42 protein-coding genes are annotated in these 47,706 nt (G+C 71.9%); 15 read left to right on the top strand and 27 right to left on the bottom strand.

The window, feature by feature from the left end; all coding sequences use genetic code 11:
- The coding region (gene typA / locus MKL01_RS15785) for a translational GTPase TypA (RefSeq protein ID WP_243906157.1) at positions 1-1,542 on the bottom strand (1,542 nt) is incomplete at its 3' end.
- 410 nt (positions 1,543-1,952) lie between these two features.
- Between typA and MKL01_RS15780 the strand changes: the two genes are divergently transcribed.
- Both MKL01_RS15780 and MKL01_RS15775 read left to right on the top strand, forming a co-directional pair.
- Positions 1,953-4,604, top strand: a complete 2,652-nt coding sequence (locus MKL01_RS15780) for an ABC transporter transmembrane domain-containing protein (protein ID WP_243906156.1) — start codon at positions 1,953-1,955, stop codon at positions 4,602-4,604.
- Between the two features lie 59 nt (positions 4,605-4,663).
- A complete protein-coding gene (locus MKL01_RS15775; protein WP_243906155.1) occupies positions 4,664-6,109 on the top strand; it encodes a cytochrome P450 in 1,446 nt (481 codons plus the stop codon).
- Here the strand turns inward: MKL01_RS15775 and MKL01_RS15770 are convergent.
- From MKL01_RS15770 to minC (MKL01_RS15750), 5 genes are all read right to left on the bottom strand, one after another.
- Positions 6,066-6,974, bottom strand: a complete 909-nt coding sequence (locus MKL01_RS15770; RefSeq protein ID WP_243906154.1) for an alpha/beta fold hydrolase — start codon at positions 6,972-6,974, stop codon at positions 6,066-6,068. The genes MKL01_RS15775 and MKL01_RS15770 overlap by 44 nt on opposite strands.
- 346 nt (positions 6,975-7,320) lie before the next feature.
- Positions 7,321-7,659 (bottom strand): cell division topological specificity factor MinE, encoded by a 339-nt coding sequence (gene minE, locus MKL01_RS15765; RefSeq protein WP_243906153.1) that lies wholly within the window; start codon positions 7,657-7,659, stop codon positions 7,321-7,323.
- Positions 7,656-8,471, bottom strand: a complete 816-nt coding sequence (gene minD, locus MKL01_RS15760) for a septum site-determining protein MinD (RefSeq protein ID WP_243906152.1) — start codon at positions 8,469-8,471, stop codon at positions 7,656-7,658. The genes minE and minD overlap by 4 nt, the downstream gene beginning before the upstream one ends.
- Positions 8,472-8,499: 28 nt before the next feature.
- Complete coding sequence (gene minC, locus MKL01_RS15755; protein WP_243906151.1) at positions 8,500-9,228, bottom strand: septum site-determining protein MinC; 729 nt, start codon at positions 9,226-9,228, stop codon at positions 8,500-8,502.
- Between the two features lie 439 nt (positions 9,229-9,667).
- Positions 9,668-10,405 (bottom strand): septum site-determining protein MinC, encoded by a 738-nt coding sequence (gene minC, locus MKL01_RS15750; RefSeq protein ID WP_243906150.1) that lies wholly within the window; start codon positions 10,403-10,405, stop codon positions 9,668-9,670.
- Between the two features lie 125 nt (positions 10,406-10,530).
- Between minC (MKL01_RS15750) and addA the strand changes: the two genes are divergently transcribed.
- Together addA and trxA are read left to right on the top strand one after the other, a co-directional pair.
- Entirely contained in the window at positions 10,531-14,022 is a 3,492-nt protein-coding gene (gene addA, locus MKL01_RS15745; RefSeq protein ID WP_243906149.1) for a double-strand break repair helicase AddA, read from the top strand.
- A gap of 193 nt (positions 14,023-14,215) precedes the next feature.
- Entirely contained in the window at positions 14,216-14,539 is a 324-nt protein-coding gene (gene trxA, locus MKL01_RS15740) for a thioredoxin (protein ID WP_010682902.1), read from the top strand.
- A 113-nt stretch (positions 14,540-14,652) separates the two neighbouring features.
- On the opposite strand, the gene MKL01_RS15735 is transcribed toward trxA, so the two are convergent.
- The 4 genes from MKL01_RS15735 to trpA all read right to left on the bottom strand — a co-directional run bounded on the left by MKL01_RS15735 (position 14,653) and on the right by trpA (position 18,925).
- On the bottom strand, positions 14,653-15,546 hold the full coding sequence (locus MKL01_RS15735; RefSeq protein WP_243906148.1) for an outer membrane protein: 894 nt from the start codon (positions 15,544-15,546) through the stop codon (positions 14,653-14,655).
- A gap of 234 nt (positions 15,547-15,780) precedes the next feature.
- Positions 15,781-17,106: a bifunctional folylpolyglutamate synthase/dihydrofolate synthase gene (locus MKL01_RS15730; RefSeq protein WP_243906147.1), complete on the bottom strand. Its 1,326-nt coding sequence runs from the start codon at positions 17,104-17,106 to the stop codon at positions 15,781-15,783.
- Between the two features lie 10 nt (positions 17,107-17,116).
- Entirely contained in the window at positions 17,117-18,013 is an 897-nt protein-coding gene (gene accD, locus MKL01_RS15725; RefSeq protein ID WP_243906146.1) for an acetyl-CoA carboxylase, carboxyltransferase subunit beta, read from the bottom strand.
- Positions 18,014-18,085: 72 nt separating this feature from the next.
- Positions 18,086-18,925, bottom strand: coding sequence for a tryptophan synthase subunit alpha (gene trpA / locus MKL01_RS15720; RefSeq protein WP_243906145.1), 840 nt, complete (start codon positions 18,923-18,925; stop codon positions 18,086-18,088).
- Positions 18,926-19,108: 183 nt separating this feature from the next.
- On the opposite strand from trpA, the gene MKL01_RS15715 reads away from it, so the two are divergent.
- Together MKL01_RS15715 and MKL01_RS15710 are read left to right on the top strand one after the other, a co-directional pair.
- The gene (locus MKL01_RS15715; RefSeq protein ID WP_243906144.1) at positions 19,109-19,774 is read left to right on the top strand and encodes an HAD-IA family hydrolase; all 666 of its coding nucleotides are present in this window, start codon (positions 19,109-19,111) and stop codon (positions 19,772-19,774) included.
- A 77-nt stretch (positions 19,775-19,851) separates the two neighbouring features.
- Positions 19,852-22,518 carry an MGH1-like glycoside hydrolase domain-containing protein gene (locus MKL01_RS15710; protein WP_243906143.1) on the top strand — a complete coding sequence of 889 codons (2,667 nt, stop codon included), beginning with the start codon at positions 19,852-19,854 and terminating at the stop codon, positions 22,516-22,518.
- Positions 22,519-22,534: 16 nt separating this feature from the next.
- On the opposite strand, the gene MKL01_RS15705 is transcribed toward MKL01_RS15710, so the two are convergent.
- The 8 genes from MKL01_RS15705 to MKL01_RS15670 form a co-directional block, all read right to left on the bottom strand.
- On the bottom strand, positions 22,535-22,942 hold the full coding sequence (locus MKL01_RS15705) for a MucR family transcriptional regulator (protein ID WP_243906142.1): 408 nt from the start codon (positions 22,940-22,942) through the stop codon (positions 22,535-22,537).
- A gap of 347 nt (positions 22,943-23,289) precedes the next feature.
- Positions 23,290-24,006 (bottom strand): LrgB family protein, encoded by a 717-nt coding sequence (locus tag MKL01_RS15700; RefSeq protein WP_243906141.1) that lies wholly within the window; start codon positions 24,004-24,006, stop codon positions 23,290-23,292.
- A gap of 3 nt (positions 24,007-24,009) precedes the next feature.
- Positions 24,010-24,414 (bottom strand): CidA/LrgA family protein, encoded by a 405-nt coding sequence (locus MKL01_RS15695; RefSeq protein WP_243906140.1) that lies wholly within the window; start codon positions 24,412-24,414, stop codon positions 24,010-24,012.
- Between the two features lie 15 nt (positions 24,415-24,429).
- Positions 24,430-24,888, bottom strand: coding sequence for a TerB family tellurite resistance protein (locus tag MKL01_RS15690; RefSeq protein ID WP_243906139.1), 459 nt, complete (start codon positions 24,886-24,888; stop codon positions 24,430-24,432).
- Positions 24,889-25,000: 112 nt separating this feature from the next.
- Complete coding sequence (locus tag MKL01_RS15685) at positions 25,001-25,783, bottom strand: DJ-1/PfpI family protein (RefSeq protein ID WP_243906138.1); 783 nt, start codon at positions 25,781-25,783, stop codon at positions 25,001-25,003.
- Positions 25,780-26,463: a TenA family protein gene (locus MKL01_RS15680; protein ID WP_243906137.1), complete on the bottom strand. Its 684-nt coding sequence runs from the start codon at positions 26,461-26,463 to the stop codon at positions 25,780-25,782. The genes MKL01_RS15685 and MKL01_RS15680 overlap by 4 nt, the downstream gene beginning before the upstream one ends.
- A 48-nt stretch (positions 26,464-26,511) precedes the next feature.
- The gene (locus tag MKL01_RS15675; RefSeq protein WP_243906136.1) at positions 26,512-27,186 is read right to left on the bottom strand and encodes a response regulator; all 675 of its coding nucleotides are present in this window, start codon (positions 27,184-27,186) and stop codon (positions 26,512-26,514) included.
- Entirely contained in the window at positions 27,183-28,649 is a 1,467-nt protein-coding gene (locus MKL01_RS15670) for an ATP-binding protein (protein WP_243906135.1), read from the bottom strand. The genes MKL01_RS15675 and MKL01_RS15670 overlap by 4 nt, the downstream gene beginning before the upstream one ends.
- Positions 28,650-28,905: 256 nt before the next feature.
- Here MKL01_RS15670 and MKL01_RS15665 point away from each other — a divergent pair, with 256 nt between their 5' ends.
- Complete coding sequence (locus MKL01_RS15665; RefSeq protein WP_243906134.1) at positions 28,906-29,724, top strand: hypothetical protein; 819 nt, start codon at positions 28,906-28,908, stop codon at positions 29,722-29,724.
- A 142-nt stretch (positions 29,725-29,866) separates the two neighbouring features.
- Here the strand turns inward: MKL01_RS15665 and MKL01_RS15660 are convergent, their stop codons facing one another.
- Complete coding sequence (locus MKL01_RS15660) at positions 29,867-31,621, bottom strand: DEAD/DEAH box helicase (RefSeq protein WP_243906133.1); 1,755 nt, start codon at positions 31,619-31,621, stop codon at positions 29,867-29,869.
- A gap of 318 nt (positions 31,622-31,939) precedes the next feature.
- On the opposite strand from MKL01_RS15660, the gene MKL01_RS15655 reads away from it, so the two are divergent.
- Positions 31,940-33,037, top strand: coding sequence for a calcium:proton antiporter (locus tag MKL01_RS15655; protein WP_243906132.1), 1,098 nt, complete (start codon positions 31,940-31,942; stop codon positions 33,035-33,037).
- Between the two features lie 9 nt (positions 33,038-33,046).
- On the opposite strand, the gene MKL01_RS15650 is transcribed toward MKL01_RS15655, so the two are convergent.
- Both MKL01_RS15650 and MKL01_RS15645 read right to left on the bottom strand, forming a co-directional pair.
- Entirely contained in the window at positions 33,047-33,784 is a 738-nt protein-coding gene (locus MKL01_RS15650) for an FAD-binding oxidoreductase (RefSeq protein ID WP_243906131.1), read from the bottom strand.
- Complete coding sequence (locus tag MKL01_RS15645; protein ID WP_243906130.1) at positions 33,759-34,364, bottom strand: sulfite oxidase-like oxidoreductase; 606 nt, start codon at positions 34,362-34,364, stop codon at positions 33,759-33,761. Before MKL01_RS15645 ends, MKL01_RS15650 begins: the two co-directional genes overlap by 26 nt.
- A 157-nt stretch (positions 34,365-34,521) precedes the next feature.
- Between MKL01_RS15645 and MKL01_RS15640 the strand changes: the two genes are divergently transcribed.
- Positions 34,522-34,824, top strand: a complete 303-nt coding sequence (locus MKL01_RS15640) for a hypothetical protein (RefSeq protein WP_243906129.1) — start codon at positions 34,522-34,524, stop codon at positions 34,822-34,824.
- Here the strand turns inward: MKL01_RS15640 and MKL01_RS15635 are convergent.
- From MKL01_RS15635 to MKL01_RS15625, 3 genes are all read right to left on the bottom strand, one after another.
- A complete protein-coding gene (locus MKL01_RS15635; protein WP_243906128.1) occupies positions 34,794-35,762 on the bottom strand; it encodes a DMT family transporter in 969 nt (322 codons plus the stop codon). The two genes, MKL01_RS15640 and MKL01_RS15635, sit on opposite strands and share 31 nt — an antisense overlap.
- Complete coding sequence (gene infA / locus MKL01_RS15630; protein ID WP_243906127.1) at positions 35,759-36,034, bottom strand: translation initiation factor IF-1; 276 nt, start codon at positions 36,032-36,034, stop codon at positions 35,759-35,761. The genes MKL01_RS15635 and infA overlap by 4 nt, the downstream gene beginning before the upstream one ends.
- 212 nt (positions 36,035-36,246) lie before the next feature.
- Positions 36,247-37,386, bottom strand: coding sequence for a branched-chain amino acid ABC transporter substrate-binding protein (locus tag MKL01_RS15625; protein WP_243906126.1), 1,140 nt, complete (start codon positions 37,384-37,386; stop codon positions 36,247-36,249).
- A 216-nt stretch (positions 37,387-37,602) separates the two neighbouring features.
- Between MKL01_RS15625 and MKL01_RS15620 the strand changes: the two genes are divergently transcribed.
- The gene (locus tag MKL01_RS15620; protein ID WP_243906125.1) at positions 37,603-38,808 is read left to right on the top strand and encodes an amino acid aminotransferase; all 1,206 of its coding nucleotides are present in this window, start codon (positions 37,603-37,605) and stop codon (positions 38,806-38,808) included.
- A gap of 5 nt (positions 38,809-38,813) precedes the next feature.
- Positions 38,814-39,845: a hydroxyacid dehydrogenase gene (locus tag MKL01_RS15615; protein WP_243906124.1), complete on the top strand. Its 1,032-nt coding sequence runs from the start codon at positions 38,814-38,816 to the stop codon at positions 39,843-39,845.
- A 268-nt stretch (positions 39,846-40,113) separates the two neighbouring features.
- On the opposite strand, the gene MKL01_RS15610 is transcribed toward MKL01_RS15615, so the two are convergent.
- From MKL01_RS15610 to MKL01_RS15600, 3 genes are all read right to left on the bottom strand, one after another.
- Entirely contained in the window at positions 40,114-40,908 is a 795-nt protein-coding gene (locus MKL01_RS15610) for a hydroxypyruvate isomerase family protein (protein ID WP_243906123.1), read from the bottom strand.
- A 3-nt stretch (positions 40,909-40,911) separates the two neighbouring features.
- Positions 40,912-41,583 carry an aspartate/glutamate racemase family protein gene (locus MKL01_RS15605; protein ID WP_243906122.1) on the bottom strand — a complete coding sequence of 224 codons (672 nt, stop codon included), beginning with the start codon at positions 41,581-41,583 and terminating at the stop codon, positions 40,912-40,914.
- Positions 41,584-41,687: 104 nt separating this feature from the next.
- Complete coding sequence (locus MKL01_RS15600) at positions 41,688-42,752, bottom strand: LacI family DNA-binding transcriptional regulator (protein ID WP_243906121.1); 1,065 nt, start codon at positions 42,750-42,752, stop codon at positions 41,688-41,690.
- A gap of 154 nt (positions 42,753-42,906) precedes the next feature.
- Here MKL01_RS15600 and MKL01_RS15595 point away from each other — a divergent pair, with 154 nt between their 5' ends.
- The 4 genes from MKL01_RS15595 (at position 42,907) to MKL01_RS15580 (ending at position 47,579) form a co-directional block, all read left to right on the top strand.
- Positions 42,907-44,214: an alpha-hydroxy acid oxidase gene (locus MKL01_RS15595; RefSeq protein ID WP_243906120.1), complete on the top strand. Its 1,308-nt coding sequence runs from the start codon at positions 42,907-42,909 to the stop codon at positions 44,212-44,214.
- 13 nt (positions 44,215-44,227) lie between these two features.
- On the top strand, positions 44,228-45,286 hold the full coding sequence (locus MKL01_RS15590; protein ID WP_243906119.1) for a lactonase family protein: 1,059 nt from the start codon (positions 44,228-44,230) through the stop codon (positions 45,284-45,286).
- Between the two features lie 146 nt (positions 45,287-45,432).
- Positions 45,433-46,728 carry an MFS transporter gene (locus MKL01_RS15585; protein ID WP_243906118.1) on the top strand — a complete coding sequence of 432 codons (1,296 nt, stop codon included), beginning with the start codon at positions 45,433-45,435 and terminating at the stop codon, positions 46,726-46,728.
- A 17-nt stretch (positions 46,729-46,745) separates the two neighbouring features.
- A complete protein-coding gene (locus tag MKL01_RS15580) occupies positions 46,746-47,579 on the top strand; it encodes an NAD-dependent epimerase/dehydratase family protein (protein WP_243906117.1) in 834 nt (277 codons plus the stop codon).
- Positions 47,580-47,706: the final 127 nt, after the last annotated feature.

Below are 47,706 nucleotides of genomic sequence, written 5' to 3'. Positions count from 1 at the left end.
GCCGGGCTCGATCATCATCGGGCCGCGATCCTCGAGGTTCCACATGGCGTAGGCCACCGCCTCGCCCTTGTCGTTCGAGATCAGCACGCCGTTGCGGCGGCCGGCGATCTCGCCCTTGAAGGGCTCGTAGGCCTTGAACAGGCGGTTCATGATCGCGGTGCCGCGGGTGTCGGTGAGCAGCTCGCCCTGGTAGCCGATCAGGCCGCGGGTCGGGGCGTGGAACACGAGGCGCAGGCGGTCGCCGCCCGAGGGCCGCATCTCCAGCATCTCGGCCTTGCGCTCGGACATCTTCTGGACGACGACGCCCGAGTGCTCCTCGTCGACGTCGATCACCACCTCCTCGATCGGCTCGAGCAGGTTCCCCTCCTCGTCCTTCTCGAAGACGACGCGCGGCCGGGAGACCGCGATCTCGAAGCCCTCGCGGCGCATGGTCTCGATCAGGATCGCGAGCTGCAGCTCGCCCCGGCCGGACACGTAGAACGAGTCCTTGTCGGCCGCCTCCTCGATCTTGAGCGTGACGTTACCCTCGCCCTCCTTGAACAGGCGGTCGCGGATCATCCGGCTCGTGACCTTGTCGCCCTCGGTGCCGGCGAGCGGCGAATCGTTGACGATGAACGACATGGTCACGGTGGGCGGATCGATCGGCTGGGCCTGGATCGGGGTGTCCACCTGCGGGTCGCAGAACGTGTCGGCCACCGTGCCCTTCATCAGGCCGGCGATCGAGACGATGTCGCCCGCCTCGCCGATGTCGATCGGCGCCCGCTCCAGGCCGCGGAAGGCGAGGATCTTCGAGACGCGCCCGGTCTCCACGACCTTGCCGTCGCGCGACAGGACCTTGATCTGCTGGTTCGGCTTCACGGTGCCGGAGGCGATGCGCCCGGTGATGATCCGGCCCAGGAACGGGTTGGCCTCCAGCAGGGTGCCGAGCATCCGAAACGGACCCTCCTCCACCCGGGCCGGGGGCACGTGCTTGAGCACGAGTTCGAACAGCGGCTCCAGCCCCACGGACGGGTCGGCGTCCGGGCTGTCGGCCATCCAGCCGTTGCGGCCCGACCCGTACAGGATCGGGAAGTCGAGCTGGTCGTCGGTGGCATCGAGCGCGGCGAACAGGTCGAACACCTCGTTCACGACCTCGGTGATGCGGGCATCCGGCCGGTCGACCTTGTTGATCGCTACGATCGGACGCAGGCCGATCTTGAGCGCCTTGCCGACCACGAACTTGGTTTGCGGCATCGGCCCCTCGGCGGCATCGACCAGCACGATCACGCCGTCGACCATCGACAGGATGCGCTCGACCTCGCCGCCGAAATCGGCGTGGCCGGGGGTGTCGACGATGTTGATGCGCGTGTCCTTCCAGACCACCGAAGTGGCCTTGGCCAGGATCGTGATGCCACGCTCCTTCTCGAGGTCGTTCGAATCCATCGCCCGCTCCTCGACCCGCTGGTTCTCACGGAAGGTGCCGGATTGCGCCAGCAGCTTGTCGACGAGCGTCGTCTTGCCGTGGTCGACGTGGGCGATGATGGCGATGTTGCGCAGATTCATGGCGGCCCGAAACGGGTTGTGCCGGCTCCCTGGCGGCCGCGCGGCGCGGCCGTCCGCGCCGGTTCAGGTACGGAGTCGTGGTGGTTGCGTCGCAATATAAGGACGCGCGTCCGCCCGCAAGGCCACTGCACGCATGACGGATGCCTCGCGTCCGGATTGAAGTCTCACCGCGAGACCCTTCGGACGGTACTATACGGATCGGCGTCGTGCGCCCGCCGAGTGGCAAAGCGCACCCTAGCGGCAAAGCGCACGCTATATGATGGTGTGATGAAACCGCGGCCGCCTTCGGGAGGTTCTCGCGGCGACGGATGCAACGGACCTGTGCCCGGATCCGGTCTTGATCGTATGTTCGCGCGCGTACGCACCGATTCGGCATCATTCCCGCCAGGGCGCGCTTTCACCGGGAGGACATGATGCGCGCGCTTGAGCCGCGGCTCTTCCCGTATATCTGGCGCTACTCGAAGGGCGAGCAGCTCAAGATCTGCGCCGTCGTCCTGGCGTCGCTGCCCTTCTACTTCGCCTCGCTCGACCTGCCCAAGCGCATCGTCAACGACGCGATCACCGGCAAGGCCTTCACCCACGGCGAGGCGACGACGCCGTTCCTCGAACTCACCGTGCAATGGCCGACAATCCTCGGCGGCGGGACCAGCCGCCTGTTCGAGGGCTTCCAGCTGGACCGGCTCGAGCTGCTGTTCGGCCTCTCGACGCTGTTCCTGTCGCTCGTCCTGATCAACGGCGCCTTCAAGTTCTGGATCAACCTGCAGAAGGGCATCCTCGGCGAGCGCATGCTGCGCCGGCTGCGCTTCCAGCTGTTCTCCCTCATGCTGCGCTTCACGCCGGAGGCGCAGCGGGAGGTGAAGTCGTCCGAGACGGCGACGATCATCCGCGACGAAGTGGAGCCGATCGGCTCCTTCATCGGCGACGCGATCGTGGTGCCGGTGTTCCTGGGCACCCAGGCCGCCACCGCCCTGGCGTTCATCATGATGCAGAACCTGTGGCTCGGCCTGGCCGCCGGCGGCATGGTGGGCGTCCAGATGACCGTGATCCCCCGGCTTCGGCGCGAGATCATCCGCCTCAGCCGGCGCCGCCAGATCGCCTCGCGCAACCTCGCCGGCCGCGTCGCCGAGGTGCTCGACGGGTTGCCGGCGGTCCTGCTCAACGACACGGGCCGCTGGGAGCGGGCCGAGATCGGCGACCGGCTCTACAGCCTCTACGACCTGCGCCTGCGCATCTACCGGCGCAAGTTCGCGGTCAAATACCTCAACAACCTGCTCGCCCAGGTCACGCCGTTCCTGTTCTACGCGATCGGCGGCTACTTCGCCCTCAAGGGCGAGCTCGATATCGGCCAGCTCGTGGCCGTGCTCGCGGCCTACCGGGACCTGCCCCCGCCGCTGAAGGAGCTGATCGACTGGGATCAGCAGCGCCTCGACGTCGAGGTGAAGTACGAGACCGTGGCGGCGCATTTCGGCCCGCAGCGCCTGCGGCCGGCGGAGCCCGAGACGGACGCACCGCCGCCGCTCCTCGGCTCGCCGCTCCGGATCGAAGGCTTGACACTCCGCGATCCGCAGGGCGGCCCGCCGGTGGAGATCGGCGATGCCGAGGTGCCTCTACCGAACCGGATCGCCCTGGTGCCGTCCGGCACGGTGGCGCAGGAATTCGCCCGCGTCCTCGCGGGGCTGCAGACGGCATTGAGTGGCGTGATCCGGATCGGAGACCACGACCTCTCCACGCTGCCGCGCCCGGTCCATGCGCGCCGGATCGCCTACGCGGGCGTGGAGCCGGTCCTGTTCCCCGGGACGGTGCGCGACAACATCCTCTACGGGCTGAAGGTGCGCCCGTTGCGACAGGGCTGCCTCGACCTGAGCAAGATGCAGATCAACGAGGCGGTGAAGACCGGCAACCCGTGCGACAGCATCGACGATCCCTGGATCGACTATCAGCGGCTCGGCGTCCGGGATGCGGAGGAACTCGACGAGCGGCTCCTGGACCTGTTGATCCAGCTCGGTCTCGGCGACGACCTGTATCGGTTCGGCCTCAGCGCGCTCAGCTCGGTGGGTCACGACACGCCGGTGGGCCAGCGCATGATCGCCGCCCGGGAGTACCTGCGCGCGCATTTCGCCGAGAAGGGTCTCGCCGACCTGGTCATCCCGTTCTCCCGCGGCCGCTACAACGAGCAGGCGACCGTGGCGGAGAATCTGCTGTTCGGGGTGCCGCGCGACCCCTCTCTGACCGATCCGCAGCGTCTGGCCGGCACGGCCCTGTTCCGCGAGGCGCTCGAGAAGGTGCAGCTCCTGGAAGAGCTCGACCGCATGGGCGTGGCCATCGCCAGCAATCTCAAGGACATCTTCGCCGACGTGCCGCCCGGCCACCCGCTGTTCCGGCGTTTCTCCCTGATCACCCCGGACGCGCTGCCGGACTACCTGCAACGGCTCGCCCGCCTGCCCGCCGAGGGGCGCCTGAGCGAGGCGGACAGCGTGGCCTTCCTCGCCCTCGCGCTGGCCTACGTCGAGCCGCGGATGCGCTTCGGCCTGCTCAACCCGGGTCTCGCCGCGCGCATCGTCGGCGCGCGGGCCGTCGTGCAGGGGTTCATGCACGGCAAGGATGGATGCGACGTCGAGCCCTACGATCCCAACCGGATCAACCCGCGCAGCACAGTGCTCGACAACCTGCTGTTCGGGCGCATCGACACCGCGCGGATGCACGGCGAGGCGTTGATCCAGCGCGAGGCGCGCGCGGTGTTCCGCCAGTTCGACCTGGAACGGCCGATCCAGCGGCGCGGCCTGGAGAAGGAGGTCGGCAACCGCGGGCAGCTGCTGGCCGAGCGCGTCCGCGTGCGGATCGGCCTCGCCCGCGCCATCATGCGGGATCCCGAGATCCTGATCATCGACCGGGTGGACGAACACCTGGACCGCGGGGTCGACACGCTGCTCGACGTCGCGGACGCCACCCTGCCCCGGGCCAGCCTGGTAGCGAGCCTGTCGGCCGAGGCCGACCCGATGCGCTTCCCCGTGCGCCTTCCGGTCCAGAGCACCAACGCACGCCTGCGCACCGCGGCGGAGTGACATCGGGGGGACACCGGCCGGCGGTTTACAGGCATCCGTCTCCGGCCCAGGATGGTCCCATGCCCACCCTATCGGACGCGATCGAGATCCCGGCCCGGACGACCGGGAGCCTCGCCGGCCTGCCCCGCGTGGTGCCGCCGCACCGGGCGGCGCCGGAGCGCGAGCTGCCGATCCCGGCCTATCTGCGCTCGATCCGGGACAACAGCCTGGAGGGCTTCTCCCGCCGCGCCTTCGAGGAGCCGGTGACCCGCCGGGGCCTGCTCGGACGGTCGAGCTTCGTCCTGAACGACCCGGAGGCGATCCGGCGGGTTCTGGTGGAGAACCAGGCGAACTATGCCCGCACCACCGGGACCACGCGCATCCTGCGCCCGATCCTCGGCGACGGGCTGCTGATCAGCGAGGGTTCCGCGTGGCGTCACCAGCGCCGGACCCTGGCGCCGGCCTTCACCCCGCGGGCGATCGACGGGCTGGTGCCGCACATCGCCGCCGCCGTGGCGGAGGGCTTGGACCAGATCGCCGCCGAGGCCGCGGACGGGCCGGTCGACCTGTTCACGTCCTTCTACCGGCTGGCGCTGGAGATCGCCGGGCGCGCGATGTTCTCGGTGGGCATGGACGTGTACGGGACGGAGCTGCGCGGCTTCGTCGCCGAGTATGCCGAGCGGATGGGCCGGCCGCACCTGCTCGACATCGTGACGCCGCCGGGCTGGCCGGTGCCGCTCGACTGGTCGCGGGCGCGCTTCCGGCGCCGCTGGATCCCGTTCCTCGACCGGATCATCGCGGCCCGCGGGGATGCGGAGCGCGACATCGCCCGCTCGGGCGACCTGCTCGACCTACTGAAGGCCGCCCGCAATCCCGACACGGGCGCCCCATTCACGCCGGACGAGCTGCGCGACCAGGTCGCCACCCTGATCCTCGCCGGCCACGAGACCACGGCCGGCACCCTGTTCTGGGCCGCCTACCTCCTGGCGCTCGCCCCCGAGCTGCAGGAGCGCGTCGCCGCCGAGGCGCGGGGGGCGGACCTGACGGATCCGACCGGCTGCCAGAGCGACGGGCGCCTCCCCCTCACCCGCGCGGTGATCGACGAAACCCTGCGGCTGTACCCCGCGGCCTTCGTGGTCGTCCGCCGGGCCCTCGGTCCGGACAATGTCGCCGGCTACGCGGTGCGCAAGAACGACATCGTGATGGTCAGCCCCTGGGTGCTCCATCGGCACCGGCGCCTGTGGTCGGATCCCGAGGCCTTCGATCCCGGCCGGTTCCTGCCGGACGCGCCGCCTCCGCCCCGCTTCGCCTACATGCCCTTCGGGGCCGGCCCGCGGGTCTGCATCGGCGCGCAGTTCGCCCTGAGCGAGGCGGTGCTGTCGCTGGCCCGGCTGCTGGCGCGGTTCCGGCTGGTCCTGGACGGGCGCGAGCCGGTCCTGCCGCAGGCGGTGGTCACGACCCAGCCGGACCGGCACCCCCGGTTCAGGCTGATCCCGCGGGATCCGGTCGGCCCCCGATCCCGGTGATCGTCGCCGAGATCGCCCGCGGGTCGCGCATCGGCCAGCGGCCGCTCCCCACCTGCGCCAGGAAGTCGTCGAGGAGACGGTTGTAGGCCTCCGGCTCCTCGACCGAGAGGGCGTGGCCGGTATTGGGCAGGATCGCGAGGGCGGCCGAAGGGATCGTCCGCTTCATCATCAGGCTCAGGGCGAGGCAGGGCCAATCCTCGTCGCCGGCAACGATCAGCGTCGGCACGGTGAGCCGGCCCAGCGCGTCCGTCAGATCGTAGAGCGAGGGACGCTCCTTCTGCACGCCGGCCTGCGTGTTGGCCGAGCCGAGCGCCGAATGCTCCGCCAGCATCCGCCTGAACTCGGCATGACCGCGCGGGTCCTTGGTCTCGAACTGGACCCGGGTCGGCCCGACCGCGTAGCGCTCGGCGAAGGCGGCCATGCCGTCGCGGCGCAGAATCTCCGCGGTGGCGTCGGCCTCGGCACGGAACAGGGCCTGCCGTTCGGGCTCGGCGCCGTAGCCGCAGCCGCCGAGGCACAGCGACAGGGCGCGGCCGGAATGGCGCAGGCCGAAATGCAGGGTCGCGAACGCACCCATCGAGATGCCGGCGACATGGGCCTTCGGCGCCCCGATATGGTCGAGGATCGCCAGGATGTCGTCGGCCGCACGCGCCTGCGTGTAGGCCGACACCGCCTCCGGAACGTCGGAGGGCGGGTAGCCCTGGGCGTTGAACGCGATGGCGTGGTAGCGGCGCCCGAAGTGGCGCAACTGCGCCTCGTAGCTGCGGTGGTCGCCGGCAAATTCGTGCACGAAGATCAGCGGCGTTCCGCGCCCGCTCTCCTCGTAATGGAGGCGGACCCCGTCATCCGTCACGGCGCTCGGCATGGCGATCCCTTCACCTCTCCGATGCTGCCGGTGATCCCGGACGGCATCGGCCCCATCTCAGCCCACCGGCATCGCCGGGGCCGCTCGGCGGAGCCCGGGATCCGGAACCTTATCGCGCGCCCCGGACCGGCCCGGTCGGCGGCTCCGGCTCGCCTGCGGCGCGCCGGAGCGGCGGTGCGGCTCACCCGTGCCGACGTCAAGGAAGGGCCGGGCGTCGCGCGGCATCGGTCCCACGCAGGTCCGGAACGCCGCATTGCGCCGAGGGGCCGGCCACACGACGAAGCCGCGCCCGGCTGCCCGGACGCGGCTCGCGATGTGCAGGAGGGTCGCGCGGTCCCGGCCCGGCTCAAGCGGCCTTCTTGGAGGCCGCCTTCGCGCCGCCCTTGTTGGCGGCGACCTCGGCGAGCTTCGCCGCCAGCCTGGCGTCGAGCTTGCCCGCGGCGCCGAGCGGGAGCTCGATGTCGAGGCCGAGCGTCGAGACGCCCTCGCCGCGCTCCAGGGTGACCTTCACCTTGTCGGCTTCCACCGAGACGTGGTTGGCGATCACCGCCAGGATCTCGTCGCGCAGCTGCATCACGAGGTCCGGGCGGCCGGACTCGGCCCGCTCGTGGGCCAGGATCAGCTGCAGACGATCGCGCGCGACCGTGCCGGAATTGCGCTTCTGGAAGATGCCCAGGATGCTCATGCCGCCCTCCGCATGAACAGCTTGTCGAGGAAGGACTTGCGCTCGACCGGCAGGCTCATCGGCACCGCCTCGCCCTTCAGCCGGCGCGCCGCGTCGGCATAGGCCCGCGCCGGGGCGCAGAGCGGGTTGTTGAGGGTGACCGGGCAGCCGAGGTTCGAGGCGCGCAGCACCTCCTGGCTCTCGGGGATGATCGCCAGCAGCGGGATCGACAGGATGTCGAGCACGTCCTCGGTCTTGAGCATGTCGCCGCGGTCGGCCCGCATCGGGTCGTAGCGGGTGAGGATCAGGTGCTTCTCCATCTCCTCGCCCTTCTCCGCCTTGGCGGTCTTGGAATCGAGCAGGCCGATGATCCGGTCGGAGTCGCGCACCGAGGAGACCTCGGGGTTGGTCACCACCACCGCCACGTCGGCGTGGTGCATGGCGAGCTGGGCGCCGCGCTCGATGCCGGCGGGGGAGTCGCAGATGACCCAGTCGAACTTCTCGCGCAGCTCCTCCATGACCCGGGCGACGCCCGCATCGGTGAGCGCGTCCTTGTCGCGGGTCTGCGAGGCCGGCAGCAGGTGCAGGGTGTCGACCCGCTTGTCCTTGATCAGCGCCTGCGGCAGCTTGGCGTCGCCGTTGACCACGTTGATCAGGTCGTAGACGACCCGGCGCTCGGCACCCATGATGAGGTCGAGGTTGCGCAGGCCGACGTCGAAATCGACGACGCACACGCTCTGGCCGCCCTGGGCCAGGGCCGCTCCGAGGGCCGCGGTCGTCGTCGTCTTGCCGACGCCGCCCTTGCCCGATGTGACGACGAGAACCTTTGCCACGCGTCGATCTCCCTTGATCCAGAGCTTGCTAATCCAAGCTTGCCATTCGGATGTTGCCGCCATCGAGCCAGACCTGGGCGGCCTTGCCGCGCAGGGCCGTGCCCATGTCCTCCGCCGTCCGCACGAGGCGGTCGATCCCCAGCAACTCGGGCTCGAACTTGCGGCAGTAGATTCGTGCGCGCGGGTTGCGCGCCGCCCCGGCGATCGCGCGACCGCGCAGGGCGCCGTAGACGTGGATCGAGCCGCCCGCCAGGATCTCGGCCCCCGACGAGACGGAGCCCATCACGGTCACGTCGCCGGTCGGGTTGATGATGCTCTGGCCGGACCGGACCGAGCCCTCGACGGTGATCGAGGTGACCACCTGCGGCTCCGGCTCGGCCGGGACGCTGGGGATCTCGACCCGCTCGGACGGGTGCCCGTTGACGAGGAGCGGCGGAAGGCCGTCCCCGACCACATCGGCGCCCTCGATACCGAGAACCGCGATGCCGCGGGCCTTGAGCTCGCGCATCAGGGTTTCGAGGGCGTCCGGCTCGGGCTTGAGCTGGGCGCAGTCGAGGATGACGGCCCGGCCCTTCAGCAGGGCGGGCGAGCGCTTCAGCGCCGCGTCGAGCCCCGCGAGCCACTCCGGGAGCGGCGGCTCGGGGGAGAGGGCCAGGGCCTTGAAGGCCCGCCCGCGCAGGCTGAGCGGCCGGGGCGGGGACGGAGCCGCCGCGGGGGCGGTGTCCGGATCGATCGGCTCGGGGAGGGTCTCGCTCATGTCCGCCCGTTAAGAGTCCTTACCGGACCATTGACGGCGGGTATGGTTACCGAAGGGTTAAGTTTCTGATCCAGTCGGCAAATTCTGCCGGGATCCTGGTATCGGGGCGGCCCAGGACGGAAGGCGACTGTCGATCACCGGCCCGATCGCCGCCGCGTGGGGCCGGTCCGGCCTCGCGGCAAGCCCCTGACAAAGCTCGCTTGTCCGGATCCGTGTCCCGACCGGCGAAGGATGAGCGCCCCGTCGGAAACCGTTCCTCAGCTGCTGCCGCACGGCCACGAAAGTCACACCGTCGCCGCGACCATGGAGCGACCGGTCCCGGTATTCGCTAGGTAGATCCTCGGTATTCGACCGAACCCGGGATGAGGGCCGCGGCTCTGTACGCCCGATTGACGGCCGCAGCGGCGGCGCCGCTCGCCCGTCGCGGCGAGGCCGGCGTTCACCCCCGCTCGAACAGGCCCAGCTTGATCGCGTCCTCCAGCAGCCGCACCTCCACGGCCTGCCCGCGGAAGGCCGGATCGAGGTCGTCGGCCGCGCGGTAGAGGCCGTCGATCGCCACCAGCTCCGGCTCGAATCTGCGGCACCAGATCCGCGCCGCCGGATTGCCCGCGGCCCCGGCGATGGCCCGCCCGCGGAGCGCGCCGTAGACGTGGATCGAGCCGCCCGCGATCACCTCGGCGCCCGACGCCACGGCGCCCAGCACCGTCACGTCGCCTTCGAGATGGAGCACCGTCTGGCCCGACCGCACCGGCGCGTCGAGGATCAGCGACCGCACCGGATCCTTGGGTTGCGGCTCGGCGGCGGCGGCCTCGCCGGGCGTGGCGACCTCGCCGGCCGGGCGCCCCCCCGACAGGGCCGGCGGCAGACCGGCTCCCAGGATGGCCGGGGGCGCACCCTCCATGCCGAGGATCGCGATGTTGCGGGCGGCGAGGTCCGCGAGCAGCCCGTCGAGATCCTCCCGGGTCAGGCGCAGGCCCCCGAGGTCGAGGATCACCGGCCGGCCGGCGAAGAAGTTGGGCGCGCGCCGGTTCAGCGCATCAAGATCGCCGAGCCACTCAGCCACGGGCGGGACCGGCGCCAGGACGGTGGCCATGAAGGAGCGGCCGCGGAAGCGGATCGGCGGGCGCGCCGGCTCGGATGTCGGCTGGGTCACGGGCGTATTCGTCGTCGCGGACATGTCGTCCGCATCCATGCGGCCACGCCGCGCCGGGGGCAATCCCGCAACGCCCGGTGTGACGCCTTGCCGGCTCCGCAGGCCGGATTCTGTTGTAGAGAGACGGGCCAGCCGAGCCGGACAGCACGTTGACCAGCGCCAGCACCCAAGCTCCCCGCCCCTTCGTCGTCGACGACCTGACCCGGGCCAACCAGCGCCGCGCGGCCGATCCCCGGGCCTCGGTCTGGGTCTCGGCCAACGCCGGCGCGGGCAAGACCAAGGTGCTCACCGACCGCGTGGTGCGCCTGCTGCTCGACGGCGCACCGCCCGGACGGATCCTCTGCCTGACGTTCACCAAGGCGGCGGCCGCCAACATGGCGATCCGGGTCTTCCGCCTGCTCGGGCGCTGGGTGACGCTGGACGACGCCGGCCTCGCCGCCGAACTCGCCGAACTCACGGGCGAGCACGCGGATCCGGAGCGCCTGCGGATGGCGCGGCGGCTCTTCGCCCGGGCGGTGGAGACGCCGGGCGGCCTCAAGATCGAGACGCTGCACGCCCTGTGCGAGCGGCTGCTGCACATGTTCCCGTTCGAGGCGAACGTGCCGGCCCGCTTCGTGGTGCTCGACGAGGCCAAGGCCCGGGAAATCTTCGACATCGAGATGGCCAACGTCCTGGCCGACGCGGTGTCGAACGGCGACACGCCGCTGAGTGCCGCGCTCGCCCGGGTCGCCCCGGAGGCGACGGGCGACACGCTCCGCGCCGCGATCCGCGCGGCGATGCGGGCCCGGAACCTCATCGGTGACAGGGCCGGCCTGGAGGGCGCCTTCGGCCGGCTCCACGCGGCGCTGGGCCTCGCCGCCGAGGAGACCGCCGAGCGGCTGGAAGCGGCGATCCTGGAAGGGGGGCCGGGCCTCGAACCGGCCGATCGGCCGGCTCTGGTCGAGGCGCTCCGAACCGGCAAGGCCAACGACGAGAAGCTCGCCGACGCGCTCGCGGAGGCGGAAGCCGAGCGGGCGCGCTCGGAGGCGGAGCCCGATCGGGCCGAGGCGGTGGCGCTCTACCGCGCGGTGTTCTTCACCCAGAAGGACGAGCCCAAGGCCGACGGCAGCCTCGGGACCAAGAGCGTGCCGGCCACCGCCAAGGCCGCGCTGATCGCCGAGCGCGACCGGCTCGCGCCGCTGTTCGACCGCCTGCGGGCCGCCCGGGCCCATGCGCGGACGCAGGCGCTGTTCCAGCTCGCGGCCGAGATCCATCGCCGGGTCGAGGCGCAGAAGGCGCGCCTCGGCGCCCTCGATTTCGACGACCTGATCCACAAGGCCCTGGACCTCCTCGGCCGGGTCGGTGCCGGCTGGGTCCTGTACAAGCTCGACCGGGGCATCGATCACGTGCTGGTCGACGAGGCGCAGGACACCAACCCGGAGCAATGGGCGATCCTGCGGGCGATCACGCAGGAATTCGCCGCCGGCGAGGGCGCGCGGACCGGCGGCCGCACGCGCTTCGCGGTGGGCGACCCGAAGCAGTCGATCTACGGCTTCCAGGGCGCGGAGCCGCGGGAATTCGCCCTGACGCGGGCCTCCTGGATCGCGGAATCCCGCGCCGCCGGGCTGACCTTCGAGGACGTGCCGCTCACCCTGTCGTTCCGCTCGACCGGCCAGGTGCTGCGGGCCGTCGACGCCGTGTTCGCCCTCGACGCGCACAACGATGGCCTGTCCTTCGAGGACACCGTGCGTCGAACCGTCCACGAGAGCGCGCGACCGGGCGCTCCGGGCGCCGTCGAGCTGTGGCCGATCGCCGAGCCCGAGCCCGCGGCCGAGCCCGATGCCTGGACGGCGCCGGTGGACGCGCCGGAGACCAGCGCCCCCGCGATCGTGACCGCCCGGCGGGTCGCGCAGGCGGTGCGGGACTGGACCACCAGCGGCGATACCGCCGGACGGGTCTGGCGCCCCGGCGACGTGCTGATCCTGGTCCGCAAGCGCGGGCCCGCCTTCGAGGAAGTCATCCGCGCGCTCAAGAATCTGGGCGTGCCCGTGGCCGGGCAGGACCGGCTGGAGGTCTCGGCCCATATCGCGGTGGCCGACCTCGTGGCGGCCGGGCGGGCCGGGCTCCTGCCGGCCGACGACCTCACCCTGGCGACGGCGCTGAAGTCGCCCCTGGTCGGCCTCACGGATGACGACCTGGTGCGGATCGCCGCCCGACGCGGCATCGCCGAGACGCTCGAGGACGCGCTCCACCGCCATGCCGCCACGGGCGATGCGGCGGCGGGCCGCGGGCTGGCCGCGCTGACCGAGTGGATCGCCCTGGCGGGTCGTCACGGGCCGTTCGGGTTCTACGCCCGCCTCCTCGGGCCGCAGGGAGGGCGCGCGAAGCTGGTCGCCCGGCTCGGCGGCGAGGCGGGCGACGCCATCGACGTCTTCCTCGCCGCCGCGGCTCAGGCGGAAACCGGGGAGGATGCCCCCTCCCTCGGCGGCTTCCTGGCGCGCTACCTCGGTGCCGAGGCCGGGCACACGGTCAAGCGCGACCTCGAATCGGGGCGCGACGAGGTCCGGGTCATGACCGTGCACGGGGCGAAGGGCCTCGAAGCGCCGGTGGTGGTGATCCTCGACGGTTGCGAGCCCCTCGGCCGCAACGACCCGCCGCTGCTGCCGCTGGCAGCCGACGGGGCCGCGGTGCCGCCGGTCTGGTCCAGCGGCAAGACCCAGGATTGCGCGGCCATCGACGCGGCCCGCGCGGCCCTGCTCGCCCGGTCGCGGCAGGAGCACAACCGCCTCCTGTACGTGGCCATGACCCGGGCGGCGGACCGGTTGATCGTCGCGCCCTTCCGGGGCCACGAGCGCGAGACCGAGGCCGCGTGGTGCCGGATGGTGCGGATGGGCCTGGAGGCCACCCTCGGCGCCGGGCGGGCGGTCGAGCTGTCCTACGGTCCAGCCACCGTCTGGCAGGACGGCGCGGAGGCGGTCCGCACGCCCGAGATTCGGCCGCCCGCGGAGGCGCCCGCGCCGGAGCCGGACTGGCTGCGGGCACCGGCGCCCCCGGAGCCGGCGCTTCAGACCCTCAGCCCGTCCGACGCGCTCCGGGCGGCGGACGGGGCGCGGGTGCCGCCGCCGCGCCTGGCCGATGCCCAGGCCCGGCGGCGCGGCATCCTGATCCACGCGCTCCTCCAGCACCTGCCCCGGGTCGAGCCGGCGCGCCGGGAGGCGGCCGGGCTCGCCTTCGTGCGGGCGCGGGCGCCGGGGCTGCCCCGACCGGCGTTCTACGGCCTCGTGCGGTCGGTGCTGCGGATCATCGACGATCCGGACCTCGCGCCCCTGTTCGCGCCCGACGCCCGGGCCGAGGTGAGCCTGTCGGGAGAGGTGCGGATCGGCGGTGCGCGGCGCCCCGTCCAGGGTCGCGTCGACCGCTTGTCGGTGACGGCGGACACCGTGCGGATCGCCGATTTCAAGACCGGCCGCCCGCCGGAGGACGATGCCCCGCTTCCACCCGCCGAAGCCGGCCAGATCGCCGTCTACGCCCGGCTGCTCGGCCAGATCTATCCGGGCCGGACCATCCGGCCGATGCTGATCTGGACCTCGGGCCCGGTGATCCGGGTGCTCGGCGCGGACGACATCGCGGCCGCGCTCGAACGCGCCGGGATCGCGGCCTGAGACGTCCGGCGCGGTGAAGGCCGCCCGACATGCGCCAGCGCACATCGAGGCGCACCGGTCCCCACCTGTGCGGCCGGCCGGCGGGCCGGACTTCTTGACCCGGCCCGGGCCCGTCGCCAATTCTGCTCGAACCGTGCGGGCCCCTGCCCGCTCGACGCCGCCCGATGCGCGGCGAATCCCGAAAGGTGACGTGATGGCGACGGTGAAAGTGACCGACGCGAGCTTCGAGCAGGACGTGCTCAAGTCCGCCGAGCCGGTCGTGGTGGATTTCTGGGCGGAGTGGTGCGGCCCCTGTCGCCAGATCGGCCCGGCGCTCGAGGAGATCGCGACCGATCTTCAGGGCAAGGTGAAGATCGCCAAGGTGAATGTCGACGAGAACCCGCAGATCGCCGCCCAGTACGGCATCCGGTCGATCCCGACCCTGCTGCTGTTCAAGAACGGCGAGCGGGTCGACCAGAAGGTCGGCGCCGCCCCGAAGGGCGACCTGTCCCGCTGGATCGGTGCGCAGACCGCCTGAGCCGACCGGCCCGGCGACAAAAGGAAAGCCCGGCCGCGAGGCCGGGCTTTCTCGGTTTCAAGACCCAATTGTTATGAGGCCCCGGGCTTGAGCCCGGGGTCCTTCGTCCGGTCTCAGTACGAGCCGAACTTGTAGTTCAGGCCGGCGCGGATGACGGCGAAGTCGTTGGAGTTGCGCACCGGGACGTTGTTGAACACCGGCACCAGACCGGCGCCCGTGACGAGACCGCCGACCAGCGGCAGACCCGAGTTCCGGCCCTGGTCGAGGTTCACGTACAGGCCTTCGACCTTGAGCGTGACGGCCGAGGAGCGGAAGAAGTTCAGGAACGAGTCGGTGGGCAGGGCGTACTCGATGCCGCCGCCGACGGTCCAGCCGGTGACGAAGCTGCTGCGGCTGCCGGCGAAGTTCTGGAACGCGACGCGCGCGCCCTGGTCGCCCGTGGCGTAGGCGAAGCCGCCGGTGCCGTAGAACAGGACCCGGTCGAAGGCGTAGCCGAGGCGGCCGCGGACCGTGCCGAAGAAGTCGAGCGTGCTCAGCAGGCCGTTGGTGGGCACGAAGGAGCCGAAGGCCGGCCCGACCGCACCGTTGACGAGGTAGCTCTGCCGACGGTTGCCGAAGTCGACATACTGGGCGTCGGCCTCGAAGCCCACGACCACACCGGAGCCCGGCGTGAACTGGTAGTTGTAGCCGATCTGGCCACCACCGGTGAAGCCTTCGTTGTTGTTGCGGCCGTAGGTCAGCGAGGACCCGGTGGCCAGGATGGCCGGAACGAAGGCGCCGGCGGGCGAGATCGCGACCGGGTTGCCCGGGGTCTGCACGAAGCCGTTGGCCTGGTTGGAGCTGGCATCGAAGCCGTAGCCGGCGTTGATACCGAAATAGGCGCCCGTCCAGGTGAACACCGGCACGGGGGTGAACACCGGCGGCGGAGCGCGGCGCGGCAGATCCGCCGCAGTGGCGGCGGCGGTGAGCGCCGTAAACGCTGCAAGAGAGGTGAGAAGCTTCTTCATTACTGTGGTCCCCAGCATTAGCCCGATCGCCTGGGAAATTAAGCGATCGTGCCCGCCGTGGATGTAGCTTAGCTGCCACAGCGCGGGGAAAGCGTAGCCGTGCCGCGAATTCGGTCCGGTCGATTACGGCGAATCGACGGCCTCGGGCGCCCGGAAATCAGACCTCGCCAGATGTTCCGCGGCAATACCGGCTGTCGGCGCCGTGACGGCCGCGCCCATCCGTTGCCGGTCGACTCAGACCGGCGGCGTGTCGTTGGCCGCGAGCACCAGCCCCGCCAGGTAGAGCGATCCGCAGATCAGGATCCGCGGGGGCCGCTCGAAGGCGATGTCCTTCACCAGGGCGAGCGCCGCCTCGATGCTCGGCGCGGCGTAGGTGGAGAGGCCGACGCTCTCGCCGATCCGCGCCACCTCGTCAGCGGGGCGCGCCGCCATCGTCCCGGTGATCGGGACCGCCACGAGGGCGCGCGCCAGGCCCACGAAGTTGCGCAGGAAGCCGTCGGCATCCTTGGTGCCGAGGAGACCCACGATCAGCACCAGGGGCACGTCGCTGCGCTCGCCGAGATCCGCCATCGCGGCGGCGAGGATCCGGCCGCCGTCGATGTTGTGGCCGCCGTCGAGCCACAGCTCGGCACCGGCATCGACCTGCGCGGCGAGGCGCCCCCGGCCGAGACGCTGCAGCCGTCCCGGCCAATCGACCTCGGTGAGCCCCTTCTCCAGCGCCGTCGTGCCGATGTCGCCGAATCCGGCGGCGCGCAGGGCGGTGATGGCCGTGCCGGCATTGACCAGCTGATGGCGGCCGGCGAGCTTGGGGCGCGGCAGGTCGAACAGGTCTGTCTCGTCCTGGTAGACGAGGCGGCCGCGCTCCTCGTGCACGGAGAAATCCTGGTTGCCGACCAGGATCGGCCCGGCCCCGACCGCCTCGGCGCGCCGGCACAGCACCGCATCCGCCTCGGCGTAGTCCTGGGCGGCGATCACGGCCGGGCAGCCGCGCTTGAAGATCCCGGCCTTCTCCGTCGCCACCGACTCGACCGTGTCGCCGAGATACTCGGCGTGGTCGCGCCCGATCGGCGTGACCACCGCGCAGGCCGGCTGGTCGATCACGTTGGTGGCATCGAGCCGGCCGCCGAGGCCGACCTCGAGCAACAGCACGTCGGCCGGGCTCTCCGAGAACAGCAGCAGCGCCGCCGCCGTGGTGATCTCGAACATGGTGATCGGCTCGCCGGCGTTGGCGGTCTCGCAGCGCGAGAACGCGTCGGCCAGGCGGTCCTCGTCGACGAAATGGCCGCCGCCGATGCCGCCGATGCGGATGCGCTCGTGGAAGCGGACGAGGTGCGGCGAGGTGTAGACATGCGCGGCGAGGCCGCCGGCTTCGAGGATCGCCCGCATGAACGCGATGGTCGAGCCCTTGCCGTTCGTCCCGGCCACATGGATGACCGGCGGCAGCCGACGCTCCGGGTGGTTCAGGCGCTTGAGCAGCCGCTCGATCCGGCCGAGCGACAGGTCGATGGTGCGGGGATGCAGCGCCAGGAAGCGCGCCATCAGGGCGTCGGACGAGGCCATCGCGCGGGCCTCAGGCCGCCTCGGGGGCGGCGACCACCGGGTTCGCCTCGGCGGCGTTGGTGAGGAGCTTGCACAGGCGCGTGATCGTCTCCTTGAGCTGGTGGCGGTGGACCACTTGGTCGACCATGCCGTGCTCGCGCAGGTACTCGGCCCGCTGGAACCCGTCCGGCAGCTTCTCCCGGATGGTCTGCTCGATCACCCGGGGGCCGGCGAAGCAGATCAGGGCGCCCGGCTCGGCGAGGTGCACATCGCCCAGCATCGCGTAGGAGGCGGTGACGCCGCCGGTGGTCGGGTTCGTCAGCACCACGATGTAGGGCAGCCGGGCCGCGTTGAGGCGGCGTACCGCCACGGTGGTCCGGGGCATCTGCATGAGCGACAGGATGCCCTCCTGCATCCGGGCGCCGCCCGAGGCCGAGAACAGCACGTAGGGCGTGCGCTTCTCCAGCGCCGTCTCGGCGCCGCGCACGAAGGCCTCGCCCGCCGCCATGCCGAGCGATCCGGCCATGAAGCCGAATTCCTGCGCGGCCAGCACCATCGGCAGGCCGCCGACCCGGCCGAAGCCGATCTTGAACGCGTCCTGCAGCCCGGTCTTGGCGCGCGCCTCCTTGAGCCGGTCGGCGTAGCGCTTCTCGTCGCGGAACTTCAGCGGATCGGGGGCGACCTCGGGCAGGGCCACGTCGATCCAGGTGCCCTCGTCGAACATCATCTTCAGGCGCGCCGGGGCGCCCATCTTCAGGTGGTGCTCGGAACCGGGAATGACCCAGTGGTTGGCCTCCACCTCCTTGTGGAACACCATCTGCCCGGTATCCGGGCACTTGACCCAGAGGTTCTCGGGCGTTTCGCGCTTGAACAGGGTCTTGATCCGGGGGCGCACCACCTCCGAGATCCAGTTCATCGGTTCGACCATCGACTCGCGTCCGTCCGCTTCAAGCCTGCGCTGATATCAGGTTCGGCGTGGCCCGCCGCCAGGGCCGGCCGCTCAGGCGGCCCGCCCGACGCCCGCGACACGTACGCCCTCGGCCAGCTCACGCACCAGGTCCACCACCGCCGGGACGCTCCCGGCCTGGGGCCGGCCGTCGCCGTCGAGCGAGCGCACGAGCGTGTCGACCAGCGCCGAGCCGACCACGACGCCGTCCGCGCCCTCGGCGATGGCCGCCGCATGGGCACCGGTCTTCACGCCGAAGCCGACGACCACGGGCAGGTCGGTGTGGCGCCGGATGCGCGCGACCGCCTCCGAGACCTTGCCGAAATCGGGCGTCGCCGTCCCCGTCACCCCGGTGATCGACACGTAGTAGACGAAGCCCGCCGTATTCGCGAGCACCGCCGGCAGGCGCCGCTCGTCGGTGGTGGGCGTCGCCAGCCGGATGAAGGCCAGCCCCTTGGCCAGGGCCGGCAGGCACAGCTCGGCGTCCTCCTCCGGCGGCAGGTCGACCACGATCAGGCCGTCGACGCCGGCCGACACCGCGTCGTCGAGGAACCGGTCGACGCCGTAGGTGTGGATCGGGTTGTAGTAACCCATCAGAACCACCGGCGTGGTGTCGTTCCCGGCGCGGAAGCGGCGCACGAGGTCGAGCGTGCCGGGCACGGTCTGCTTGGCCTTCAGGGCCCGCAGCCCCGCCGCCTGGATCGCCGGGCCGTCCGCCATCGGGTCGGTGAAGGGCAGGCCGAATTCCAGGATGTCGGCACCGGCGCCGGGCAGCGCCTTCAGGAGTTCCAGGGAGGTCTCGGGATCGGGATCGCCCGCCATCACGTAGGTGACGAGGACGGCCCGGTTCTCCGCGCGGGCGAGGGCGAAGGTGGCGTCGATGCGGCTCGGCATGGTCGGGTGGTTTTCGCGGTGACGGGGCCTCTGGCGGCCCGGGATTGCCTCCGCGCTACACCAAAGGCGCCGGCCCGTGAAGCCGGCGGCGGTCCGGAGGCAGCGGCACGGGCTCCGGGCGCGCTCGCCCCCCCTGCGCGAGGGGCGGTTGCCGCCGCGGCGGCGCCCCGGTAGCGCTCGGGCATGACCGATCCCCGCGTCCCGACACGCCGCTTCGCCGCGTTCCTGTTCGACATGGACGGCACGATCATCAGCTCGATCGCGTCGGCCGAGCGGGCTTGGTCGCGCTGGGCCCGGGCGCACGGCCTCGACGTGGCCGCCTTCCTGCCGACGATCCACGGGGTGCGCTCGGTGGAGACGATCCGGCGCCTCGCCCTGCCCGGCCTCGACCCCGAGGCCGAGGCCGCCGCGATCACCCGGGCCGAGATGGAGGATGTCGGCGACATCGCCGAGATTCCCGGGGCGCGGGCCTTCCTCCGGGCGCTTCCCGGCGAGCGCTGGGCGATCGTCACCTCGGCGCCCCGCGCCCTGGCGGAGCGCCGCCTCGCGGCCGCCGGCATGCCGATGCCCGCCCTGCTGGTCGCCGCCGAGGACGTGGCGCGGGGCAAGCCCGCGCCGGACTGCGTCCTGCTGGCGGCGGAGCGGCTCGGTGTCGCGGCCTCGGACTGCCTGATGTTCGAGGACGCGCCGGCCGGCATCCGGGCCGCCGAGACCGCGGGCGCGGCCGTGATGGTCGTCACCGCGACGCACCGCGAGCCGGCCGTCTCCCGGCATGCCCAGATCCCGGATTACCGGGGGCTTCGCGTCGAGGCCGCCCCGGACGGGATCCGCGTGATCCCGACGGCCTGAGCGAGGCCGTTGACTTTTCCCGCGCCGGACGCGGCAGTATCCGCCCGCGCGATGCCGGATCCGGGAGCCGCCCGCCGATGATTCTGACCGATGGCGCGCCGTCCAACCTCTTCGGGACCGCCGAAGGCCGCCGGCTCGCCGAGGCGCGCACCGACCCGGCCTGGCGCCGGTGGGGTCCGTATCTCAGCGACCGGCAATGGGGCACGGTCCGGGAGGATTACAGCCCGGGCGGCGACGCCTGGGACTACCTGCCGCACGATCACGCCCGGTCCCGGGCCTACCGCTGGGGGGAGGACGGGATCGGCGGCTTCGGCGACCGGCATCTGAACTGGTGCCTGTCCCTCGCCCTGTGGAACGGCCGCGACCCGATCCTGAAGGAGCGCCTGTTCGGCCTGACCAACCAGGAGGGCAACCACGGCGAGGACGTCAAGGAACTCTACTACTACCTCGACGGCGTCCCCACCCACGCGTTCATGCGGATGCTCTACAAATATCCGCAGGGCGAATATCCCTATGGCGGGCTGGTCGCGGAGAATGCCCGGCGCGGTCTCGACGATCCGGAATACGAGCTGCTCGACACCGGCCTGTTCGACGAGGGCCGCTACTTCGATGTCGAGATCGCCTACGCCAAGGCGTCGGCCGACGACATCCTGATGCGCGTCACCGCCACCAACCGCGGGCCGGACCCCGCCGACCTGACGCTGCTGCCGCAGCTCTGGGCGCGCAACACCTGGTCGTGGAAGCAGGGTGTCGCGCGGCCGGAGCTGATGGCCGGATCCGACGGCTCGGTCTGGGCGCGCCATCCCGAGCTGCCGCCGATGCGCTTCTTCGCCGAGGCCGCGACGGACCTGCTGTTCACCGAGAACGAGACGAACACCCACAGGCTGTTCGGCAGCGGCCCCGCGGCGGGCTTCTACAAGGACGGGATCGACCGCTGCGTCGTGGGCGGCGACCCGGACGCGGCCAACAGGCTGTCGGGCACCAAGTGCGCCGCGCGCTTCGACCTGCATCTCGCCCCGGGGGAGACGCGGACCCTGCGGCTGCGCCTGCGCGCCGAGTCCGCGTCGGGCCAGCCCTTCGCGGATTTCGACGCGGTGTTCGCGGAGCGCGCGGCGGAGACGGACGCGTTCTACGCGGCCCTGCAGGCACCCATCGCCGATCCCGAGATGCGGCTCGTCCAGCGGCAGGCGCTGGCCGGCATGCTCTGGTCGAAGCAGCTCTACCATTACGACGTGCGCGAGTGGCTCGCCGGCGACCCGGCCCAGCCCGCCCCCGCGCCCGGTCGGCGGCAGGGGCGCAACGGCGACTGGGCGCACCTGCGCGCCAACGACATCATCTCGATGCCGGACGCCTGGGAATATCCCTGGTTCGCCTCCTGGGACCTCGCCCTTCAGGCGATCGTCTTCGCGCTCATCGATCCCGATTTCGCAAAGGCACAGCTCCTGCTCCTCGTCGACGAGGCCTACGCCCATCCGAACGCGGCGCTTCCGGCCTACGAATGGGGCTTCGGGGACGCCAACCCGCCGGTCCACGCCCTCGCCGCCTGGCGGGTGTTCGAGCTCGACCGCGCGCTCACCGGCACGCCGGACCACGCCTTCCTCAAGCGCATCTTCAACAAGCTGACCCTGAACTTCACCTGGTGGGTCAACCGCAAGGATGCCGACGACCGCAACCTGTTCCAGGGCGGCTTCCTGGGCCTCGACAACATCGGGATCTTCGACCGGTCGAAGCCGGTGGGCGACGGCGCCACCCTCACCCAGTCGGATGCCACCGCCTGGATGGCGACCTACGCGCTCAACCTGATGCGCATCGCCATCGAGCTGGCGCTGCTGGACCCGACCTACGAGGACATGGCGGAGAAGTTCTTCGAGCATTTCCTCCTCATCGCGGCGGCGACCGGCGACGGCGTGTGGGACGAGGCGGACGGCTTCTTCTACGACGTGATCGAGACGAGCGACGGACGGCGCCTGCCGATCCGCGCCCGCACCCTGGTGGGCCTGATCCCGATCCTCGCGGTGGCGACCATCGACGAGTGCGACCTGCAGAGGCTGCCGTCCCTCCGCAACCGCATGGTGTTCTTCCTGAAGAACCGCCCCGACCTCGCCGCTCTGGTCTCGCGCTGGAACGAGCCCGGTCAGGGACAGACCGCCCTGCTCTCGCTGCTGCGCGGGCACCGTCTCAAGGCGCTCCTGCACCGCGCGCTCGACCCGGACGAGTTCCTCTCGGATCACGGCCTGCGCGGCGTCTCCCGGGCCTACGCGGACAAGCCCTTCCGCTTCGCGTGGGGCGGCCACGATCTCGGCCTCGCCTACGAACCCGCGGAATCGCGCTCACGCCTGTTCGGCGGCAACTCGAACTGGCGCGGACCGGTCTGGATGCCGGTGAACTACCTGCTCATCGCCGGGCTGAACCGCTTCCACGACTATTACGGCTCCGACTTCCGCGTGGAGGCGCCCACCGGCTCGGGACGGACCGCGTCCCTCCGCGAGATCGCCCAGCGCCTCGCCCGGGGCCTGATCGGCCTCTCGACCCGGGGGCCGGACGGGCGGCGGCCGGTCTACGGCGACAGCCGGATCGAGCAGGCGGATCCGCATTTCCGCGACCTCGTCCTGTTCTACGAATATTACGACGGCGATACGGGCCGCGGGGTCGGCGCCTCCCACCAGACCGGCTGGTCCGGGCTCGTGGCCCTGCTGATCCAGGAGGCCGCGACCGTGCCGACGCCGGATCCGGGCGAGCCGTGACGGCGGACGCGTCCGGCTATTCCGCGGCCTGTGCCATCCGCATGCGCTGGCTGTGGCCAATCTCGCGCGAGATCGTGGAACGGCGGGCGCTGTAGGCGGCCGAGACCATCGGATAGTCCATCGGCAGGCCCCACTTGGCCTTGTAGGTTTCCGGCGTCAGGCCGCGGATGGTCAGGTGGCGCCGCAACGTCTTGTAGGGCTTTCCGTCCTCGAAGCTGATGAGCGACTCGGGCTGGATCGACGCCAGGATCTGCGCCTCGGTCGCACGCCGGGCCGGCGCTTGCGGCGCCGCGCCGAGCGCCGTGATCGAGCGATGGACCTCGCAGAGCAGGTCCGGCAGGCTGCCGACCGAGACGCTGTTGCGCGCCACGTAGGCGCTCAGGATCTTCGCGGCGAGTCCAACACTCGGCGAGCCGGCGGTCATGGTCGTCTCCTCAGCTAGACTTCATGGTTCCGGGGCACGCGATGTCGGCGCAGGTCCCGATCCCGCCGGCCACTCAGCGCCGGCTCGGCCGAACCACAACCTGGCCGCGCATTGCTCCGGGAATAATCTCTACTTTTGGTAGAGATCATCGGTCAACGCCGCGGCGGTGCGGCGATGTCGATTGCGCTGAGGTGCGACGACGAAGACTCACCGGCCACGCGCCCTGGGATCGCCAGCGACCCGGGCGGGACCGGGCCCGCGGCGGCAGGGCGGCCGATCACGGAGCGGATCTGCGGATGGCCGGTCCGGCGCCCGACGCGGTCCGGCGCGCGGGACCGCGGCCGGATTCAGGACAGCAGGTGGAGCGCCAGGGGCGCCAGGATCGCCGTCAGGAAGGCGTTCAGGCCCATGGCGATGCCCGCGAAGGTGCCGGCGACCTCGCTGACCTGGAAGGCGCGGGCCGTGCCGATGCCGTGGGCGGCGAGCCCCGCCGCGAATCCGCGGGCGCGCATGTCGCTGATCCGCAGAGCGTTCATCATCGGCGTCACCAGGATCGCGCCGATGATGCCGGTGAGGATCACCAGGATGGCGGTGAGCGTCGGATCGCCGCCGAGGGCCTCCGCGATGCCCATCGCGACGCCGGAGGTCACGGATTTCGGCGCCAGCGAGACCACCACCGCATGCGGGATGTCGAGCAGCCGTGCCAGCCCGATCACGACCGCGAGGGTCGTCGCCGCGCCGGCCGCCAGCGCGGTCAGCATGGGCACCAGCGCGCGCATCACGGTCGCCCGCCGCTCGTAGAGCGGCATGGCCAGCACCACGGTTGCGGGCCCGAGGAGGAAGTGCACGAACTGCGCGCCCTCGAAATACGCGGGATAGGGCGTGCCGGACACCGCCAGGACGCTACCGACCAGCACCACCGTGATCAGCACCGGGTTGGCGATCGGGTGCCGTCCGGTCGCGGCGGCGATCCGGTCGGCCAGGACGTAGGCCGTCAGCGTCACCGTCAGCCACAGCAGCGGCGTCTTGGCGAGGTAGACCCAGAGGGAGAAATCGCCGGCCATCGCTCAGGGCTCCCGGTCCGGCCTGCCCCGTTCCACGCGGGCCGCGACGGCGCGGAACACCAGGACGGTGACGAGCAGGGAGAGGGCCGTCGAGACCACCAGCACGAGGGCGAGCTTGATGCCCTGCGCCCGCAGGAGGTCCAGCCGGCCGACGACACCGACGCCGGCCGGCACGAACATCAGCGACAGGTTCATCAGGAGCCCCCGAGCCGTCGACTCGAGGGTGCCGTCAGTGAGCGGCCGCGGCAGGTAGCGCGGCAGCCCGATGCGGGTGTTGTCGCGCAGCAGCAGGAAGACGAACATGAGCCCCATGCCGAGCACCGGTCCCGGGATCGGCACGCCCGCACCGCGGGCCAGGATCTCGCCCAGGAGTTGGGCGAGGAGGATCAGCGCGAGGCTCGCGATCATCGGCCGCCCCTGAAGTCAGGCCGGGCTGTCCTGCTGCCCGCTCCGGCGGGCGGCGGCGACGGCGGCGTCATCGAACCCCAGGAGCCGGCCGAGGCGTTCCACCAGCGCCTCCTCGAATTCGTCGACATGGCCGTCCGCCGCGGCGACCGACCACGCCATCGTCAACAGCTCCTGACGCTCGGATCTGTCGGCCTCGTGGGGGAGCATCTCGACGAGACTGACCACGTCGCGGTTCTCGGCATCCACCGCAGTGGCCCGCTCGATCAGCGCGCGCGCCGCGTCCGGTCCGTCGGCGTAATGGCCCTCCACGAGCCGGGACAGGCGCTCGCTCTCCGACGGGTCCAGGATGCCGTCGACCCGCGCCACATGGACGAGGAGCGCGGTGGCCGCGAGATGCGTGTCGTCCCCGACCTCGCTCTGGCCGACGCCGAGGGCCTCGGCCGCGTAGGCGCGCAGGCGTGCGATCAGGGACATGGTGGCTCCGGCGGATCTGAGACCGCACAGTTCGGCCCGGCGCACCCGGCCGTCAAGGTTGACGCCGCAGGTCGGCGGCGGGCGTGGCGCGGCTGCATCGCTCATGCCACGCTCAGCGGCGCGCCGCCTCCGTCGCGCCGGCCACGAGGGGCGCCAGGATCGCGTCCGCCGCCCGGACGGTGGCGGCACCGGCCTCCGCGGGCGTGCCGGCCCGGAAGGGCGGCGCGGGGGCGTACTCGGCCACGAGCTGGGCGGTCCGGGCGTAGTCCGGGCCGCGCAGGCGGGCGGCCAGGGCCAAGCCGAGGTCGAGTCCCGCCGAGATCCCGGCCGCCGTGACGCGGTTGCGGTCGAAGACGACGCGCTCCGCCACCGGCTCGGCGCCCAGGAGCGGCAGAACCGCGTCGCGCACGCACCAATGCGTGGTGGCGCGGTAGCCGCGCAGCAGGCCGGCGGCGCCGAGGATCAGCGCGCCGGTGCAGACGCTCGCCACCCAGCCGGCCCGGGCGGCACGGTCCCGCAGGAAGTCCAGGAGGACGGGGTTCCGCATCTGCGCCGGCGTGCCGTCGCCGCCGGGCACGAACAGGACGTCGAGATCGTCCGGACAGCGGGCGAAGGTGTCGGTCGCCACGAGGGCGAGGCCGGTATCGCTCGCCACCGGGCCCGCGGTCTCGGCGACGAGATGGAGGCTACCGGGGGCCAGGCCGGCCAGGAGCGCCTGCGGCCCCACGAGGTCCAGGGCGGTCAGCCCCGGGAACAGCAGCATCGCGATGCGGACCGGACGGTCCTGCGGGATCGGGGCGGGCGCCTCGGCCGCCGTCGGGCGCCGCGGCCAGAGCGCGCTCGAAGCCAGCGCGGCGGTTACGAGTGCGCGCCGGCTCGGCCCGGGATTCGTCATAGGGGCCAGGCGGCGTCGCGATAGGCGCTGTCCCAGAACATCCATTCGAGGCGGGTGGCCTGCGCGAAAGCCCGGTGCATCCGCTCCCGCACGGCGGGGGACGCGTCCCGGGCCGCCCGATTTGTGGCGGCGATCATGGCCGCCACCGCGTCGGCGAAATCCGCGCCCGCGTAGGTGTCGATCCAGGCCTGGTACGGGTTGCCGAATTCCGCGCGGGCGACGATGTCGTCGCCCACCGCCTTGTAGATCCAGAAGCAGGGCAGCAGCGCGGCGCAGACCACCTCGAACGGCTCGGCGTAGGCCGTGGCCAGCAGGTAGCAGACGTAGTGGTCGCAGGCCGGTGTGAGCGGCGTGGCGGCGAACGTGTCCGGACCGATCGCGTAGTCGCGGAAGAAGCCGCCGTGCAGCGCGCGCTCCACGACGATCGCCTCCTGGGCGGCCCTGGAGAACTGCACGATCCCGTCCGGCTCCGGCGCCTTCGCGGCGGCGAGGCTGAGCGCCCGGCCGAAGCCGATCAGGTAATGCGCGTCCTGCACGATGTAGTGCCGGAACCGGTCCTGCCGCAGCGTGCCCGCGGCGAGTTCGGCGTTGAACGGCATCGACCGGATCGTCTCGTAGGCCGCGGCGTTGCGTGCCCAGGCCTCCCGGGAGAACGAGCCCGGGCCGCCGTCGCCGGACACGCCGGGCGCTGTCGACCCGGGAGCTGCCGATCCGGGATCCGTCATGCCTCAACCCTGCCGCTGTGCATGGGTCACGGCCACGTGGATCAGCTCGGCCAGCGTGCGCACCCCGAGCTTCTGGCGCATCTGCGAGCAGGCATTGGTCACGGTCTTGTAGCTCACCGACAGGTCGGCCGCGATGGCGCCGTAGGAGCGGCCCTGCGCGAGCCGCGCCAGGATCTGCTGCTCCCGCGGCGTGAGCTGCGATTCCGGCGTGCGGCGGGCGTCGGCCCGGAGCATCGCCACCTCGGTGGCGAGCCGCCGGTCCAGGTAGACCTCGCCGATCCGCACCTTGCCGAAGGCCTCGAACAGCTCGGCCGACGCATGGTCCTTCAGGACGTAGCCGAGCGCCCCCGCCTCCAGCGCCCGGGCGACGATCACCGGATCGTTGTGCATGCTGAAGACCAGGATGCGCGTCTCGGGGGCCACCGCCCGGATCCGCCGGATCAGGCCGAGGCCGGCCATGCCGCTGCCCTGGAAGGTCAGGTCGCAGATCACGACCGGCGGGCGGAGCCTGTGGAAGATGCGGTAGCCGCCCACCACCGTGGTCGCCTCCGCGATGGTCTCGACGCCGGCATCCTCCAGCACGCGTCGACAGCCCTGGAGGACGATCGGATGGTCGTCGATCACGAGAACCGGCAGGCGCGTGGCGGCGGCGTCGATCTGGGAGGCGATGGCGTTCATGCGCTCGGCGCGTTGTTCTCGTCGGCCCGCTCCGGCGGAACGGGGATCGTGATCCGGACGATTGCGCCGGGACCGGCATTGTCAAGGGCGAAGGTGCCCCCCAGCGCCTCGACGCGCTCGCGCATCCCCGACAGACCGAGCCCGGTGCCGTGCTCCGTCGGGATGCCGGTGCCGTTGTCGCGGATCGCGACGGCGAGCGTTCCGTCCGACTCGGTCGCGTCGGCCTCGACCCGGGTCGCGGCGCCGTGGCGCACGGCGTTGGTGGCGCTCTCCTGGACGCAGCGGAAGACGGTCAGGTCGACGAGGTCGCCGTAGCCGCGCGCGAGCCCATCGAAACGGCCGGTGAAGGCGAGGCCGGGATGACGCTGTCCGAACCCGCGCAGGAGCAGGTCGAGGCAGGTGGCGAGCGGCGCCTCGCCGAGCCCGTGCGGGCGCAGGCGGTTCAGCAATTCCCGGTTGACGGTCTGGACCTGGCCGACGATGGCGCTGATCTCGGCCGCCCGGGCGCCGAGCTTCTCGCGGCTGGGTTCGCCCGGCCCCGATGCGATCCGCGCGATCGAGGCGGCGTTGGCCTCCAGGGCGAACAGGCAGGGGCCGAACTCGTCGTGCAGTTCGAGGGCGGTGCGGCGGCGCTCGTCGTCCTGCGCGGTGAGCAATTGCCGGTTGAGGCGTCCGTTGGCGGCGCGGACCTCGCCCAGGGCCTCGGCCACCTTGTTGAAGCGTTCGGCGATCACCGCGAGTTCCTGGGCGCCGGGCGGCTGCAGGCGGGCGGTGTAATCGTGGTGTTCCAGCTGCGTCAGGCCGGCGCCCAGGCGCCGCAGGGGCGCCAGGATGCGGCCGAGGGCGACGTAGAGCGCGATCAGCATGGCGGCGTTGATCGCCAGGGTGGTGAGCGAGAGCGCCCGGGCGTAGCCCCAGATCTCGTCGATCTCGTCCAGGGGCTGCGTGGTGATCTGCGCGGTCCCGAGGCGCCGCCCGTCCACCACGATCGGCACGGCGTGGCGCTCGATCGGCGGCATGATCAGGTCGGCGAACCAGCGCGGCGCCGCGCGCTCCGACCGTTGCGGGAGCGCCGGGTTGCCGACCTGGACCCCGTCGGCGTCCAGCACCGCGACGCGGACGTGCCGCAGGGCCTGGAAGCGCAGGTCCAGGGTCTGGAGGAGCGTGTCGGGCGAGGCGGCGTCGGACAGCCGTATGGTGTCGGCGACCAGGGACTCGACAGTGGCCAGGGAGGCGCGGGTCTCGACCCGCACCGCCGAGCGCGCGTTCAGCACGACCACGCCGCAGGAGATCAGGGCCGCCAGCGCGTCGATCAACAGCACGACGGCGATCAGGCGCGCGCGCGTCGACCAGGTCACCCACGGCCATCGCCCCGCCGAGGGCGCGCGCGGCGCGGATGTCGCAAGCAGGGTCGGGCGGGTCTCCACCGCGAGACGCATAACCGGCGCGCCGCCGAAGTCCATGCCGAGGGTCGGATCGCCGCTGCGGCGCGCCCGATGACGCGCTCGACCGCGCACGGATTCTTAAGCAACGCGCGGATATCCTGTGGATAGCGTGGCCACGACTGGCCGGGAGCGCCGACCGGACCGACATCTTTGCGCCGTATTGCGGCTCCTCTATCGGGGCCGTGTCGGACGACCTTCCGATCTGTGGAGGGAAGCGACCGGTCGTGGGGAGCCCGGTCGCGCGCGTCGTGTATCGTGTCAGAGACCCCGGACCATGATCGATCTCGCCCTGGACGCCTCCGAAACCCGCGCGCACGCGAGTCCGCGGCTTCGGCCCGAGTCGAAGCCCGGGCTGCGCACGGTCCTGGTCGGGATGGCCGGTCTCGGCGCGCTCGGCGGCTTCGCCCTGGCGGCCTCCAGCCTGATGGCCGGCCTCGCCGCCCCTGCCCCCGTGAAGCCTTCACCCATGCAGATGGCCGCGTCCGGCCGGGCGGCCGACTGGCCCGACCTGAAGGACGGGCTGCCCGCCCTGGCCGGACCGGGCGGGACCGCAGCGCTGCCGGCACCCGTGCCGGCGCAGGCCGATCGGCCGGCGGAGCCCGCGGCGTCGGCCGCGCGGATGACCGGCCTGTCCGTTCCGGTCACGCCGTCCGCCGCGCCGGCGCAGGCGGCTGCCGCCACGGCCGCGCCGACCCGCCGCATCCCGGTGCCGACCCCGGTCGTGCCCATAGCGGCCGCCCGTCAGGTGGTTCCCCTGCCTCCGACCCGCGTGGCCGCGCTTCAGCCTCCGCGCGCCTCCGAGACCGTGCGGGCCCGCGAAGGGGCCGAGCCGGCCGCCGCGCCGAAGCCGGTCGCGGCCGCCGCCCAGTCCGAGAAGCCCGCGCGCAAGGCGGTCGCCGCCCACAAGGCGCCGGCGGCGGTGAAGACGGCCGACAGGCCCAGGGGCGGTGCGACCACGGCTGTGGCGCAGGCCGAGCCGGCTGCGGAGGAAACCGAGGTGCTCGGGATCAAGCTTCCGTCCCTGGCCCCCGCCGGACGCAAGCTGAAGGAGAGCGTCGACGCGCTCGGGGAAGCGGTGAAGAACGTCTTCTGAGCAGACGACGCCGCCCCGGCAGCGCGGGTCGCATCCCCGCACCCACGACCTCGGCGCGACGCGCTTATCCGAAACCGCCTTCGTCCTTGCGTCCGGAGCGGGAAGCCGAGGGGCTCCCCGCGTCCGCCTGACGGATTGTCGGTCAGCCGCGGCCGGAGGTGCGGCCGGGCCCGTGGTCGCCCCGCGGCCCGGACCGATCGACCTTGCGCTGATGCTTGCCGGCGCGCGGGCTCGCGAAGCCCTTCGGGCCGCCGGGGGCGCCCTTGCGCTCGGCCGGCCCGGCATCGCCCGCGAGCGCCTCGACCTGGATTTCCGGCGAGCCGTTGCGGGCGAAAGCCTCGGCGAAGCGGGCCGCCGCGTTGCCCCGGATCTCGAACTTGGTCTCGCGGTCGAAGATCCGGATGGCGCCGATCTCCTGGCGGCCGATGCCGCCCCGCCGGGTCAGCATCGGCAGCAGGCGGCGCGGATCGGCATTGTCGCGGCGGCCGAGATTGAGCCGGAACCAGACTGCCGGCCCCATGGCGGCGATCTGCTCGGGGTTCATCGGATCGTAGGGCGGACGCTCGCCGCGCGGTGCGCGCCCCTCGCCCGGATCGCTCACCTCCTCGGGGGCCGGCAGGCGGGTGCGGTAGACCCGGGCCAGCAGCGCGGCCAGCTCCTCCGGGCTCTTGCTCGCCAGCAGCGTCTCGGCGAGGGCGACATCCTCCTCCGCCGGCGGCTCGGCGAAGAGCGGATCGGAGAGCATGCGCTCGCCGTCCAGCCGGCGGATGTCGTCGGCCGACGGCGGCCCGGACCATTCGGGACTGACCTTGGCGATGGCGAACATCTGCTCGGCGCGGCGGCGGCGGGAATTCGGGATCAGCAGCACCGAGGTGCCCTTGCGCCCGGCACGGCCGGTGCGGCCGCTGCGGTGCTGCAGCACCTCGGCGTCGTGCGGCAGATCGGCGTGGATCACGAGGCTCAGGGACGGCAGGTCGATGCCGCGGGCGGCCACGTCGGTGGCGACGCAGACCCGGGCGCGGCCGTCGCGCAGGGCCTGGAGCGCGGCGTTGCGGTCGCCCTGCCCGAGTTCGCCGGAGAGCGCCACCACGGAGAAGCCGCGCTCGGTCAGGTTCGCCTGGAGGTGGCGCACCGCGTTGCGGGTGTTGCAGAAGACCATCGCGGTCTTGGCATCGGCCTCGCGGAGCAGGTTGAGCACGACGTGCTCGGTCTCCCGCGGCATGATCCGCACCGCCCGGTAGGCGATGTCGGCGTGCCCCTTGGTCTCGCCCTTGATCGCCAGGCGCAGGGCGTCGCGCTGATAGCGCTCGGCCAGGGCCTCGATGCCCTTCGGCAGCGTGGCGGAGAACAGGTAGGTGGCCCGCGCCGGCGGCGTGGCCGACAGGATGAACTCGATGTCCTCCCGGAAGCCGAGGTCCAGCATCTCGTCGGCCTCGTCGAGGACCACGGCCCGCAGCGCCGTGGGGTCGAGGTTGCGGCGTTCGAGATGGTCGCGCAGGCGCCCCGGCGTCCCGACGACGATGTGGGTGCCTTCGGCCAGCATCCGGCTCTCCCGGCGCGGATCCATGCCGCCGACGCAGGCGGTCACGCGACCGCCCGCCGGGGCGTAGAGCCACAGCAGCTCGCGCTGCACCTGGAGGGCGAGCTCCCGGGTGGGGGCGATGACCAGGGCGAGCGGCGCCGCCGGCGGCTGCAGCATCTCCTCCGCGCCCATGAGCATGTTGGCCATCGCGAGGCCGTATGCCACGGTCTTGCCGGAGCCGGTCTGCGCGGAGACGAGGAGATCGCGAGAGCCGGCGGCCGCCTCCAGGACTGCGGCCTGAACCGGGGTGGGATCGGCGTAGCCGCGGTCGCTCAAGGCCCGCGCGAGGGGGGCGGGCAAGGTCGGGAAAGGCAAGTGTCGGAAACTCTCAACGGCCGCGCCGCGCCCAGCAGCGCGCCATCGCGCGGCGGAGAGATCAGGCGCCGGACTTTATTCGGGTCCGGGGAATGTAACGCCAAGCGAGCCGACTGACCACTCCCGCCGCAGCATGGGGCGGTTGCGCGCGCCCGATCCGGGATGCGACCATCGGCCGGGCCGGCCTCCCAGTCACATCGGCCGCCCCGGCCCCGCTTCGGTGGCGTCCTGCAGGTCTCGCCATGCATAAGGACCGTGACATGGTCTAGCATCGCCCCTCCCGGGGCCGACGCGGCCTCACCGGAGACCTCCACGATCATGACGGCAGCCCTGCGGGTGGCGACGGCCTGGGCGACGGTTCTCGCCTTCGCGTGGTTCGGCAAGGACTGGCTCAGCGACCTCTCGCAGCCGCTCGTGGCGGCCGGATTGTTCGCATGGCTGCTCGCCGTCATCGTCTGGGCGGCCTTCGGCGTGGTGCACGAGGCGGAGGCGCTGGCCCACAGGCTCGGCGAGCCCCTGGGAACCCTGGTGCTGACGCTCGCCATCGTCGTCATCGAGGTGGCGCTGATCTCCGCCGTGATGCTCTCGGCCAAGGACGTGCCGACGCTGGGCCGGGACACGATGTTCGCGGTCCTGATGATCGTGCTGAACGGCGTGGTCGGCCTCGGGCTCCTGGTCGGCGGCCTGCGCCATCACCAGCAGCGCTACAACCTCCAGGGCGCCTCCGCCTTCCTGTCGGTCATCATCCCGCTCACCACCATCGCGCTGATCATCCCGAACTTCACCAGCTCCACCAGCGACGGCACGCTGACCACCCTCCAGGCCGTGACGTTCTCGGTGTTCACGCTCGCGCTCTACGGCGTGTTCCTGCTGATCCAGACCGGACGCCACAGCGAGTTCTTCGTCGACGCCGAGGATCGCGAGACGGCCGCGCTGGCCGTGCCGGCCGCCGCGGCGTCGGCCGGCGGCATCGCCAAGCCCCTCGGCCTGCTCCTCGCCAACGTCGTGCCGATCGTCATCCTGGCCAAGAGCCTCGCGGTGATCCTCGATCACGGCATCGCGACGCTCGGCGCACCGACCGCCCTCGGCGGCGTGCTGATCGCCGCCATCGTGTTCACCCCCGAGGGGATCTCCGCGCTCAAGGCGGTGGCCCGCAACGAGCTGCAGCGGGCGATCAACCTGTGCCTGGGCGCGGCGACCTCGACGGTGGGCCTCACCGTCCCGGCGATCCTGACCATCGGCCTGCTCACCGGCCAGACCGTGGTGCTCGGCCTCAAGCCCACCGAGATGACCCTGCTCGCGGTGACGCTGATCCTCAGCGCGCTGACCTTCTCGGGCACGCGCACGACCGTGCTGGAGGGCGCGGTGCACCTCGTGCTGTTCTTCGTCTACCTCGTGCTGATCTTCAGCCCCTGAGCCCCGCGCTCAGGCGCCGAACCGCTCGGTGCGGATCAGGCCCGGCGCGACGCCGGCGGCCATGATCAGGTCGGAGGCCGCGGCCACGAACCGGTTCGAGCCGCAGAGGAACACCTTGCCCGGCGGCCCCAGCCGCGCCAGGGCGTCGCCGACGAGGGCCGCGTCGATCCGCCTGCCGCCGGCCTCGCGCGTCGTGGCGAGATGCAGGGACACGTTCGGGTCCGCCGCGGCGAGGGATTCCAGTTCCGCGAGGGCGATCGCCTCCGCGCGGGTGCGGACCGAGTAGATCAGCGCCGCCGGGATCTGCCGCCAGCCCTGTGCCCGCCGCCGCAGCATCGCCAGCAGCGGCACCACGCCGGAGCCGCCGCCCCCCAGGAGCAGCGGGCCGCCGTCGGGACCGTCCCAGGAGAACGAGCCGCCGATCGGCCCGCGCAGCTCGACGTGGTCGCCGACCGCGGCGGCCTGCGAGAACCAGCCCGAGACCTCGCCGTCCGGCAGACCCTCGATCATCAGCTCGAAGGTGCCGCTGCCGTCCTGCGCCGAGGCGATGGAATAGCTGCGCTGCGCCTGATAGCCGTCCTCGGCGGTAAGGCGGACGTCGACGTGCTGCCCGGCCCGGTAGGCGGCCGCGAGGCCGCAGCGCAGCCGGACGCTCGTCACGTGGGGCGTCACGGGCGCGATCGCGACGATCTCGGCCCGATGCCAGCGGAAGACGACGGGCTCAATCACCGATGTAGCGCTGCTCACGCCAGGGGTCCCCGTACATGTGGTAGCCGCGGAGCTCCCAGAAGCCGGCGGTGTCGACGTTGGTGAAGCGCAGGCCCTTCACCCACTTGGCGCTCTTCCAGAAATAGAGGTGCGGCACGAACAGCCGGGCCGGGCCGCCGTGATCCGGATGGATCGGCTGGCCGGCGTAGCGGGTCGCCACGAGGGCGCGTCCGCCCACGAGATCGGCCACCGGCACGTTGGTGGAATAGTCGTCGTAGGATTCCGCCACCAAGAAGTTGGTCGGCGCCGCGATGCCGGCATCCGCCAACAGGTCGTCGAAGCTGACGCCCTCCCAGGTCGTGTCGAACTTCGACCATTTGGTCACGCAGTGGATGTCGCCGGTCCAGGTCGTGCGGGGCAGCGCCTCGAACTCCGCCCAGCTCCACGTCTTGATCGGCCGCGATCCCTCGCGGAGGGTGAACCGCCAGGTGGCCAGGTCGACGGCCGGGTTGGGGCCGATCTGCAGGATCGGGAAGTCGTCGGTGAGATACTGGCCCGGCGGCAGGCGCGCCCCGGTCTCGGGCGGCTGTCTGCGTCCGACGAAGCCCCGTGTCACCATGACGATCGCCGCTCCTCTCGCTGAACCCGGGGTTTGGTGCGGCGGAGCACCTCACGTCAAGCCGGCATGTGCGGCCGAACAAACGCCTCAAAGCTCGGGTGTGCTAGCAGGACTGTGCCGACGTTCGGCACGAATCGCCTGCCTTCAGGGGGAAGTCATGAAGTACCTTCTCGCGACGAGCCTTGTCGTCGGGAGCCTCGCCACCCTCGCCCCGGCCGCCCAGGCCCGCGACGGGATCGGCGCCGGTGGCGCAGCCGCTCTCGGCGTCCTCGGCGGACTCGCGGTCGGCGGAGCCATCGCGTCGGCCAACAACGGCTATTATCCGGGCCGGCCGGTCTACCGCGCCCCGCCGCCGGTCTACGTCGAGGAGGATTACGGCCCGGTCTGCCATATGGAGCGCCGCCGGACCATCGACGCCTACGGCGACGTCTACATCCGCCGCGTCCGCGTCTGCGAGTAAGCGGCGTCCGGGGTCGCCTCGGCGGCGGGCGCCGGCTTCAGGCGCTCGGCGCAGGCGATCCCGCCGAGAACCAGGGCCAGGGCGGCCGCTTCCGTCGCCCCGAACGGCTCACCGACCAGCAGGACGGCGAGACCCGCGCCGAAGATCGGCACGAGGTTCACGAACAGGCCGGCGCGGTTCGGGCCGATCAGCTCGACGCCCCGCATGAAGAAGAGCTGCGCCAGCAGCGACGGCCCGAGCCCGACGAAGGCCACCATGGCCCAGCCCTCCCGATTGGGCCAGACGGCGTGCCCCATCGCCCACTCGACGGCGAGCGGCGGCAGCGAGGTCACGAGGGCGGCGAGCGCCATGGCGGCGAAGAACGTCAGGCCCGGGACCTTCGGGCGGGTCGGCAGGAAGATCGTGTAGCCGGCGTAGAGCAGGCAGGCTCCGAAGACCAAGACGTCGCCGCGGTTGAACGCCAGGGTCGTGAGCACCGACCAGTCGCCGTGGGTGGCGGCGAGGCCGGCGCCGATCAGGGTCAGCACCACGCCCAGCACCTGTCCCGGCGTGACCGGCACCCGGTAGGCCAACCGGTTCAGGACGATCACCAGGACCGGGATCGCCCCCTGGAAAAGGGCGAGGTTGATCGCGCCGGTATGGATTCCCGCCGCGTAGAACAGGCAGTTGAAGGCCGTGTAGCCAAGGCCGCCCATGAGCAGGATGCGCAGCCAGTGCGGCCGCAGCTGCGGCCAGGCCGCGATCAGCCGTCGGCCGGCGATCGGAACGAGCACCAGGCAGGCGACCGTCCAGCGCAAAGTCGTGATGACCTGGGGCGAGACGTGGCCGGGGGCCCAGCGGCTGGTGACCGCGTTGCCGGCCCACAGGAGGGCCGTGACGGTGAGCAGCAGGTAGGCGGGCGCGGCCGGGGACGCCCGGTGCGCGGGCGCGGCCGTCAACGGCGGCGGAACTGGCCGCCGCGCACGGGTGGACGGGGCCCGGAGGAGCGCTCGTCCTTGTGGCGGAACACGAGGCGCCCCTTCTCCAGGTCGTAGGGAGACATCTCCACCGTGACCCGGTCGCCCGCCAGCGTCTTGATGCGGTTCTTCTTCATCTTGCCGGCCGTGTAGGCCACGATCTCGTGGCCCTGGTCGAGCTGCACGCGGTACCGCGCATCCGGCAGGATCTCGACCACGAGACCGTCGAACTGCATCAATTCTTCTTTCGCCATGCACCTTCTCCAGTCGGACCGTCCGGCAGCAGGCGTTCCGGCAATGCGCGTTCGGATGTGTTCAGAGTTCGGGAAACGCCGCAGGGCGCGGATGCGATCCGACGGATCGCCCGCGCCAGCTCAGCAGCAACGCCCGCATGTAGTCGCCGCGAGAACCGGCCGCAAGTCACGGCGGCGAAACCCATCGCGTCATCGACATGAATCGCCGGCTTTCACGGGTCCGCGACGTCGTTGCCGGCGTAATCGAGGCGACCGTCCGGCATCCGTCGCCAGATCCGCAGGCCGATCGGCGGGTCGGTCCGGTCGCCCCGCGGGTCGAAGGTCACCGGCCCGAGAAGCGTATGCGTCGGACCGGCGCGCAGAGCCTCGGCCACCTTGCGCCCCTCGGCAATCCGGCCGGTCTTCGAATCGGCCGTGTGGGCGCGCTCGGCCGCGCGCGCCAGGAGCTCGACGGCGGCGTAAGCCGCGGCCGACACGCTCTCCGCCTCGAGGCTCCGCGGCGGCGGACGGGCGCCGGGCGGCTCGGGCAGGCGCGGCAGATCGGGCGACAGGGTCATCACGGTCCCCTCCCCGGCCGCGCCGGCTGCGGACGGGAAGCCGGGATCCAGGATGCCGTCGCTCGCCACGAGGGTCGCGCCGAGCCCGGCATCGCGCATCGCGTGGAGCAGGGTCGCGGCCTCCGGAGCGAGACCGCCGAAATACACCGCGTCGAGCCGCGCCGCCTTCAGCCGGGCGACGAGGTCGGAGAGGTCGCGCGTGTTGCGGGCGAACCCGTCGAACAGCACCTCCGGGGCACCCGCCTCCTTCAACCGTGCCGCGACCGCGTCGGCGAGGCCGCGGCCGAAGGTCGAACGGTCGTTGAGGATACCGACCCGGCGCCCGGCGAAGGCCTTCGCCAGATGGGCTCCCGCCGCCCGGCCCTGCTGCGCGTCGCTCGGGCGCAGCCGGAACAGGCCCCAGAACCCGCGGCCGGTGAGCGGCGTGTAGCTCGCGCCGGTCGTCACCGTCACGGCCCCCGCCTCCTCGTAGACCGGAGCCGCGGCGGCGACCGCGCCGGATTCGAGCGGCCCGACCACGAGGCGCACCCCGTCGGCGGCGAACTTCCGCGCCACTGCGACGGCCTGCCGGCCGTCGCCGCCATCGTCGGCGGGGATCAGGATCCACCGCGCCCGCCCGCCGGCGGCCCGGTTGAGATCGGCCACCGCCTGCTCGGCGCCCTGCCGAAGACCCAGGCCGAAGGCGGCATCCGGCCCCGTCAGCGGGGCCGACAGCCCGATCCGCACCGGCGCCTGCGCGCAGGCGGGGACGGCGGCGAGAAGGCCCGCGAGGACCGGGAGAATGCGACGCATCATGGCGGCACTCTACGACCGACGGCGCGGGGTCCGGAAGGGCCGCGCCGGGGGGCGGTCGCTCCGGGCTATCGTTGAACCGACCGGGATGCTGATCCGCGCGGAAGCGCTGGCGGGCGGCCGCGATGTGCGGAATAAGGGCGTCGGCCCGGCCCGTCGCCGGGTGTGCCGGGGCGCCCGCGCGTCGCCGACCAAGACCCTCTGGGACGATTGACGATCATGACCTCGCTGTTCGCCGGCATCCAGGACGCGCCGCTCGACCCGATCATGCGCCTGTTCGAGGCCTTCAACGCCGACCCGAGCCCGAAGAAGCTCAACCTCGTGGTCGGCGTGTACACGGATGCGGACGGCAAGGTGCCGCGCCTGCGCGCCGTGCAGGTCGCCGAGAAGCGCTGGATCGAGAAGGGCCTGCCGAAGACCTACCGGCCGATCGAGGGCACGAAGCCGTTCCGCGACGCGGTCCAGGCGCTGCTGTTCGGCGCGGGCGCGCCGATCCTGGCGCAGAACCGGGTCGCGACGCTCCAGAGCATCGGCGGCACCGGCGCCCTGAAGACCGGCGCGGATGTGCTCGCCAAGCTGTATCCGGGCGCGACCGTCGCGGTGAGCGACCCGAGCTGGGAAAACCACAAGGCCCTGTTCACCCAGGCCGGCTTCCCCGTCGTCGATTACCCCTACTTCTCGTCCGAGACCGGCGCGGCCGATTACCCGGCCATGCGCGCTGCCCTGGAGGCTCTGCCGAAGGGCTCGATCGTGGTGCTGCACGCCTGTTGCCACAACCCGACCGGCGCGGATCTCAGCCTGGACGCGTGGCGCGACCTCGTGCCCCTGATGGCCGAGCGCGGCCTGGTCCCGTTCCTCGACATCGCCTACCAGGGTTTCGGCAACGGCCTCGACGCCGACGCCGAGCCGGTGCGCCTGTTCGCGGAATCGGGCCAGGAATTCCTGGTCGCCTCGTCGTTCTCCAAGTCGTTCTCCCTCTACGGCGAGCGCGTCGGCGCGCTGACCATCGTGGCCGAGAACCCGGCCATGAAGACGAAGGTCGAGGCCTTCGCCAAGCGGCTGGTCCGGGCGAGCTACTCGAACCCGCACACGCACGGGGCCGCCATCGTCGAGATCGTGCTCACCGATCCGGAGCTGCGCGCCGACTGGGAGCGGGAACTCGCCGAGATGCGCGACCGGATCCGCGCGATGCGCGAGCGGATGGCCGACAGCCTGCAGCAGCGCCACCCCGAGCGCGGCTTCGACGCCATCAAGGTCCAGAAGGGCATGTTCTCGTACACCGGCCTGAGCCCCGCGGAGGCCACCCGCCTGCGCGAGGAGCACGAGGTCTACGCGTTGGAAACCGGCCGGATCTGCGTGGCCGCGGTCAACACCCACAACATCGACCATGTCATCGACGCGATCGACGCCGTGGTGAAGGGCTGAATCCCGTGGCGGCCCTCAAGCGCGTCTGCCGATTCAATGTCTGGATCAACCCGGTCTTCGACGAGCGGCTGAGGGCCGAGCCCGATATCGACCTGCAGATCGGCGACCTGCAGGGTCCGGAGGGCGCGCTCCGGGCGCTTCTGGAGCAGGCGCACGTCTTCCACGTCTCGCCGGCGCGGGACGAGCTGCCGCGCCGCTGGCACGTGACCGATGCGTTGCTGGCGGAATGCCCGAACCTGCTCGCGGTGTCCTCCGGCGGTGCCGGCTTCGACACCGTGGACGCCGCCGCCTGCACGCGGGCGGGCGTCGCGGTGGTGAATCAGGTGGGGGGCAATGCCCGCTCGGTGGCGGAACTGGCGATCGGCCTGATGCTGGCGGTCTCGCGCAAGATCTGCGTCTCGGACCGGCTCCTCAGGACTCAGCGCGGCTTCTCGCGGGAATCCCTGATGGGGCACGAGATCGGCGGCTCGACCCTCGGGTTGGTCGGGATCGGGCATACCGGCATGGCGGTGGCCAAGATCGCCCGCGGCTTCGACCTGCGGGTCCTCGCCTACGACCCCCTGCTCACGGCCGAGGAGATCCGGGCCCGCGGCGCGGAACCCGTCGACCGGGCCCGGATGCTCGCCGAGTCCGACATCGTGTCCGTCCACTGCCCCCTCGACGACACGACCCGCGGCAGCTTCGACGCCGCGGCCTTCGCGGCGATGAAGCCGGGGGCGCTGTTCATCACCACCGCCCGGGGCGGCATCCACGACGAGGCCGCCCTGGCCGAGGCTCTGACCTCCGGACATCTCGCGGGCGCGGGCCTCGACGTCTGGGCTCCGGAGCCGCCGACCCTCGGCGCGTCCCTGCTCGCGCTCGACACCGTGGTGGCGACCTACCACACCGCCGGCGTCACCCACGAGGCGCGCCGCAATGTGGCGTCCTGGGGCGCCGACCAGATCATCGGCCTGCTGAAGGGCGAGCGGCCGCCGCGGCTGGTCAATCCGGAGGTCTGGCCCGCCGTGCTGGCGCGCCGGGCGCGGCTGTTCGGCTGAACGCCTCGTCTCGACGAGCGCTGCGAACGAGAGCCGGTCCCGATCTCGTTGCGACAGTACAGCAAACGGACATGGCCAGTACGGTCTGGCGCGACAGGCTCCCTCTCCCGTGCGGGACAGGGGACCCGCTTCGGCATGGGCGCAGCCGACAATCCTGTTGCAACCCAATCGGGCACTGCTCTCGGGCTGCGCTCGCTCCTCGGATGTGGCGTTTCCCCGGAGTGCTTCGCTCCGCTCGTACAGACGGCGAAGGGACTAAGGCCGCCTGCTAGTCCGACACCCGCATCCAGCCCAGGCCGGCCTCGGTTCCGGCGGCCGGATGATATTCGCAGCCGACGAAGCCGGCATAGCCGACCTCCTCGAGGGCCGCGAAGATCGGATCGAACGCGATCGTGCCGGTCCCGGGCTCGTGCCGGCCGGGATCGTCGGCGATCTGGACATGGGCGATGAGCGGCGCGTGGGCGCGGATCAGCGCCGCAGGGTCGTGGCCCAGGCAGACGCAGTGATAGGCATCGAACAGCAGCTTGACGTTGTCGCGGCCGATGGTCCGGATGGCGTCGACCGCCACCAGCGGATCGTCGACCACGTAGTTGGCGATGGAGCCCGGGCCGATCGGCTCGACGATCACCGTCATCCCGCGCGCCCTGGCGGCATCGGCCGCGAAGGCCAGGTTGTCGAGGTAGGTGTCCCAAAGGCGCGCCGGCTCGACCCCGTCGGGCCGGACGCCGGCCATCGGGTGGACCATGCGGCAGTCGAGCTGCGCGACGTAGTCGAGGGTCGGCTCGATCGTGGACCGGTAATACGCCACCTTGTCGGGCAGCGCCGCGAAACCCTTCTCGCCCTTGGAGGCGTCGCCCGCCGGAAATCCGGTCTGGACCAGCGGCACGCCAGCCCGTTCGAGCCAGCCCGCCACCTCCCGCGCCGGCGTCGCGAACAGGTTCGGGTGCTCCACCGCCCGAAAGCCCGCCCGGGCCGCCGCGGCGAAGCGTTCGGCCAGCGGCAATTCCGTGAACAGGAAGCCGCAATGGCCGCTCAGTCGGTCCCTGTAGGCACCAAGCTTCATGGGTCAGGCGCTCCTGCCGGTCTCGATCATCGCGCGCATGCGGTCCACCGCGGCGTGCGGGGCGGTCAGGACCGGGACGTCCACCGCCTGCCGCACCGCCTCGGCGGCCCGGGAGGTCGAGAAATGCGCCAGCATGATCGCGTCGCAATCCGCGAGGTCCGGCGCGCGCTCGGCGACCAGCCGGTTGTGGGTCTCGGCATCGCCGGCACGCAGGCGCGCCATGGCGTCGTCCACCAGGATCGTCCGCAGCTGCGCCGGCCGGCCGGACTGCGCCACGAACGCCTCGAACTCGTCGGTCATCGTGCCGACGGAGGGTCCGAAGGTCGCCAGCATGCCGATGCGCTCGCCCTGCGCGATCGCCGCCCGGAACATCGCCTCGTTGGGCTTGAGCACCGGTACCGGCACGGTGTCGATCAGCCGATCGATGGCCGGACCGAAGGCCGAACAGGTGATCAGGATCCCGTCCGCGCCCATGTCGTGGCCGTAGCGGCCGAACCGGACGAAGCGGTCGATCATGCCGTCCGAGATCTCGTCGGGCTCCTTGGCGCGGTCGAGCGACAGGCCGTCGTCCAGGAGATTGACCGTCTCCGCCTCCGGCCAGCGTTCCGCGAAGGCGGCCTGGATCGGCGCCATGGCGACCGGCGTCGCGTGCAGGAGGACGATGCGGGGAGCCATGCTGTGTCTCGGGTTGGGCGCGCCGACCGGGAGGCCGACCGCCGTCGCTCAACGTGTAAGCGATTTCAAACGGGTGGCAAGATAGCGCAGCATCGCCACCGATCCTAGCGTGCGGGCGGCGCCGTGCTGGCGCGGACGATCAGTTCGGCGTCGATCTCGGTAAACTGGACGGTGGGGCGCCCCTGGATCCGGGCGATCAGGTGGTCGCCGGCGGCGTGGCCGATTTCGGCGGAGTGGATGCGGATCGTGGTCAGTGGCGGGTCGAGGAAGGGGGCGAAGTCGGAATCGTTGTGACCGATCACCGAGAGGTCGCCCGGCACCGCCAGTCCGCGGGTCCGGGCCTCGATCATGGCGCCGAAGGCGATCTGGTCGGTGCCGCAAATGATCGCGGTAGGCGGCTCGCCGCCGGCGAGCATCTGGCGGAACCCGTCCCGGCCGCCGCCGATGCCGTAGGAGATCTCGATGTCGTGCTCGGGGGCGAGCCGCAGGCCGCGGGCCGCGAGTGCCTGGACGATGCCGTTGACCCGGGCGCCCCCGCGATCATTGTCCTTGCGAAGGCCCGAGATCACCCCGATCCGGCGGTGGCCGAGGTCCATCAGGTAGTTCGCCGCCCGGGAGGCCGACGCGGCGTTGTCGAAACCGACGCAGGGGCGCTCCCGGGACAGGCTGAAGGTCTGCACCGTCGGGATTCCGGAGCGGGCGATGCGGGCGTGGAGGTCGGGATGGTGGATGTCGCCGACCAGCATCAGCCCGTCGACGCCACGCTCCAGCAGGAAGGTCGCCTCCCGGAGTTCGTCTTCAAGGTCGTAGCCGGCGTTGGCGGCGACGAGGGTGTAGCCCGCCCGCCGCAGCCTGTCCTGGAAGCTCGACAGGACGCGCACGAAGGCCTCGTTCTCGATGTTGGGCACCACCGCGCCCACCGCCATGAATCGGCGGGTCGAGAGTGCCCGGGCGGCGCCGTTGGCGACGAAGCCGAGATCCTGCGCGGCACGGATGACCGCCGCCCGCTTGTCGGCCCGGACGCCGGCGGAGCCGTTCAGAACCCGGGAGACGGTGGCGGTCGAGACGCCCGCGCGACGGGCGACATCCTGCGCCACCGGGCTGCGCGAGGGCGCTTCGAGGATTTGTCCCGGCCGGGTCAGAACAGTAATCGGTCTCTCCTCGCCCACACCGGATCGTCACGGATCCGGCCCCCGTCAAAGGTGCGGCGGGGCCGCCGCCGCGACCATGCGTCGGCAGTATATTGACACCCTCCCGGGCCCCTGGCTATCTGAAAGCGCTTTCAAAAATCCGTCCGCCGCGGCGGTTCTCAGGGAGGACTCGATGGCCACGCTCGACCGGCCGGCTTCCGGGTCGGAGGCCTCCGCGCGCGAGGCGCCGACCGTGGGAGGCGCCGACGCCGCGGCGGCGGGCATCACGGCGCCGCAGGCGATCGTCACCAGCTTGAAGCGCAGCGACGCGGTCACGCCCTACCGGTTCCGCGATCTGCTGGCGCTGGACGATTTCGAGCGCCACGCGCGGCGTCTGCTGCCGCCGATGATCTTCCAGTACGTCTCCGGCGGGGTCGAGACCGGGGCCGCCCTGGCGCACAGCCGGGGCGCCTACGCCGACTACGCGTTCCTGCCGCGGCTGATGCGCGACACCTCGGCGCGGGACACCGCCACCACGCTGTTCGGCCACAGCTACGCGGCGCCCTTCGGGGTCGGGCCGCTGGGCGGGGCCGCCTTCATCGCCTATCGCGGCGACCTCGTCCTGGCCGAGGCGGCCCGGACGATGAACCTGCCGATGTGCCTCAGCGCGTCCTCGTTGATCAAGCTGGAGGACGTCCACGCCCAGAACCCGCAGGCCTGGTTCCAGGGTTACCTGCCGGGCGACCAGACCCGGATCGACCGGCTGCTCGACCGGGTCGCGGCCACCGGGTACCGGACGTTCGTGGTCACCGCCGACACGCCGACGCTGGGCAACCGCGAGCACAACACCCGCAGCGGCTTCTCCATGCCGATCAAGGTCACGCCCAAGGTCGCGTGGCAGAGCGCGACGCACCCGCGCTGGCTCCTCGGCACCGTCGCCCGGACGTTCCTGAAGCACGGGGCGCCGCATTTCGAGAACACCGAGGCCGAGCGCGGGCCGCCGATGATGTCGCAGGGGGCGGTGCGCAACACCATCGCCCGCGACCAGCTCTCCTGGAAGAACCTGGAGGCGATCCGGAAGCGGTGGTCCGGCAACCTCCTGGTCAAGGGGCTGCTCGCCCCCGAGGATGTCGAGATCGCCCGCGACTGCGGCGCCGACGGCGTGATCCTCTCGACCCATGGCGGTCGCCAGCTCGACTACGCCATCGCCCCCCTCGACGTTCTGCCGGAGATCGCGGCGCGGAAGGGCGGCCTCAAGATCATCGTCGACAGCGGCATCCGCCGGGGCACCGACGTGATGAAGGCCCTGGCGCTCGGCGCCGACTTCGTCCTGCTCGGCCGGCCCTTCATGTTCGCCGCCGCCCTGGGCGGCGTGGCGGGCGTGGAACACGCGATGCGGATCCTCAAGGAGGAGCTCAACCGCGACATGGCGCTGATCGGGGTGAATCGCCTGTCGGAGCTGAACCCCGACTTCCTGCGCCGCGTCCCGCGGCGGGGCTGATCCGGAGACCGCCATGCCCCGTCCCGCTCCCCTCGGCCTCGCCTTCGTCGGCTGCTTCACCACCGAGCGGCGCCGGGCGCGCGGCCAGGGCATCGACGTGTACCGGACCGGGGGCGGCCTCGAAGACTGGACGCATCTCGGCCGGGTCGAGGGGCTGACGAACCCGTCCTTCCTGGTCACGGATCCGCAGCGCGGCGTCGTCTACACGGTCCAGGGCGACGGCGAGGCGGCGAGCGCCTTCGCGGCCGCCGCCGACGGCACCCTGCGCGCCCTCGGGAGCGCGGCCACGGGCGGCACCAACAGCGTGCATCAGGCCCTCGACCCGAGCGGGCGCTTCCTGATCGTCGCCAACTACGCCAGCGGCTCGGTCGCCCTGTTGCCGGTCCGCCCGGATGGCGGGCTGGAGCCGGCCTGCCACGTGCTGCCGATGCCGGGCGAGCCGGGTCCGCACCGGACCGAGCAGGCCGGCGCGCACCCGCACCACGTGGTCCTGGCGCCCGAGGGACGCCACGCGATCGTGCCCGACAAGGGCCTCGACCGGGTCTTCGTCCTGGGTCTGGAGGGCGAGCGCCTCGGGATCGCGTCGCAGACCGCGATGCGGCCGGGCGCCGGGCCGCGCCACATCGCGTTCCACCCGGACCGGCCGCTGGCCTTCCTAGTCAACGAGCTGGATTCGAGTATCGCCACCTGTCGCTGGGACGGCACGGCCGGCACGCTGACGCCCCTGCACCTCGTTCCGACGCTGCCGCCGGACTTCTTCGGCGCGAGCACGGCCGCGGCGATCGTGGTCACGCCGGACGGCCGTTTCGTCTACGCGTCGAACCGCGGTCAGGACGGGATCGCGCGCTTCCGGGTGGACGCGGATGCCGGACGGCTCGATCCCGCCGGCTGGACCCAGGCGGGCGGGCGGGACCCGCGCTTCATGACCCTGTCTCCGGATGGGCGACACCTGCTCGTCGCCAACGAGCAGGGCGACAGCCTCGTCGAATTCGCCATCGATCCCGGCAGCGGCGACCTCACCCGCACGGGTTCCCGCCCGAGCCTCAGCCCCTGCACCGTCGCCTTCCTATGATCGAGACGTCCGGACGCGCAGCCATCCCGGCGCGCGGCGCGCAGCGAGCCAGGGGCGCCACGATGACGAAGCATCAGATCGATCCCTCGACTAAGTATCTACAAAACAAAAAATAGCAAAAACGTGAAATACCTGGAGGAAACGCCATGTTCGCCAAACGCTACAGGTTCCTGATCGCGTTCCTGCTGTTCATAGCCGGGATCATCAACTACATGGACCGCGCCGCCCTCGGCGTCGCGGCGCCGTTCGTCAAGCAGGACCTGAACCTTTCGCCCGCCGAACTAGGGGTGATCTTCAGCACGTTCTTCTTCGGCTACGCGCTGTTCGCCTTCGTGGGCGGCCAGCTCGCCGACCGCTACGGGCCGCGCAGCGTCTACAGCTGGGCCGCAACCGCCTGGTCGATCCTGTGCATGCTCACCGGCGCGGTGACCGGCTTCGCCCAGATGTTCGTGGTCCGCGCCCTGTTCGGCTTCGCCGAGGGCCCGATGAACTCGACCACGAACCGGACCATCACCACGTGGTTCCCCCGCGAGGAGACCGCCCGGACCATCGGGTTCACCTTCTCGGGCCAGACCGTGGGCAGCGCCATCGCGGCGCCCGTGGTCGGCCTGCTGGCGATCCAGTACGGCTGGCGGGTGGCGTTCGTGGCCATCGGCGCCGTCGGCCTGCTCTGGGTCGTGGCGTGGCGCCTCCTGATGACCGACAGGCCGCAGGACAATCCCCGGGTCGGGCCGGAGGAGGTCGCCCTCGTGGAGCGCAGCCGGGCGGCGACCCACCTCGCGCCCTCGGACCACGCGCGGTCGCTCAAGGGCTACCTGCTGCTGCCGAGCACCCTCTCGCTCGGGCTGGGCATGTTCGCGGTGAACTACACCCTCTACATCTTCCTCTCGTGGCTCCCGAGCTACCTGACCGACGCCCTGCACATGCCGGTGAAGGAGATGGCGCTGGTGGCGTCGATCCCCTGGGCCTGCGGCTTCGTCGGCTATATCGGCGGGGGCGTGATCGCCGACCTGGTCTACAAGCGCATGGGCGACAAGCTGGCGGCACGGAAGATCACCACGATCGTGCCGCTCGCCATCGCGGGCGTCGCCCTCATCGCGGTCAACGCCGCGACCAGCACCGCCATGGCGGTCTCGCTGATCGCGCTGGCCGTGCTGATGCTGACGAGTTCGGTGCAATCCTGCTGGGCGACGATCCACGAGCTGGTGCCGGAGGCGCGGGTCGGCGCGGTGAGCGGCTTCATCCACCTGCTCAGCAACATCTCGGGCATCATCGGCCCGACCGCCACGGGCTTGGCCGTGCAGTATCTCGGCGGCTACGCCAGTGCCTTCGTCATCGCGGCGCTGATCGCGGCAGCGGGGGTGATCGCCATGACGATCTTCGTACGGCGGCCCCGCAGCCCGGAGGCGGCCGGTCCCCTGAACGCGGCCGAGGCGGCCTGAGCCTGGAGCAGCACCCCATGACCGCCGAGACCGCCCCATCCAAACCCGTCCTCCTGACCGGAGCATCCGGCGCCCTGGGCCGCGTGCTGACCCGGGCGCTCGGCGACCAGGGCTGGACGCTCCGGCTCACCGACCGGGTCCCGTTCCCGGACCCGCTGCCCGAAGGCGCGCGCTTCCAGGTCGCCGACCTGGAGGACGGGCCCGCGATCCTGCGGCTCGCCGAGGGCTGCGGGACGATCCTCCACTTCGGCGGGATCTCGGTGGAGCACCCGTTCGAGACGGTGATCGGGCCGAACATCCGCGGCCTCTATCACGTCTACGAGGCGGCCCGCCGCGAGGCGGCCCGGATGGTGTTCGCCTCGTCGAACCACACCATCGGGTTCCATGAGCGGTCCGCGGTGCTCGACGACGATTGCCGCCACGCCCCGGACGGGTTCTACGGCCTGTCCAAGGCCTACGGCGAGCTGATGGGCGGGCTCTATCGGGACAAGCACGGGGTCGAGAGCGTCTTCCTGCGGATCGGCTCGTGCTTCCCGGAGCCCACCGACGCCCGGATGCTGGCCACGTGGCTGTCCTATGCCGACATGACCCGCCTCGTGATGCGCGCGACCCTGGCGCCGAGCCTCGGGGCGGCGGGCACCGTGGTGATCTGGGGCGCGTCGAACAACAGCCGCATGACCTGGTGGCGGCGGGACGGGCGCGCCGTGATCGGCTGGGCGCCGCAGGACAGCGCCGATGCCCACGCGGCGGCGCTGGAGGGCAAGACCAGCGGCAACGCGATCGTGGAACGCTACCAGGGCGGCGGCTTCACGGGGATCGACTATTCCCGCGGCAAAACGCCGACACGCTGAAGTGACGCGGACGGTTCGACGGACGCTGCCGAGCCAGGCCTCCTCCGGCGGTGCCGCCGCAGCCCCCGGAATGAGGGGGCGGTTGGACGATCGACATATCCGGAACGCGGTCTGACGGATCGTCAGC

This window comes from Methylobacterium sp. J-070, from assembly GCF_022829385.1.
Lineage (GTDB): Bacteria > Pseudomonadota > Alphaproteobacteria > Rhizobiales > Beijerinckiaceae > Methylobacterium.
This window is presented reverse-complemented; position numbering and strand designations above follow the sequence as displayed.

Coding starts and splice junctions, on each gene's coding strand:
- MKL01_RS15735 (WP_243906148.1), bottom strand. CDS start 15,546: ATGAAGAAGCTTCTCACCTCTCTTGCAGCGTTTACGGCGCTCACCGCC.
- MKL01_RS15640 (WP_243906129.1), top strand. CDS start 34,522: ATGAAGTACCTTCTCGCGACGAGCCTTGTCGTCGGGAGCCTCGCCACC.
- minC (WP_243906150.1), bottom strand. CDS start 10,405: ATGTCCGCGACGACGAATACGCCCGTGACCCAGCCGACATCCGAGCCG.
- MKL01_RS15770 (WP_243906154.1), bottom strand. CDS start 6,974: ATGCCGAGCGCCGTGACGGATGACGGGGTCCGCCTCCATTACGAGGAG.
- MKL01_RS15645 (WP_243906130.1), bottom strand. CDS start 34,364: ATGGTGACACGGGGCTTCGTCGGACGCAGACAGCCGCCCGAGACCGGG.
- MKL01_RS15665 (WP_243906134.1), top strand. CDS start 28,906: ATGATCGATCTCGCCCTGGACGCCTCCGAAACCCGCGCGCACGCGAGT.
- MKL01_RS15685 (WP_243906138.1), bottom strand. CDS start 25,783: ATGACGAATCCCGGGCCGAGCCGGCGCGCACTCGTAACCGCCGCGCTG.
- MKL01_RS15780 (WP_243906156.1), top strand. CDS start 1,953: ATGATGCGCGCGCTTGAGCCGCGGCTCTTCCCGTATATCTGGCGCTAC.
- MKL01_RS15705 (WP_243906142.1), bottom strand. CDS start 22,942: ATGACCGCCGGCTCGCCGAGTGTTGGACTCGCCGCGAAGATCCTGAGC.
- trxA (WP_010682902.1), top strand. CDS start 14,216: ATGGCGACGGTGAAAGTGACCGACGCGAGCTTCGAGCAGGACGTGCTC.
- MKL01_RS15595 (WP_243906120.1), top strand. CDS start 42,907: ATGGCCACGCTCGACCGGCCGGCTTCCGGGTCGGAGGCCTCCGCGCGC.
- MKL01_RS15690 (WP_243906139.1), bottom strand. CDS start 24,888: ATGTCCCTGATCGCACGCCTGCGCGCCTACGCGGCCGAGGCCCTCGGC.
- MKL01_RS15670 (WP_243906135.1), bottom strand. CDS start 28,649: ATGGACTTCGGCGGCGCGCCGGTTATGCGTCTCGCGGTGGAGACCCGC.
- accD (WP_243906146.1), bottom strand. CDS start 18,013: ATGGTCGAACCGATGAACTGGATCTCGGAGGTGGTGCGCCCCCGGATC.
- MKL01_RS15610 (WP_243906123.1), bottom strand. CDS start 40,908: ATGAAGCTTGGTGCCTACAGGGACCGACTGAGCGGCCATTGCGGCTTC.
- MKL01_RS15580 (WP_243906117.1), top strand. CDS start 46,746: ATGACCGCCGAGACCGCCCCATCCAAACCCGTCCTCCTGACCGGAGCA.
- MKL01_RS15585 (WP_243906118.1), top strand. CDS start 45,433: ATGTTCGCCAAACGCTACAGGTTCCTGATCGCGTTCCTGCTGTTCATA.
- trpA (WP_243906145.1), bottom strand. CDS start 18,925: ATGCCGAGCCGCATCGACGCCACCTTCGCCCTCGCCCGCGCGGAGAAC.
- MKL01_RS15715 (WP_243906144.1), top strand. CDS start 19,109: ATGACCGATCCCCGCGTCCCGACACGCCGCTTCGCCGCGTTCCTGTTC.
- MKL01_RS15655 (WP_243906132.1), top strand. CDS start 31,940: ATGACGGCAGCCCTGCGGGTGGCGACGGCCTGGGCGACGGTTCTCGCC.
- MKL01_RS15675 (WP_243906136.1), bottom strand. CDS start 27,186: ATGAACGCCATCGCCTCCCAGATCGACGCCGCCGCCACGCGCCTGCCG.
- MKL01_RS15695 (WP_243906140.1), bottom strand. CDS start 24,414: ATGATCGCGAGCCTCGCGCTGATCCTCCTCGCCCAACTCCTGGGCGAG.
- MKL01_RS15620 (WP_243906125.1), top strand. CDS start 37,603: ATGACCTCGCTGTTCGCCGGCATCCAGGACGCGCCGCTCGACCCGATC.
- MKL01_RS15625 (WP_243906126.1), bottom strand. CDS start 37,386: ATGATGCGTCGCATTCTCCCGGTCCTCGCGGGCCTTCTCGCCGCCGTC.
- MKL01_RS15590 (WP_243906119.1), top strand. CDS start 44,228: ATGCCCCGTCCCGCTCCCCTCGGCCTCGCCTTCGTCGGCTGCTTCACC.
- infA (WP_243906127.1), bottom strand. CDS start 36,034: ATGGCGAAAGAAGAATTGATGCAGTTCGACGGTCTCGTGGTCGAGATC.
- MKL01_RS15775 (WP_243906155.1), top strand. CDS start 4,664: ATGCCCACCCTATCGGACGCGATCGAGATCCCGGCCCGGACGACCGGG.
- MKL01_RS15730 (WP_243906147.1), bottom strand. CDS start 17,106: ATGGCCTCGTCCGACGCCCTGATGGCGCGCTTCCTGGCGCTGCATCCC.
- MKL01_RS15700 (WP_243906141.1), bottom strand. CDS start 24,006: ATGGCCGGCGATTTCTCCCTCTGGGTCTACCTCGCCAAGACGCCGCTG.
- minE (WP_243906153.1), bottom strand. CDS start 7,659: ATGAGCATCCTGGGCATCTTCCAGAAGCGCAATTCCGGCACGGTCGCG.
- minC (WP_243906151.1), bottom strand. CDS start 9,228: ATGAGCGAGACCCTCCCCGAGCCGATCGATCCGGACACCGCCCCCGCG.
- MKL01_RS15605 (WP_243906122.1), bottom strand. CDS start 41,583: ATGGCTCCCCGCATCGTCCTCCTGCACGCGACGCCGGTCGCCATGGCG.
- MKL01_RS15710 (WP_243906143.1), top strand. CDS start 19,852: ATGATTCTGACCGATGGCGCGCCGTCCAACCTCTTCGGGACCGCCGAA.